This window comes from uncultured Methylobacterium sp. (assembly GCF_964242245.1).
GTDB lineage: Bacteria > Pseudomonadota > Alphaproteobacteria > Rhizobiales > Beijerinckiaceae > Methylobacterium.
This window is the reverse complement of record NZ_CAXTBY010000022.1, coordinates 1-49,007: the sequence shown is the minus strand read 5'-3', so window position 1 is coordinate 49,007 and position 49,007 is coordinate 1. Positions and strand designations below refer to the sequence as shown.

The 49,007-nt window shown below is 72.0% G+C and carries 47 protein-coding genes and 2 pseudogenes; 23 read left to right on the top strand and 26 right to left on the bottom strand.

Going from position 1 to position 49,007, the window contains the following annotated elements:
- The 5 genes and pseudogenes from ACFE8Y_RS07760 to aroQ form a co-directional block, all read left to right on the top strand.
- On the top strand, positions 1-473 hold a 473-nt coding region (locus ACFE8Y_RS07760), incomplete at its 5' end, for a DNA-directed RNA polymerase subunit alpha C-terminal domain-containing protein (protein WP_375463815.1).
- Between the two features lie 191 nt (positions 474-664).
- Positions 665-1,081: a 50S ribosomal protein L17 gene (gene rplQ, locus ACFE8Y_RS07755; RefSeq protein WP_375463814.1), complete on the top strand. Its 417-nt coding sequence runs from the start codon at positions 665-667 to the stop codon at positions 1,079-1,081.
- A gap of 601 nt (positions 1,082-1,682) precedes the next feature.
- Positions 1,683-1,934, top strand: a complete 252-nt coding sequence (locus ACFE8Y_RS07750; protein WP_375463813.1) for a hypothetical protein — start codon at positions 1,683-1,685, stop codon at positions 1,932-1,934.
- A gap of 187 nt (positions 1,935-2,121) precedes the next feature.
- Entirely contained in the window at positions 2,122-2,559 is a 438-nt protein-coding gene (locus ACFE8Y_RS07745; RefSeq protein WP_375463820.1) for a hypothetical protein, read from the top strand.
- 111 nt (positions 2,560-2,670) lie between these two features.
- Positions 2,671-3,117: pseudogene (gene aroQ / locus ACFE8Y_RS07740) on the top strand (type II 3-dehydroquinate dehydratase); the annotation flags it as partial.
- Positions 3,118-3,179: 62 nt separating this feature from the next.
- Here aroQ and ACFE8Y_RS07735 read toward each other — a convergent pair.
- Positions 3,180-3,947, bottom strand: coding sequence for an NAD kinase (locus tag ACFE8Y_RS07735; protein WP_375463812.1), 768 nt, complete (start codon positions 3,945-3,947; stop codon positions 3,180-3,182).
- A gap of 169 nt (positions 3,948-4,116) precedes the next feature.
- Here ACFE8Y_RS07735 and cutA point away from each other — a divergent pair, with 169 nt between their 5' ends.
- Positions 4,117-4,449 (top strand): divalent-cation tolerance protein CutA, encoded by a 333-nt coding sequence (gene cutA / locus ACFE8Y_RS07730; RefSeq protein ID WP_375463811.1) that lies wholly within the window; start codon positions 4,117-4,119, stop codon positions 4,447-4,449.
- On the opposite strand, the gene ACFE8Y_RS07725 is transcribed toward cutA, so the two are convergent.
- From ACFE8Y_RS07725 to croR, 10 genes are all read right to left on the bottom strand, one after another.
- Entirely contained in the window at positions 4,428-5,573 is a 1,146-nt protein-coding gene (locus tag ACFE8Y_RS07725; RefSeq protein ID WP_375463810.1) for a glycosyltransferase family 2 protein, read from the bottom strand. The genes cutA and ACFE8Y_RS07725 overlap by 22 nt on opposite strands.
- Positions 5,573-6,343, bottom strand: coding sequence for a lysophospholipid acyltransferase family protein (locus tag ACFE8Y_RS07720; RefSeq protein ID WP_375463819.1), 771 nt, complete (start codon positions 6,341-6,343; stop codon positions 5,573-5,575). The genes ACFE8Y_RS07725 and ACFE8Y_RS07720 overlap by 1 nt, the downstream gene beginning before the upstream one ends.
- 239 nt (positions 6,344-6,582) lie before the next feature.
- Entirely contained in the window at positions 6,583-8,109 is a 1,527-nt protein-coding gene (locus ACFE8Y_RS07715) for a phytoene desaturase family protein (protein ID WP_375463809.1), read from the bottom strand.
- Positions 8,106-9,053 carry a type 1 glutamine amidotransferase gene (locus ACFE8Y_RS07710; protein ID WP_375463808.1) on the bottom strand — a complete coding sequence of 316 codons (948 nt, stop codon included), beginning with the start codon at positions 9,051-9,053 and terminating at the stop codon, positions 8,106-8,108. Before ACFE8Y_RS07710 ends, ACFE8Y_RS07715 begins: the two co-directional genes overlap by 4 nt.
- 106 nt (positions 9,054-9,159) lie before the next feature.
- Positions 9,160-10,359 carry an ABC transporter permease gene (locus ACFE8Y_RS07705; protein WP_375463807.1) on the bottom strand — a complete coding sequence of 400 codons (1,200 nt, stop codon included), beginning with the start codon at positions 10,357-10,359 and terminating at the stop codon, positions 9,160-9,162.
- A complete protein-coding gene (locus ACFE8Y_RS07700) occupies positions 10,356-11,339 on the bottom strand; it encodes an ABC transporter ATP-binding protein (protein ID WP_375463818.1) in 984 nt (327 codons plus the stop codon). Before ACFE8Y_RS07700 ends, ACFE8Y_RS07705 begins: the two co-directional genes overlap by 4 nt.
- On the bottom strand, positions 11,336-11,752 hold the full coding sequence (locus ACFE8Y_RS07695; RefSeq protein WP_375463817.1) for a DUF2141 domain-containing protein: 417 nt from the start codon (positions 11,750-11,752) through the stop codon (positions 11,336-11,338). Before ACFE8Y_RS07695 ends, ACFE8Y_RS07700 begins: the two co-directional genes overlap by 4 nt.
- Positions 11,753-11,886: 134 nt before the next feature.
- Entirely contained in the window at positions 11,887-13,464 is a 1,578-nt protein-coding gene (gene crtI / locus ACFE8Y_RS07690) for a phytoene desaturase family protein (RefSeq protein ID WP_375463806.1), read from the bottom strand.
- An 80-nt stretch (positions 13,465-13,544) separates the two neighbouring features.
- Positions 13,545-14,390, bottom strand: coding sequence for a TrmH family RNA methyltransferase (locus tag ACFE8Y_RS07685; RefSeq protein ID WP_375463805.1), 846 nt, complete (start codon positions 14,388-14,390; stop codon positions 13,545-13,547).
- A complete protein-coding gene (gene croR, locus ACFE8Y_RS07680) occupies positions 14,387-14,863 on the bottom strand; it encodes a 3-hydroxybutyryl-CoA dehydratase (RefSeq protein ID WP_375463804.1) in 477 nt (158 codons plus the stop codon). The genes ACFE8Y_RS07685 and croR overlap by 4 nt, the downstream gene beginning before the upstream one ends.
- Positions 14,864-15,036: 173 nt before the next feature.
- Between croR and ACFE8Y_RS07675 the strand changes: the two genes are divergently transcribed.
- The 3 genes from ACFE8Y_RS07675 (at position 15,037) to ACFE8Y_RS07665 (ending at position 16,932) form a co-directional block, all read left to right on the top strand.
- Positions 15,037-15,642 carry a cation transporter gene (locus ACFE8Y_RS07675; RefSeq protein ID WP_375463803.1) on the top strand — a complete coding sequence of 202 codons (606 nt, stop codon included), beginning with the start codon at positions 15,037-15,039 and terminating at the stop codon, positions 15,640-15,642.
- A 4-nt stretch (positions 15,643-15,646) separates the two neighbouring features.
- Positions 15,647-16,498, top strand: a complete 852-nt coding sequence (locus ACFE8Y_RS07670; protein ID WP_375463802.1) for a metallophosphoesterase — start codon at positions 15,647-15,649, stop codon at positions 16,496-16,498.
- Positions 16,499-16,710: 212 nt separating this feature from the next.
- Positions 16,711-16,932: a hypothetical protein gene (locus ACFE8Y_RS07665; RefSeq protein ID WP_375463801.1), complete on the top strand. Its 222-nt coding sequence runs from the start codon at positions 16,711-16,713 to the stop codon at positions 16,930-16,932.
- 240 nt (positions 16,933-17,172) lie between these two features.
- Here ACFE8Y_RS07665 and ACFE8Y_RS07660 read toward each other — a convergent pair whose 3' ends face one another.
- On the bottom strand, positions 17,173-17,352 hold the full coding sequence (locus ACFE8Y_RS07660) for a hypothetical protein (protein WP_375463800.1): 180 nt from the start codon (positions 17,350-17,352) through the stop codon (positions 17,173-17,175).
- 135 nt (positions 17,353-17,487) lie between these two features.
- The gene (locus tag ACFE8Y_RS07655; protein WP_375463799.1) at positions 17,488-17,865 is read right to left on the bottom strand and encodes a 4a-hydroxytetrahydrobiopterin dehydratase; all 378 of its coding nucleotides are present in this window, start codon (positions 17,863-17,865) and stop codon (positions 17,488-17,490) included.
- A 190-nt stretch (positions 17,866-18,055) separates the two neighbouring features.
- Between ACFE8Y_RS07655 and ACFE8Y_RS07650 the strand changes: the two genes are divergently transcribed.
- The 3 genes from ACFE8Y_RS07650 to ACFE8Y_RS07640 all read left to right on the top strand — a co-directional run bounded on the left by ACFE8Y_RS07650 (position 18,056) and on the right by ACFE8Y_RS07640 (position 20,635).
- Positions 18,056-19,042, top strand: a complete 987-nt coding sequence (locus ACFE8Y_RS07650) for an ABC transporter substrate-binding protein (protein ID WP_375463798.1) — start codon at positions 18,056-18,058, stop codon at positions 19,040-19,042.
- Positions 19,043-19,164: 122 nt separating this feature from the next.
- Positions 19,165-19,905, top strand: coding sequence for an ABC transporter permease (locus ACFE8Y_RS07645; protein WP_375463797.1), 741 nt, complete (start codon positions 19,165-19,167; stop codon positions 19,903-19,905).
- Positions 19,886-20,635: an ABC transporter ATP-binding protein gene (locus tag ACFE8Y_RS07640; protein WP_375463796.1), complete on the top strand. Its 750-nt coding sequence runs from the start codon at positions 19,886-19,888 to the stop codon at positions 20,633-20,635. The genes ACFE8Y_RS07645 and ACFE8Y_RS07640 overlap by 20 nt, the downstream gene beginning before the upstream one ends.
- Positions 20,636-20,669: 34 nt before the next feature.
- On the opposite strand, the gene ACFE8Y_RS07635 is transcribed toward ACFE8Y_RS07640, so the two are convergent.
- Both ACFE8Y_RS07635 and ACFE8Y_RS07630 read right to left on the bottom strand, forming a co-directional pair.
- Positions 20,670-22,547 carry a hypothetical protein gene (locus ACFE8Y_RS07635; protein WP_375463795.1) on the bottom strand — a complete coding sequence of 626 codons (1,878 nt, stop codon included), beginning with the start codon at positions 22,545-22,547 and terminating at the stop codon, positions 20,670-20,672.
- 257 nt (positions 22,548-22,804) lie between these two features.
- Positions 22,805-23,131 (bottom strand): HesB/IscA family protein, encoded by a 327-nt coding sequence (locus ACFE8Y_RS07630; RefSeq protein ID WP_375463794.1) that lies wholly within the window; start codon positions 23,129-23,131, stop codon positions 22,805-22,807.
- A gap of 147 nt (positions 23,132-23,278) precedes the next feature.
- Between ACFE8Y_RS07630 and ACFE8Y_RS07625 the strand changes: the two genes are divergently transcribed.
- Together ACFE8Y_RS07625 and ACFE8Y_RS07620 are read left to right on the top strand one after the other, a co-directional pair.
- Positions 23,279-24,541, top strand: coding sequence for a deoxyguanosinetriphosphate triphosphohydrolase (locus ACFE8Y_RS07625; RefSeq protein WP_375463793.1), 1,263 nt, complete (start codon positions 23,279-23,281; stop codon positions 24,539-24,541).
- Between the two features lie 290 nt (positions 24,542-24,831).
- Complete coding sequence (locus ACFE8Y_RS07620; RefSeq protein WP_375463792.1) at positions 24,832-26,007, top strand: MFS transporter; 1,176 nt, start codon at positions 24,832-24,834, stop codon at positions 26,005-26,007.
- 33 nt (positions 26,008-26,040) lie between these two features.
- Here the strand turns inward: ACFE8Y_RS07620 and ACFE8Y_RS07615 are convergent, their stop codons facing one another.
- The gene (locus tag ACFE8Y_RS07615) at positions 26,041-30,912 is read right to left on the bottom strand and encodes an NAD-glutamate dehydrogenase (protein WP_375463791.1); all 4,872 of its coding nucleotides are present in this window, start codon (positions 30,910-30,912) and stop codon (positions 26,041-26,043) included.
- Between the two features lie 372 nt (positions 30,913-31,284).
- Here ACFE8Y_RS07615 and ACFE8Y_RS07610 point away from each other — a divergent pair, with 372 nt between their 5' ends.
- From ACFE8Y_RS07610 to ACFE8Y_RS07600, 3 genes are all read left to right on the top strand, one after another.
- Entirely contained in the window at positions 31,285-31,491 is a 207-nt protein-coding gene (locus ACFE8Y_RS07610) for a hypothetical protein (protein WP_375463790.1), read from the top strand.
- A 118-nt stretch (positions 31,492-31,609) separates the two neighbouring features.
- Positions 31,610-32,140, top strand: coding sequence for a GNAT family N-acetyltransferase (locus ACFE8Y_RS07605; RefSeq protein WP_375463789.1), 531 nt, complete (start codon positions 31,610-31,612; stop codon positions 32,138-32,140).
- Positions 32,141-32,386: 246 nt separating this feature from the next.
- A complete protein-coding gene (locus ACFE8Y_RS07600; protein WP_375463788.1) occupies positions 32,387-33,067 on the top strand; it encodes a DUF2147 domain-containing protein in 681 nt (226 codons plus the stop codon).
- Positions 33,068-33,131: 64 nt separating this feature from the next.
- Here the strand turns inward: ACFE8Y_RS07600 and ACFE8Y_RS07595 are convergent, their stop codons facing one another.
- Both ACFE8Y_RS07595 and ACFE8Y_RS07590 read right to left on the bottom strand, forming a co-directional pair.
- Positions 33,132-34,355 carry a serine hydrolase domain-containing protein gene (locus ACFE8Y_RS07595; protein WP_375463787.1) on the bottom strand — a complete coding sequence of 408 codons (1,224 nt, stop codon included), beginning with the start codon at positions 34,353-34,355 and terminating at the stop codon, positions 33,132-33,134.
- A gap of 62 nt (positions 34,356-34,417) precedes the next feature.
- Positions 34,418-34,912, bottom strand: a complete 495-nt coding sequence (locus ACFE8Y_RS07590; RefSeq protein ID WP_375463786.1) for a DUF427 domain-containing protein — start codon at positions 34,910-34,912, stop codon at positions 34,418-34,420.
- 112 nt (positions 34,913-35,024) lie between these two features.
- Between ACFE8Y_RS07590 and otsB the strand changes: the two genes are divergently transcribed.
- The 3 genes from otsB (at position 35,025) to ACFE8Y_RS07575 (ending at position 37,196) form a co-directional block, all read left to right on the top strand.
- On the top strand, positions 35,025-35,774 hold the full coding sequence (gene otsB, locus ACFE8Y_RS07585) for a trehalose-phosphatase (protein WP_375463785.1): 750 nt from the start codon (positions 35,025-35,027) through the stop codon (positions 35,772-35,774).
- 80 nt (positions 35,775-35,854) lie between these two features.
- A complete protein-coding gene (locus ACFE8Y_RS07580) occupies positions 35,855-36,862 on the top strand; it encodes a glucokinase (protein WP_375463784.1) in 1,008 nt (335 codons plus the stop codon).
- A gap of 79 nt (positions 36,863-36,941) precedes the next feature.
- Positions 36,942-37,196: a type II toxin-antitoxin system VapC family toxin gene (locus ACFE8Y_RS07575; RefSeq protein ID WP_375463783.1), complete on the top strand. Its 255-nt coding sequence runs from the start codon at positions 36,942-36,944 to the stop codon at positions 37,194-37,196.
- On the opposite strand, the gene ACFE8Y_RS07570 is transcribed toward ACFE8Y_RS07575, so the two are convergent.
- Complete coding sequence (locus ACFE8Y_RS07570) at positions 37,197-38,675, bottom strand: MFS transporter (protein WP_375463782.1); 1,479 nt, start codon at positions 38,673-38,675, stop codon at positions 37,197-37,199.
- A 116-nt stretch (positions 38,676-38,791) separates the two neighbouring features.
- On the opposite strand from ACFE8Y_RS07570, the gene ACFE8Y_RS07565 reads away from it, so the two are divergent.
- Complete coding sequence (locus ACFE8Y_RS07565) at positions 38,792-39,070, top strand: hypothetical protein (protein ID WP_375463781.1); 279 nt, start codon at positions 38,792-38,794, stop codon at positions 39,068-39,070.
- 51 nt (positions 39,071-39,121) lie between these two features.
- On the opposite strand, the gene ACFE8Y_RS07560 is transcribed toward ACFE8Y_RS07565, so the two are convergent.
- From ACFE8Y_RS07560 to ACFE8Y_RS07545, 4 genes are all read right to left on the bottom strand, one after another.
- Positions 39,122-40,159 (bottom strand): ABC transporter permease, encoded by a 1,038-nt coding sequence (locus tag ACFE8Y_RS07560; RefSeq protein ID WP_375463816.1) that lies wholly within the window; start codon positions 40,157-40,159, stop codon positions 39,122-39,124.
- A gap of 68 nt (positions 40,160-40,227) precedes the next feature.
- Positions 40,228-41,172, bottom strand: a complete 945-nt coding sequence (locus ACFE8Y_RS07555) for an ABC transporter permease (protein ID WP_375463780.1) — start codon at positions 41,170-41,172, stop codon at positions 40,228-40,230.
- A gap of 191 nt (positions 41,173-41,363) precedes the next feature.
- Entirely contained in the window at positions 41,364-42,959 is a 1,596-nt protein-coding gene (locus ACFE8Y_RS07550) for a peptide ABC transporter substrate-binding protein (protein ID WP_375463779.1), read from the bottom strand.
- Between the two features lie 4 nt (positions 42,960-42,963).
- Positions 42,964-43,401, bottom strand: coding sequence for a heme-binding protein (locus tag ACFE8Y_RS07545; RefSeq protein ID WP_375463778.1), 438 nt, complete (start codon positions 43,399-43,401; stop codon positions 42,964-42,966).
- Positions 43,402-43,479: 78 nt separating this feature from the next.
- Between ACFE8Y_RS07545 and ACFE8Y_RS07540 the strand changes: the two genes are divergently transcribed.
- Positions 43,480-44,604, top strand: coding sequence for a hypothetical protein (locus ACFE8Y_RS07540; RefSeq protein WP_375463777.1), 1,125 nt, complete (start codon positions 43,480-43,482; stop codon positions 44,602-44,604).
- On the opposite strand, the gene ACFE8Y_RS07535 is transcribed toward ACFE8Y_RS07540, so the two are convergent.
- Together ACFE8Y_RS07535 and ACFE8Y_RS07530 are read right to left on the bottom strand one after the other, a co-directional pair.
- Positions 44,577-45,521, bottom strand: coding sequence for an alpha/beta fold hydrolase (locus ACFE8Y_RS07535; protein WP_375463776.1), 945 nt, complete (start codon positions 45,519-45,521; stop codon positions 44,577-44,579). The two genes, ACFE8Y_RS07540 and ACFE8Y_RS07535, sit on opposite strands and share 28 nt — an antisense overlap.
- A gap of 73 nt (positions 45,522-45,594) precedes the next feature.
- Positions 45,595-45,858, bottom strand: coding sequence for a hypothetical protein (locus tag ACFE8Y_RS07530; protein WP_375463775.1), 264 nt, complete (start codon positions 45,856-45,858; stop codon positions 45,595-45,597).
- A gap of 246 nt (positions 45,859-46,104) precedes the next feature.
- On the opposite strand from ACFE8Y_RS07530, the gene ACFE8Y_RS07525 reads away from it, so the two are divergent.
- A complete protein-coding gene (locus ACFE8Y_RS07525; protein WP_375463774.1) occupies positions 46,105-47,418 on the top strand; it encodes an MFS transporter in 1,314 nt (437 codons plus the stop codon).
- A gap of 15 nt (positions 47,419-47,433) precedes the next feature.
- Here ACFE8Y_RS07525 and ACFE8Y_RS07520 read toward each other — a convergent pair.
- Positions 47,434-49,007: pseudogene (locus ACFE8Y_RS07520) on the bottom strand (class I SAM-dependent DNA methyltransferase); the annotation flags it as partial.

Sequence of the window (49,007 nt, the reverse complement as noted above, 5' to 3'; positions counted from 1 at the left end):
TCAGCTACCGCATCGAGACCACCCGCGAGGGCCAGGACCTCGACAAGGACAAGCTGACCATGACGGTCGAGACCAACGGCGCGGTCTCGCCGGAGGACGCGCTGGCCTACGCCGCGCGCATCATCCAGGATCAGCTCCAGGTGTTCGTGAACTTCGAGGACCCCCGCAAGGAGGAGGCCGCCCCGCTCGCGCCGCAGCTTCCCTTCAACCCGGCGCTGCTCAAGAAGGTCGACGAGCTGGAGCTGTCGGTCCGCTCGGCGAATTGCCTGAAGAACGACAACATCGTCTATATCGGCGACCTCATTCAGAAGTCGGAGGGCGAGATGCTGCGCACCCCGAACTTCGGCCGCAAGTCCTTGAACGAGATCAAGGAGGTTCTCGCCGGGATGGGCCTGCATCTCGGCATGGACATCCCCGGCTGGCCGCCGGAGAACATCGAGGACCTCGCCAAGAGGTTCGAGGAGCATTACTGAGGCGAAGCCGCCTCGGGCATGAGTTGGCGGTGCATCACGGCGCCGCTTGGTTGGCCGATCCGACCCGGCTCTGCTCCGCCGGGTCGAACCTCGCGAAAATCCCGCCGCGGGGTCATGCGGAATGACAGCTCCGATCGTGGAGCGCCTGGTCGTACCGTGGCACGGCGACCTTAGAAAAAGGACGAGCCAACATGCGTCACGGATTTCGCGGTCGCCGCTTCAACCGCACCACCGAGCATCGCAAGGCGATGTTCGCCAACATGTCCGCCGCGCTGATCAAGCACGAGCAGATCATCACCACGCTGCCGAAGGCCAAGGACCTGCGTCCCGTCGTCGAGAAGCTGATCTCGCTCGGCCGCATCGACAGCGTCCACACCCGGCGCCTCGCGATGTCGCAGATCCGCGACGACGACATGGTCAGGAAGCTCTTCACGGTGCTGGGTCCGCGCTATCGGGCGCGTCCGGGCGGCTACTGCCGGATCATGAAGGCGGGCTTTCGCAAGGGCGACAACGCCCCGCTCGCCGTGATCGAGTTCGTTGATCGCGACGTGAGCGCCCGCGGCAAGGATTCAGGTCCAAGTCAGGCGCCCGAGGCCGAAGCCGCCTGATCACGGGACGCGATCGGTCAGTTCGCGAAAAAGGTGGTCGTTCAGGCCGCCTTTTTTCTTGGGCACCGTGCGTCCACGACCGAGGCGTTCAGAAACCGACGCGTGTGCGGGCTCGCCATGTGACCGGTTGCCAGCCGAGTTTCGAGAGGCTGATCCTGCGTATGGGCGACCTACCGCGCGCCCGACGCAAGCGCGCAGGATATGATGGATCACACCCGGGCCTTGCTCGCGGTCGGCGAGGTCGAGGCGGCGAGACAGGGTTCACGACCATAGTCCCCGCGCAAGCGGAACCATAAACTTGGCCGTTCGTTCAGCGATCATGGCATACGTCAAGTCCACGATCGCAACCACCGCCGTAGCCTGCTTGGGTCTCCTGACGGCAGCGCACGTTCTGCACCCGGGCAACTTCGAGCAGGACGCTCGGCCTTCGAGGCCGGCCGTCGCGGGCGAGGCGGCTCCGACAGGCATCATGGCTTGGATGGACCCTCCGGCGCGGACGGCTGCCGCCGCGCCGAGCATCGTCGCACTGCATGCGCAAGCACCGGATCTGTCGGCGCTGCTCTCGCCGCGGATGGCGTCCGCTCTTCCGCCGGAGGCGGTCATGGCGCAGCCGCTGCCGAGCGAGATGGCGGGCCCGATCGGGGGGCCGCGGAAGGCGGACCCGGCGCCGCGACGCAAGCTCGCGCAGCGCCGCGCCCCGGTGCGCCAAGCCGCGATCGGCAACGGGATACCGGCCGAGCACGTCGCAGTCGACCGGAACGCTGCCGCGGCAAACCCGGCCGTCGCCGGCAAGATCGATCCGATCGGCGACCTGATGCGGGGGCTCGGGCTCGGTCGTGACAGCGAGGGCTGACGGGATCACGGCAAAGTCGTCCCTGCGTGCAGGGGAGCGTGGGCGCCACCGCCCGAGATGACGGATCGCAGGGCACCCACCGGCCGGCGCGCCGACGACGGCCGAGATGCTCACCGACGCAGAATGCCGCCCCCAGCGTCGAGCACGGTCCTCGACAGGCGGACGGCATTGGCGGCAGAGTGCCGCCATGCATCGCATCGTCCTCGCCTGCCTCTTCCTGATTCCCACCGCGACCCGCGCTGACGAGTGCGACGGGCTGGCGGCGCAAATTGCTGCGGCCACCGGCGGCAAGGTCGGGCGTCGGTCGGGCCCGAGCATCGACATCCGGGTTCCGGGCAGCAGCCGATTCGACCTGACCTGCCGCGCCCAGCCGATCATTCAGGCGAGTTCCGGCGATGCGACCCCGTCGGCCGCCTTCTTCCGCGACCTGTCGATCGCCTCCGAGCTGGTGGTCGGCGAAGCGGACGGCACCGTGCAGGCGGTCCTCGCCACCGCACACCGCACCGCGCTGACCGAACGGCGGAAATCCTTCATCCAGCAGAACGGCTGGTCGGCGAGCTGCTACACCGACACTGCCGGCTCGATCCGCACCCTCTGCTCGGTCGGCCGCATCCCGCACGATTGAGCGCGCTCACGCTCGTGCTTCACCGTCGTCCGGCGGGCGAGCGGCCCATCGATGCGCCGGAGCCGGACGCGCGCTTTTTCCCGGGGGCGGGCACGCGTATGGATCGGCTCCATGAACGACACCATCCTGATTCTCAACGGACCGAACCTCAACCTCCTCGGCCTGCGCCAGCCGGAGATCTACGGGCGCGAGACGCTGGCCGACGTGGAGGCGCAGTGCCGGCAGGCAGCCGCCGAGTTCGGCCTCGCGATCGACCTTCGGCAGAGCAACGCCGAGCATCAGCTCATCGATTGGATTCACGAGTACCGGGTCGGCTCTGCCGGCCTCGTCATCAACGCGGGCGCCTACACCCATACCTCGGTCGCGATCCTGGATGCGCTGAACACCTGCGCAGTGCCGGTGATCGAGTGCCACGTCACGAACGTCCACAGGCGCGAGGATTTCCGGCGCCACTCCTACGTCTCGCTCGCCGCGACCGCCGTGCTGGCGGGCTTCGGCACCCACGGCTACGTGCTGGCGGTTCGCCACATCGCGCACCTGCGCCGGACGACGCCGTCATCAGGCGCGCCCGCGGCGGATCTGCGCGGCTCGGACGCGCCGCGCGCGCGGGAGGGGACGCCTTAACCGAACTGCTCGCGCAGGATGCGCTCATCCAGGCTGTGGCCGGGGTCGTGCAGCAGCACGAGGTCGGTCGCCCGGTCGAGCCACGTCTCGACGGTGCAGACGCGGCGGAACTCGGTGTGGTCGGCCACCGCCGCCACGGGGCGATGCTCGGCGTCGAGCACCTCGATCCGGATGTGGGCGTGGTCGGGCAGCAGGGCGCCGCGCCAGCGGCGGGGACGGAAGGCCGAGATCGGGGTCAGCGCCAGCAGCTTGGCGTTGATCGGCAGGATCGGTCCCCCGACGGAGAGGTTGTAGGCGGTCGAGCCGGCGGCGGTGGCCGCGAGCACGCCGTCGGCGATCAGCTCGGGCAGGCGGACCTGTCCGTCCACCGAGATCCGGAGCTTGGCGGTCTGGTGGGTCTGGCGCAGCAGGTAGACCTCGTTGATCGAGCGCGCCCGGTGGGAGCGCCCCTCGGTGTCGCGAGCCTCCATCAGCAGCGGATGGACGACGCCGCGGTGAGCCGCCTCCAGGCGCTCCAGCAAATCGTCCTCGCGAAACTCGTTCATCAGGAAGCCGACGGTGCCGCGGTTCATGCCGTAGATGGGCTTGGCCGCGTCCATGAAGCGGTGGAGCACCTGCAGCATCAGGCCGTCGCCGCCGAGCGCCACCACCACGTCGGCCTCCTCCGGCGCCACGTGGTCGTAGCGCCGCATCAGGGCGGCGGCGGCCTCGCGGGCATCGGGCGTCGGGCTCGCGACGAAGGCGACCTTGTGGAAGCGCGGCATGCGTTCGCCAGAACACCTGAGTTGACGCGGGGCCCGAGCGCGAGGCTGAATCGGGCTTGCGGGCCCGGGATTCTCTCACGGAACGCCCATCCATCGCCGGCCTCTAATCCGGCAGACGGTGTGCGGTGAGCGTTCCGTGAGACGCGCCCAGTCGTGGGAGAGCCATAGCATGGAGCGTCCGCTCCTCGTCTATACCACCTTCCCCGACGCCGAGACGGCCTTGTCCGTCGGCGAGGACCTCGTCCGCTCCGGGCTCGTCGCCTGCGTCAACGTGCTGCCGGGCATGCGCTCGGTCTACGCCTGGAAGGGTGCGATCGAGCGCGGGAACGAGGCCGTGGCGATCCTCAAGACCCGCACGGGGCTGAAGGACGCGGTCGGCGCCGCCCTGAAGGCGCGCCATCCCTACGCGACGCCGATCATCCTGCACCTGCCCGTGCTCGACGCCGATCCCGACACGGCGGCCTGGATCGTCTCGGAGACTCAAGGGCCGCCGGCGGGATAGCTGCGGCCCTTCCAGACCGCGGTGCCGTCGCGCCTGCGGCGCAGCAGCACGTTCCACTGGATCGCGAGCGCCACCAGCACGGCCGCCGGATGCAGGGGGATCGTGGCCGCCGGCTCGTGGACGACGAGAGTGATCGCCGTGCGGGTGGCGAGCGACACGACGAGGGCCGCCGCCGCGACCGTCAGCGCCGCCGGGGTAAGGCCGCCGAGGAGGCCGACCAGCACCAGCAGCGCGGGCAGGACGTGCCCGAGGAGCAGCAGCGCGGTCCACACGGGCAGCGCGCGCGGTGTCGCCATGCCCTCGTGGGCGTTCTTCGAGAAGCCGGCCCAGCACTGCGCGAAATCCGCGTACATCCGGCACTCGGCAAGTGCGTGGCCCGCCACCAAGTCGGTGCGGTGGCCGGCCGCGCGGAACATGCGGGGCAGGCGCACGCCGTCGTGGAGCGAGGCGCGAATGGCGCCGTGGCCCCCGGTCCGGGCATAGGCTTGGCTGCCGACCAGCAGGAGTTGCCCGCAGGCGGCACCCAGCGCCGGGTGGAGCGTGGCGCGCATCGCCGCCACCGGCAGGTAGCCGACGAGCAGGAGGTTGATCATGGGCACGGTGAGCTTCTCGCCCATCGTCCCCATGATCTGACGCGGCACGCCGCTGACGAGCGCCGCGCCGCTACGCTTGGCATGAGCCGCCAGCGCGGCGGCGGCAGGGGATTTCAGGCGCACATCGGCGTCGACGAACAGCAGGTGTGCCCCCCGCGCCTGCCCGGCGAGATGCGCGCAGGCGTGGTTCTTGCCGCTCCAGCCCTCAGGTAGGCTCGGAACGGAGACGAGGCGCAGCCGCGGGTCGCCCGCCGCCATCGCGGCGACGATCGCGGCGGTGGCGTCGGTGGACTGGTCGTCGCCGACCAGCACCTCGACCGCGGTCCCGGCGCTCGCCAGCGCCGCCCGCACGGTGCCGGCGATGATGCCCGCCTCGTTGCGGGCAGGAATCAGGATCGAGACCAGCCCGTCGGAGACCGCATCCGGCTCAGGGGTCCGCAGGAGCACGAGGTTCATCGCCGCGAACAGGGCCGGCGACAGGGCTGCGGCCAGCGACAGGCTCGCCAGGATCAGGAGCGCGAGGTCGGCCATCAGGGTGCGGGCTCGTCCGAGGTCGCGTCCGCGCCGGCGGCGGCGCGGTGCCCGGGCGTGAACCGGCGCCCGCGCAGGGCCGCACCGAGCCGCAGCCAGCCATCGTAGACGCCGCCGACGCCCTTGGCACCGGTGACGAGGCCCTGGAAGCGCCCAGGCTCGCGGGCGATCACGTCGGCGCCGAGGCGATCGAGGATTGCGGTGAGATCCGCTTCGAGGCGCGCGAGGCGCTCAGGCCGCGGCAGCGCGAGGAGGTCGCGTCCGCGGATCGGGGCCCCGAACGCGGCGAACGCCTCGGCGCCGCGCTCCTCCCAGAAAGCGTATTCCAGCGCCAGCGGCACGAACAGGGCGTCGGGCGCGATCTCGGGCAGGCGGGCGACGCCGGCCCGCAGGGCCAGGGGCCGGACGCGCACGTCGGCGAAGCGCCCTTGCGCGGTGATCCACATCAGGCTGTCGGGCCGGGCCAGGATCGTTCGGGAGGCGGCGAGGAACTGGGCGGCCCCGCGGGGGGTGTCGAGGTCGACGGCGAACGCGCCCATGCGGCGGAACACGCCGTAGCGCTCCAGCATCCGCGCGTCGAAGGGCGCGTGGCTCGCGCGCGCGGGGTACAAGCGGCCGGCGAGCAGGATGATCACCGCCGCGTCCCACCACGCCGGGTGGTTGCAGTAGACCACCACCGGCCCGTCGCGAAGCGCGGGCGGCAGGCCCCAGCGGGCAAGCCGCAGGGCGTTGAGGTGGCGCCGGAGGAAGCGGTCGAAATAGCCGACCATGAATCGCCAGACCAGCGGCGAGGGAGGCGACACGGCCACGGTCCGGCGGCTCCGGCAAGGCGATGGATCGGGCACGCTCTCAATCCTAGAGCGCTCTCGCGACGAAGGGGTATGGGTTCGTCGTCGGAAGGGCGCAGCACGACAAGGGCCCGAGACCCTGATCCGATCCGTCCGGATCAAGTCCAAGGCCGCGGCGTTCGGCAGCCATTGCTCCCGGGAGAAGTGCCCGGCCCAGCGGGTCAGGCGGAGGCGCGAAGCTGCCCGCGGGCATCCGCGTCGTGCGCGTCGGCGGCGATCCAGCCCGACATCATCACCATCGGCATGCCCGGCCCCGGATGGGCGGCGCCGCCCGCGAGGTAGAGGTTGCGCACCTGCCGCGAGCGGTTGCCGGGCTTGAACGCGCCCATAACCTTGCCGTGGGAGGCGAGCCCGTAGATCGCCCCGTTCAGGACGTGGTAGCGCTCGTGGATGTCCTGCGGGGTGAGGTGCCGCTCGACGACGATGCGATCCTCCAGGTCCGGCATCCCGGCGGTGCGCTTGAGCTTGTCCAGGATCACCTGCCGGTAGGCCGGGAACATCGTCTTCCAGTCGTGGTGCGGGCGCAGATACGGGGTGTGGACGAGAACGTAGAGCGCCTCGCCGCCCTCGGGCGCGACCGATGGGTCGGTGGAGGAGGGGGCAGCGAGGTAGGCGGTCGGGTCCGGCGCCGGCTCGCCGCGCCGGTAGATCCAGTCGAACTCCTCCTCCGGGTCCTTCGAGAAGACGAAGTCGTGGTGGTTGAGGTGCTCGTAGCGCTGCTTGAGGCCGAGGTAGAGCACGACGCCGGAGCAGGCCGGCTCGGGGTTCTTCCGCTCGTAGGCCTTGCCGGGGGCGCCGCCGACGAGTTCCCTGTAGGTGCGCACCGAGTCCATGTTGGAGATGACGGCATCGAACGGGGTCGTGCCCGACTTGGTCCGGACGCCCCTGGCCGCACCGTTGGCGATGTCGAGCCCCAGCACCTCCTCGCCGGGCTTCAGCGTCGCGCCGAGCTCGGTCGCGAGCTTGGCCAGCGCCTCCGCAACCGCCCGGGTGCCGCCCATCGGATACCAGACTCCTTCCGCCGTCTGCATGTGGGCGATGGCGCAGAGCACGGCCGGCGCGCCGTAGGGGGAGGAGCCGACGTACTGGACGAAGTGATCGAGCATCTGCGCCAGCCGCGCATCCTTGACCTTGCCGCGGATCGTGCTCGCCACCGAGGCGTGCATCCGCAAGGACAGCACGTCGCGCAGCGTGCCCGGATTCATGTTAGCGCGGATGTTGATCGTGTCGAAAAGGTCCTCGACCGGCTTCCAGAAGAAGAACTTCTCCGAGATCGTGTGCAGGTTCTCGGACACCTCCAGGAACTTCCTGTAGCCGTTCCCGGCACCGGCGCCGGGCGCGAAGGCGTCCATGTCGGCGGCCATGCGGGTGGCGTCCTGCATCAGGTCGATGCGGGTGCCGTCGTCGAAGAAGCAGCGCCACTGCGGATCGAGGCGGCGCAGGTCGAGGTAGTCGTGCAGGTTGCGCCCGGCTTCCGCGAAGATGCGCTCCAGCACGCGGGGCACGGTGAGGATCGTCGGCCCCATGTCGAACCGGAAGCCGCCCTCGTGCAGCACCGCGGCTTTGCCGCCGAGCCAGTCGTTCTTGTCGTAGAGTGTGACCCGGTGCCCGCGGGCTGCGGAGACGCAGGCGGCGGCCAAGCCCCCCAACCCGCTGCCGACGACGGCGACCGAGGAATCCTGACTCATGGGGAACGGTACTCCGAGCCGTGGCGTCCGGCTAAGGCAAAGCTAGGACCGTTGCCGGCCCGGTCAACGCGCCACCCGGTCGCGGCGGCGCGCGGGGACGCCGTCCCTTTGGACAGGTTCTCGAGGAAGTTCGCGATCTCCAGTCGGCGGCAGCGCGCCTCCAGCACGTCGGGACCGAGGCCGAGGCGCCACGCGGCAGCCCGGCGCTCGGCCTCCGGCGCGGCGTGGAGCGCGGCGATCTCGGCGCAGTGCGCCTCGACGGCGGCGGCATCCGGAGCAAGGCCCGCAGCGATCACGTCGTCCGCGCTTGCGCCCAGCGTCGCGGCCAACTCGTCGAGGTCGGTCTCGGGATGGTACTGGGTTCCCTGGAACAGGCCGCCGCGATAGCGGATCGCGATCGCCTGCACGTCGAGGACGGCGTTCTCCGCCAGAACCACGGACCCCGGCGGGGCTGCGAGCACCGCGTCGAGGTGGATCGCGGGGGCGTCCCAGGCCGGGGCGCGGCCGGCGAGCAGCGGGTGGGCGCGCCCCTCCGGCGTCGCGACGATGCGGCGGGCGAAGCCGTATTCGGGGCCGCGGGGGTTGCGCCCCGCCTCGCCGCCGGCCACCACGGCCGCCACCTGCATGCCCCAGCACGAACCGAAGCTCGGCAGGCCCGCCTCGAAGGTCGCGCGCATCAGGTCGAGCTGCCGCCGCACCGCCGGGGTGCCGTCCCCGACGCGCAGGCTCGACCCGGTCAGGATCAGCCCGTCGAAGTCACCGAGCCCGGCGCCCTCCGGCAGGGCCGCGTCCGCGTCGGCCGGGTTGACGGTGACGCAGACTGCGTGCGGCATCAGGTCGGCGACCACGCCGGCATAGGCGTCCGCCGTCGTGCGCCCGGCGATCGCGACGCGATGCGCCCGGCCCGCGCGGTCGTTGCCGTCGGCGATGAGCAGGCGCAGCATTCGGTCCTTCGCGCTGAGTGGGCACCGTGGCTTAGCCCGATGCCGCCGCCGCCGTCGCGCGGACGGCGCGACGCGGGACCTTAGGCCGCGCTTCGGAGCGGAATCCTCAAACCATCCGCCGCGACACGAGGCCCAGCGCCAGCCCGAGCCCCGCGAGCCCGACCGCGAACAGCACCCCCCAGGCCGGCAGCGCGGCGGAGACGCCCTCGCCGAGGGCATTCTGGTACGCCTCGATCGCCCAGGCGTTCGGGGTGAGCCAGCCGGCCTGCTGAAGCCACGGCGGCATCAGGAAGCGCGGCACCATGCTGCCGCCGACGGCCGAGAGCAGCAGCACGCCGAAGGTCGAGGCGAGGTGGGCCTGCTGACGGGTCGCGGAGGCCGCGCAGGCCGCGAGTGCGAGGCCCGCGGCCATCCCCGAGACCAGGACCGAGGTGAGGATCCAGGCCAGCCAGCGCGGACCGATCTCGACGCCGTAGAGCAGGCTCGCCGCGGCGAAGATCAGCCCGGCCTGGACCACGCCCTGCGCCGTCAGGAACCCGAACTTGCCGAGAACGATCACGGGCAGGCCCCCGGGCCCGGCCATCAGGCGGTCGGCGAGGCCGGACGAGCGCTCCTCGACCAGCGACATCGCGCCCTGCATCGCGGCAAACAGCAGGAACACCGCGGTGATCGCGCCCGCGTAGTAGCTCACCCGTTCGTTGGCCGCGCCGACGGCCGTGCTGCGGCGCTCGACCAGCGAGGCGAAGCTGAACGGCTCCTTCCTGGCCCTCTGCTCGGCGAACGCCTGGTCGAGGAAGGCGCGCTCGTCCGCGCCGATCTTGCCGCTGCGCTCCACGTCGGCAACGACGCGGGACAGCACCACGTCGGGCAGGGCCTCGTTCAGCACCCGCTGGAACTGGCCGAGCGCGATCGGGGTGGCCAGCGCCTTGGCCGGGTTCTCGACGAGCACCACCGGCTGCTCGGCGGCGGCGCCCCCGGTCGGGGCGGCGAGGTCGCCGCGCAGCACCAGCGCCACGTCGACCTGGCCGCCCCGGACCGCGGCCACGATCCCGGGCAGGGTGTCCTCGCGCAGGCGCGTGACCCGCAACGAGGGATCGGCTTCGAGCGCGCGCATGAGCCGCGCGGTCGTGGCCGTGCCCGCGAGGTCGGCGAGGCCGAGGTGGATGCGGATGCGGTCGCCGATGGCGCCCGAGAAGATCGCGGCGAAGATGGAGAAGATGACGGTGGGCAGGACGAAGGCCATCACCAGGGCGGCGCGGTCGCGCACCAAGCTCAGCACCATCACGCGGAAGGCGGCGCCGATCATCGGACCGCTCCGGTGAGGCGCAAGGGGCCGTCGGCCGGGCGCGGGGCGAGGGCGTCGAGGTAGAGCGCTTCGAGGCCCGGCGCACGCACGCGAACCTCGTTCGCCGAGACCCCCTGCGCCCGGAGCGAGCCGAGGAGGGCGGCCCCGTCGAGGCCCTGGCCGGCCCGCGTCGCGGCGCGCCACGTCAGGGGCGTGTCGGACGGGGAGAACCCCGCCCGGCGCAGGGCCGCCTCGCCGGCGGGCGTCGCCGGCAGGCTCAGCGCCACCTCGTGCTCGGGGGCACCCGCCCGGAGATGGGCCAGGAGATCGGCGAGCGCACCCTCGCGCGCGATCCGTCCCTGCGCCATGAAGGCGACCCGGTCGGCGAGCCGCTCGGCCTCGGCGAAGTCGTGGGTCGCGATGAGGATGGCGGTGCCGGCCTCGCGCAGCCGGCCGAGCACCGCGTGGATCGCGGCCCGCGCCGTGAGATCGACGCCCTGCGTCGGCTCGTCGAGGAGGACGAGACCGGGCCGGCCCATCAGGCTCGCGGCGATGTTGACCCGGCGCTGGTAGCCGCCCGAGAGCAGGCCGACGGGACGCCGCGCCACCGCGGCGATGTCGGTGAGCGCCATCGCCTCCGCGACGGCGCCCGCGCGCTGCCGCCGGGCGAGGCCGGACAACTGCGCGAACACGCCGAGGTTCTCGGCGACCGTGAGGCGCGGATAGAGCGCGATCTCCTGCGGGACCCAGCCGATGGCGCAGCGCGCGGCGCGCACCCGGAACGGATCGGCGCCACCGACGCGCACGGTGCCGGATTGCGGCGCGAGGCGGCCGGCGACGAGCCGCGTCAGGGAGGTCTTGCCCGCGCCGTTGGGACCGAGCAGGGCGAGGGTCTCGCCGGCCCGCAGGGCGAGATCGACCCGGTCGAGAACCCGCCGGTCCCGGTAGGCCAGCGTCGCGGCCTCGACGCGGACCAGGGGCTCCGCCACGGCGCGCCTCAGCGGCGGGGCAGGGCGCGGGCGAGGCGCAGGCGGAGCACGGTCCCGGGCTCGCGCAGGGTGAAGGCCGCTTGGGCGAAGTCGGGGCGTGCCCGGCGCCCGGCCTCGCCCGAGAAGGCGTAGGGCTCCAGAGGCAGGCCGAGGTCGGTGCGGTCGAGGCGGCCGTTGCCATTGAGATCCTGGAAGGCGGCAACCGCGTAGGCGCCCGCCGCCACGTCCTTGAAGACGACATGCACGCCGGCGCGGGCGGGCGCATCCTGGCCGTTGCGGCAGGACGCCTCCGAGAGGCCGCCCTGGCACAGGGCGACGTAGACCGAACCGGCCGGCTCGATGCCGTCGATCTCGACGTCGACGGTCGCGGCCCGGGCCGACGGCGCGACGGCGAGCAGGGGCGCGAGCCAAACCAGCCGCCGCAGGGCGAGGCGACGCGACGTCGAGGGGTGGTCCGAGGGCGCGCCGCAGTGTCGGGACTCCGGGGACCGCGCTTCTCGCCCCCGGCACCTTGGGATGAGGCGCGGGAGCCGGAGGAACGGGAAGCGCGGGAGATCGCTCAAGACGCCTCGCCGCCGGTCGCCAGCGCCGCCGTCTCCGGAACGCCGGAGCTTGCCGCCACGCGGGCGCCGGCCAGTTCCTCGATCAGCAGGCGGGCAGAGATGCGGGCGCCCTCGTAGATCACCGGGAGCCCCGAGCCCGGGTGCGTCCCGCCGCCGACGAGGTAGAGCCCCGGCCCGAAGCGGTTGTGGGGGCGGAAGTAGAGCATCTGCATCAGGTCGTGGGCGAGGTTGAAGGTGGCGCCCTCGTAGACGGAGAAGCCGTCCTGCCACTCCACCGGATCGACGATGCGCTCGAAGCGGATGCGGCTCTCGATGTCGGGCAGGCCGAGGAGCTTCAGCCGCTCCAGCACCAGGGCGCGGTAGCCCGCTCGCGTCGCCGGCCAGTCGATGCCGGCCTTCAGGTTCGGCACCGGGACCAGCACGTACAGCGCAGTGTGGCCGGGCGGCGCCATGCCGCCGTCGGTATAGCCGGCGTGCTGCACGTAGAGGGAGGGCTGCATCGGCAGCGTCCCCTCCGTGATCTCGCGGATGTTGCGCTCGTATTCCTCGGCCAGGAGGATGGTGTGGTGCCCGAGCGCGTCGGGCACTGTCCCCTCGATACCGAGGTACATCATGAAGGTCGAGCACGAGAGCCGGGCTCGTCTGATCTTCGCGTCGCGCCAACGCGGGCGGCGCTCCTCCGGCACGAGGTCCTGGATGACCTTGGCAAAATCGCCGTTGATCACCACCGCATCGGCGGGAAAGGCCTCGCCGTCCGCGATCACGCCGCTGGCGCGCTTGCCGTCGAAGGTGACGCGGTCGACCGAGGTTCCGAGGCGGATGTCGACGCCCATCCGGCGGCACAGGCCCGCCATCGCCTCGGAGACCGCGCCGCAGCCGCCGACCGGGTGGTAGACCCCGTGCTCGTACTCGAGGAACGACAGGATCGTGAACAGGCTCGGGCAGCGGAACGGCGACATGCCGAGGTACTTCGTCTGGAACGCGAAGGCGAGGCGCACCCGCGGGTCGGCGAAGTAGCGCCGCAGGTCGCCGTCGACGCTGCGGCCGGGATGCAGGTGGGGCAGCGCCCGGAGCATGCCGGGGCTCGCCATGCTCCGGAGCGTGTGGAAGGCCTGCTCCAGCACCGGCTTGAAGAACTTCAGCTTCACCCGGTTGTCGGCGAAAAATTTCTTGACGTTCTTCGCGTCGTCGGGCGCGATGCGGGCGACCTCGGCCTCCAGGCGATCCATGTCGCCGGTGGCGCGGATCTCGCCGCCCGCCTCGAACACGAGGTGGTACTGCGGATCGAGGCGCTCGAGCTTGACGTGATCCTCCAGCCGCTCGCCGCAGCTCGTGAAGATGTCGGCCAGGATCTGCGGGTAGAGGAAGAAGGTCGGGCCGATGTCGAACTTATAGCCGCCGGGCGCCTCCACCGTCTTGGTGCGGCCGCCGACCTGCCCATCCTTCTCGAACAGCGTGACGTGGAGCCCGGCGCGCGCCAGGAGCAGCGCCGTCGCGAGACCGCCCGGTCCGGCACCGACGACGACGACCCGGCGCCCGGACAACATCCGCAAGCCCTCCCGTGACTGAAGCAACGCGACCGACTCCTCAGAAACGTGCGGCGAACACCGGCCCCCACCCGGCCCGCTTTCTGCCAAGCTAGCTTGGCACCGGTTCACGGCAATTGCAGCCCTTTGTCGCGCGTAAGCCTACGCGATGCACGGGCAAGATGATGCAGCGCAATGGCGCCGGCGGTAGCGACGTTGAGGGAATCGAAGCCCGCGGCCATCGGGATGCGGAGGCCGCGCATTCGTGCGATCAGCGCCGCCGGCAGGCCGGGACCCTCGGTGCCGAGGAGCAGGAGAACGCGAGGAAGGGGCGCGAGGTCGCCGACCTCCTCCGAGGCGTGCGGGCTGAGCGCCACCGGCACGAGGTCGAGACGCCCCGCCGTGTCGAGCCAATCCTCTCCGGCCGCGAGACGGGCGAACGGCATCGTCAGCGCCGCGCCGGCCGAGACGCGGATCGCCTTGCGGTAGAGCGGATCGCAGGTGCCGGCGTCGAGCAGCACCGCGTCGGCGCCGAAGGCGGCCGCGTTCCGGAACAGGCCGCCGACGTTGTCGTGGTTGGTCAATCCGGCAAGGCCGACCACCAGCGCGGGGGCGGGCGGGGCGGGCACGAGCGCGTCCGCGCACGCCCCGTCCCCGCGGATGCCGACGGCCAGGACGCCGCGGTGGATCGGGAAGCCGGCCACCGCGCTCATCACCGCCTTCTCCGCCACGTAGACGGGCGGCGAGGCGGGATAGGCGGCGAGCGCCCCGGACAGCGCCGGGAGGCGCTCCGGCAGGAGCAGGATCGATTCGGCCCGGAACCGGGCGCGGGTCGAGAGCAGCAGGCGCAGGGTGACCTCGCCCTCGACGATGAAGCGGCCGGCGCGCCCGATCAGGTCGCGCTCGCGCATCGCGGCGTAGGCAGCAAGCCGCGGATCGGCAGGGTCCGTGATCGCGACCGGTTCGACGGTCACGTCGCCGGGCGACCACCCATGCGGATGGCCAGCGGGTCGGCCTCGGCCTTGGTCGGCACCTTCACCAGGGCCTCGCCGTCGAGCACGGTCTCGCCCGCGACCGCGCAGGTGCATTTGAGCCGGGCGCGGCGGCGCTCCGGCACGAGCTCGGCCACCTCCACCGTCACGTCAACGGTGTCCCCGATCCGGACGGGCGCGCGGAAATTGAGGGTCTGGCTGATGTAGACGGCGCCGGGACCGGGAAGCCGCGTGCCGAGCACCGCGGAGATCAGCCCCGCGGTGTAGAGGCCGTGGGCGATGCGGGTGCCGAAGGGGGTGCGCGCGGCAAAGTGCTCGGACAGGTGGATCGGGTTGCGGTCACCGGTGATCTCGGCGAAGCCCACCACGTCGGAGGCGGCGATCGTCTTCGACAGCGTCTCGGACAGCCCGACTTCGAGGTCCTCGAAGTAGAGAACGCGCAGTTCGGGCAGCATGGGGGTCTCCGCGATCCGGCCGGACGGAGTCCTGCTCGGTGGCTCCATCGCGTTGCACAGTCGGGCCGTCAAATCCAGCGGGCCGCGGGCGGGCCGCGCTCGACAGGCGGGACGCCATGGGCGAAGAGGCGCACGTCCGCAGTCGAACCTGCGCAATCGAACCTGGCCCCCGCGTGCCGGACAGCCCCGCCTCCCCATCCCTGCGCTCCGTCGTCGCCCGCGTGGCGGCGCTGAATCTCGGCTACTTCGGCATCGAGATCGCGGTGGCGCTCGCCATCGGCTCGGTGGCGCTGATCGCCGACAGCCTCGATTTCCTGGAGGACGCGGCGATCAACCTGCTGATCTTCGCCGGCCTCGGCTGGAGCCCGAGGAACAGGGCCCGGCTCGGCACCGCGATGGCCGGCATCCTGATGGTCCCGGCGCTCGCCACGGCCTACGCGGCCTACGAGAAATTCTCCGACCTCAGCCCGCCCGCGCCGATCCCGCTGACGCTCACCGGCCTCGGGGCGCTCGCGGTGAACCTCGCCTGCGCGACGATGCTGGCCCGCCACCGCGGCGGCGGCGGCAGCCTGACGCGGGCGGCCTACCTCTCGGCCCGCAACGACGCCTACGCCAACCTCGCGATCATCGCCGCCGGCCTCGTCACCGCGCTCCGCCCCTCGCCCTGGCCGGACCTGATCGCGGCCGCCGGAATCGCGATCCTGAACGCGGATTCGGCCGGCGACATCTTCCGGGCCGCCGCCGCCGAGCGCCGGGCCGCACGCGGGGCGAACCCGTAGCCCCATGCGGATCTTCCCGATCTCCGACCTGCACCTGGAGCGCCGCCCGCTCGAACGGATTCCCTTGCCCGCGCGGGACTTCGACGTGATGGTCTGCGCCGGCGACCTGTTCGAAGGCCATCCCGAGCGTGGGCTCGCCGCGCTGCTGCACCTGTCCAAGGGCGGGCCGGTCGTCTTGGTGCCCGGCAACCACGAGCACTACGCCCCGGCCGGCGATGATCGCACCGCGCCCGAACTCCTCGCGGCGTTGGCCACGGAGGCGGCGGTCCTCAACGCGGCGGGGTCGGCCCCCCGCATCCACCTGCTGCGGGAAGGGCGTGCCTGCATCCTCGACGGGGTACGCTTCGTCGGGACCACCCTGTGGAGCGACTGGTCGCTGGCCGGCCGCTGGCTCGCGCCGGACGCACCGGAACGTCCCGCCGACCCGGTTGCCTACGCCGCCGCCCGCATGACCGACCCGGTCACCGGCTCGCGCGAGTATCTCGGCGCGATCCGCAGGGCGGACGGCACGCCGTGGCAGCCCGTCGATGCCATGGCCGCGCACGCGGCCGAGCGCGCGGCGCTGCTCGCGACGCTCGCCGTGCCGTTTCCCGGCCCGACGGTCGCGGTGACGCATCATCCGCCGAGTCCGCGCGCGGCGGACGCCTATCGTGGTGCGCCGGGCGTGCCGTGGTGGGTACCGGCCTTCTACGCGACCACCGTGCTCGACGACCTCGCCGATCCGCAGCGGCCGGACGTCTGGGTCTCGGGCCACTTCCACGCCGGCCACGACATGGCGGTCGGACGCTGCCGCTGGGTCGCGAATCCGGTGGAGGGCACGACGTTCTCGGTCGACCGCGTGATCACGATCGCGTGAGGCGTCGAAAACGCGTAGCGATCTGCGGCGGTGATCCCGTCGTAGACGCTGCGCAGGGGCGGCGTTGCCCTCTCCGCCGAGCCGCGCGACCGTCCGCTGTGACGCGCAGCCACGCCTGCACAGCGTACTCGTCACGGAAGCGGGGGTCGCTTCGCACGACGGCCGAGTACGCTACACCGGGTGCCGCAGCGCCGCCATCGGGAGATTGCTCCGTGAATGCCTTCCTCGCCGTCGTCCTCGTCTGCGCCAACGGAATTCCGCAGGAATCCTGCACCGACGACAAGGCGCTGGAAGTCCGCGTGGTGCGTGTCGCCAACGAACTCGGCTGCACCAACGGCTGGCAGGAGATCATCGCCCGCACGGACCGGCGCGACGAGATCGGCAAGACCTCCTACCTCAAGACGGAGTGCCGGCGGGTGAAGACCGCGCAGTAAGCGGTCCCTCGGAACACGGCGGGACCAGCGCCCTCAAGCGATGCCAGATCTTGTCGCTGCCCGTCGGGAAACGCGCGGCGATCAAGCCCGGATCGTCCGGAAAGACGGTCGAAGCGCGATCAATGACGGAGCGGCGCCGTCGCTTTGAGGGTTCGTCGCGAGCGAGGGCCTGACAACGGCAAGACGCTGACAAGCGACCGGGACGATCGTGCCACCGCAAGAGTGGAGGACGAACCCGGCTCAGTGCTCGGTTCCCGGGCGGTTGGGACGCGGGGCTTCACCGTGGTTCTCGGTGAAGCTGGAGCGTGCGGTGTCGCCCTTCGATTTGGCGACGCGCCCGCGCAGGACTGTCGCCGCAAGGATGACGATCACCAGCGTCGTCACGGCAAGGCCAATGATCAGGTACTCGTTGCTCGGCATAGGATCGTCCTCGGAACCATGGTTCGTTAAGAACCGAGGACGCGGCACTAAAGTTCATTCCGGATCAGTTGCGCGTGGGTGCGCCGGAGGCTCGGCCAGCCGCCGGACTGAGCGCCCTAAGAAGGCGGGATACGGCTACTTCTCGTACTTGATGTAGGCGAAGCGCGGGTCCGTCGGCGTGCCTTCGAGGCCTGCGCCCTCCAGGCCCGGCTGCCAGGAGACGACCTCCTCGATCTTTCGCGCCAGCGCGAAATCCTTGTCCGTCACGCCCCTGGCGGCGTGGTTCATCAGCCGCACCTCGACCCAGGCGTAGGAGGCCGTCAGGTCCGGATGGTGCCACGCGGCCTCGGCAAGGTGACCGACGGTGTTGATCACCATCAGGGTGCTCTTCCAGCCCGCGGTCTTGTAGGTGCGGCGAATCCAGCCGTCCTCGTAGCGCCAAGCCGGCAGCTCCGCCTTCAACCGCGCGACGATCGTCTCGTCGTCCAGGACGCCCTCGCGCGGCTCCGCCATCGTCATTCCTCGAGAAAAGTTTGCTCAGGCGGGTGTAAGGTGCCCCGGACGCCCGGGCTGCGCAAGGCTCCCGCCCCGTGGACGGGCGCGCATCGACGCCCTAAGACCATGTCCGCAATGGCGGTCGAGACGCCGGGCCCGCGGCGTCTCGGCCAGACCGCTCGGGACAAGATTTCAAGGAGAAGGCGCCATGCTGTCACGGCGCGGATTGCTCGCCGCCGCGCTCGCGGGCCTGCCCGTCCTGTCCCGTTCCGCGCGGGCGGACGCGCCGGTTCTGCGGGTCGGAAGCCTGCCCTTCGGCACGGTTGCCTGGGAGGCGGCGGTGATCAAGGCGCGCGGCCTCGATGCGGAAAACGGCTTCTCCCTCGACGTCGTGAAGCTTGCCGGCACGGACGCGGCGCGGATTGCCTTCGTCGGCGGTCAGGTCGACACGATGCTGGCCGACCTGTTCTGGTCCGCGCGCCTGGGCAACGAGGGCCGCCCGGTCCGCTTCCTCCCGTTCTCGACCAGCGAGGGCGCGGTGATGGTGCGCGGCGACGGGCCGATCCGCACCCTGAAGGACCTCGCCGGCCGGAAGCTCGGCGTGGCGGGCGGACCGCTCGACAAGAACTGGCTGCTGCTCAAGACCCAGGCGCGGGACGGCGGCGGGATCGACCTGGAGCGCGAGGCCGAGATCGCCTACGGCGCGGCGCCGCTCATCACGCTGAAGCTGGAGCAGGGCGCCCTCGACGCGGCCTTGACCTACTGGACCTACTGCGCGCGCCTGGAGCCGAAGGGCTACCGCCGGCTGATCAGCGCCGACGACGTCATGCGGGCCTTCGGCGCGATCGGATCGGTGGCACTGAGCGGGTATCTATTCGAGGCCGCCGCCGTCGCCGCGCGGCCCCAGGTGATCGCCGGCTTCGCGCGGGCGGCGCGGATGGCCAACGACCGGCTCGCGGGCGATCCCGCCGCTTGGGAACTCGTGCGCCCGCTGATGAGTGCCGACGACGAGCCGACCTTCCAGGCGCTCCGGCGCGAATACCTCGCCGGCATCCCGCGCCGGACGATCGCGGCCGAGCGCGGCGACGGCGAGCGGCTCTACGCGGTGATGTCCCGCCTGGGCGGCGAGCGCCTCGTCGGGGCCGGCACGGGCCTGCCACCGGATCTGTACTACGACGGCGCCGGGAATGGTTGAGCGACCCGGACCGGGCAGCCGCTCGACCGGTTTCGCGTGAGGTGGACCCGGCCCAGGTGAAGACGACGCGACCCCTCAGGAGCGCGAGCCGGCTGCGCCTCAATGGGACCGGCTCCCGCCGCATGCGCGTCGTCCTCACGCGTCTCGCCTCGATGCTGGTTCTGCTCTTTGCGTGGCAGTTGGCCGCGCAGGCCGCGAACTCGCGGCTGCTGCCGGCGCCGTCCCGGGTGGCCGCGTTCATCGTGCAGGAATGGGCCCGCGGCGACCTGTGGAGCAACGTCGGCATCACGCTCGCGCGCGTCGGCGTCTCGTTCGTGCTGGCCATGGTGCTCGGCGTGCTGCTCGGCGTCGCCCTCGGGCGTTCGAAGACCGCGAACCTCGTCCTCGACACGCCGCTGCTGGCGCTCCTCAACACGCCGGCGCTGGTCATCACGGTGCTGGCCTACGTGTGGGTCGGCCTGAACGAAGCCGCCGCCATCCTCGCGGTGGTGCTGAACAAGCTGCCCAACGTCGCCGTGATCCTGCGCGAGGGCGCCCGCGAGCTCGATCCCGGTCTGGAGGAGATGGCGCGGACCTACCGGTTCGATCGGCGCACCTGGATCGCCCACGTGCTGGTGCCGCAGCTCCAGCCCTACGCCGTGGCCGCCGCCCGCTCCGGCCTGTCGCTCGCCTGGAAGATCGTGCTGGTGATCGAGCTGCTCGGGCGCCCGAACGGCGTCGGCTTCGCGATCAACTTCTACTTCGTGCAGAGCACGGACGTCGCCGCGATCCTCGGCTACAGCATCGTGTTCATGAGCGTGATGATCGCCATCGACATCCTCCTCCTCCAGCGGCTCGAAGCGCATGTCCGGCGCTGGCGCTGAGCCCGTCCTCTCGGTCGCGATCACCCGCAAGGTCTACCACCCGGCCTCGGTCGAGCCGGTGGAGGCGGTGCGCGACCTCGCCTTCGTGATCCGGCCCGGCGAGATCGCCTGCCTGATCGGACCGTCCGGAGCCGGCAAGACCACGACGCTGCGCATCCTGCTCGGACTCGACCCGGATTACGAGGGCACGATCGTGCCGGACCCGCGCGCCTCGGGGGGCGGGCCGGGCATGGTGTTCCAGGAGCCGCGCCTGCTGCCCTGGCGCACGGTGGAGCAGAACGTTCGGCTGGCCATGCCGCGGGCCCGGCGAGGTCGCGATCTCGACGCGCTGTTCTCCCATCTCGGCCTGACGCCGTGGCGCGGGCGCTATCCGGGCGCCCTGTCGCTGGGCATGCAGCGCCGCGTCGCGCTCGCCCGCGCGCTGGCCGACGACCCGCGCCTCCTCGTCCTCGACGAGCCGTTCGTATCCCTCGACGACGCGGCGGCGGCCTCCCTGCGCGGCCTCGTGGTCGACATCGTCGACCGCCTCGGCATGAGCGTGCTGATGGTCACCCACAACGTCGCCGAGGCGATCGCGATCGCCGACCGTCTGCTGCTCCTGTCGCCCCGTCCGGCGAGCCTCGTGGCGACCGTGCCGCTCGATCGCCCCCGCGCCGACCGCGACCGCGGCTGGATGGCGGCGACGCGGCGGGACCTCGCTCAGCGCTATCCGGGCGTCATCGCCGAGTGATGCTCCGGGCGGCACTGAGAAGCCCGGAGACCGCTCAGTCCGCCTTGGCGTCCACGTCGAGCTTGTCGAGGACGGCGGCCGGCGAGCGGGCGGTGCCGACATCGATGAAGCCGAGGCCCGCAGGGCTCTTCGCCTTCGCGGTCAGGACGAGTCGTCCGGGCTTTGCCACGAACTGACCCATCGCGGCGCCGATCGCCCGGGCGGCGGCGGAGTTGCCGAGGATCGCCGGCACCCCGAACCGACTGGCGGTGACGTATTCCTGGCGCAGTTCCTCGGGCTTGAGGCTCAGGCTCTTCGATTGCGCCGCGAGGAAGCGCTCGAACAGGCCGGTGTTCTGGATCGTCAGGTCCAGCGCCTTGGCCGTGGCCGAGACCATCAGCATGCGGCTCGCGGCGACGTTCGCGCCGAACAGTTCCGGGCCCATGCCGCCGAGGGTGCCCGCGAGGCGGACGGAGCCTAGGTCGCGGCCCGACAGGGTGATCTCGCGCAGGGCGACTTCGCGCTTGGCCTCGTCCCAGGCGGAATCGACGACGAGGTTGAGGTCGAGATCCGCGTAACCGTAGCCGGGCAGGGCGCCGAGCACCGGCATCCCCGCGACGATCGCGGCCGGGAAGGTGAGGCCGGACAGGTCCAGGCGGCTCGCGGTCGGCACCCCGTCCCGCGGCGGCCCGAGGGTGAGCGCGGCGTTGCGCAGCGCCACGTGGACCGGGGCGGGTTCCGGCGCGGCGAGGGGACCACCGGGCCTGCCCGGACCGGTGCCGGCCTTGCCGCCGTTCTCCGCCTCGGCGGGCGCATCCTCGCCCGGCAGGTCGAGGCTGAGATCCTGCAAAGTCAGGCCGCCGACCGCCGGGGCGAGGCGGCGCAGGTCCTCGTCCGTGGCCGCAGCGTCGGGGTTCGCGAGCCGCCGCAGGGTGGCGATGGTCGGAGCCAGCGAGACACCCGAGAGCGCCACGCGCCCGAGCCGCGCCTTCAAGCCGCCCTGCGCGAAGGTGACGTCCTCCAGCGTCGTGCCGGCTTCGGCGCCGACGCCCGCGTAGGCCAGCCGCCCGATCCCGACGAGCAGCGGCCCGTCCGGATCGGTCTGGCTGAGGCCGAGGCCGCGCAGTTCCAGGCCGCCGACGGAGACCGCGTCGGCGAGGTCGGCGGCGGTGCCGGCGAGCTTGGCCCGGTCGCCGGCGGGCATCTCCGGGTCGAGGGCGTCGAGGCCGGCGGTCAGCGCACCGACCGCGCCGCTCCAGCCGCCGGGCACCGGGCGGCCGCCGAGGTCGCGCCCGTCGAGGCGGGCGAGCCGCATCGTGATCCCGGAATCGTCCGTGTAGACGACGTCGGCGACCTGGATGGAGGCGTAGATCCGCTGCACCGGACCCTTGCCGTCGCCCGCCTCGCCGTAGAGCCGCACGAGCCCGGCGAGGTCGAGGTCGACGGCCGCGACCCGCCCATAGGTGCCCGCGCCCTTCTGGGGACCGCCGACGACGCTGATCGCCGCGCTCGCCGCCGTCAGTTCGGCGATGCGGCCCGCCCGCACGTCGCGGGCATTGACCTCGCGGTAAGTCACGGTCTGGACCGAGGCGCCGGGGCCGGCATGCTCGGAGCTGAGGACCGGGATCGTGATGCTGGCGGCCTCCAGGCGTGCGAGGCGGGGCCCCCAAGGCTCGGGCGAGTCCGCCTTCAGGATCGCCGTCAGGTCGCCCTTCGACAGGCGCGTGCCGCTGACCGTGACGTTGGGCGCCCGCAGCACGGTGTCGCCGAGCGGCAGCACCACGTCGGTCAGCGTCACGTCCTGGACGGCGGAGGCCGCCTCCTGCGCCAGGACGGGCCGAACGGCACCGGCAGCGCAGGACAGGAGCGCGACGGCGCAGGCCGAGAGGCGGACAGCCCGTGCGAGGCCGGCGCGGACGGTTCGGTGGCTCATCATCGTGTCCGGGCCGCTGATGGATTTCCGAGGAGTGCGCAACGCTTTCGTCACGCATTTTCGCGGGCGAGGCAATCGGTCATGCCGCGGCGTGCGCTCGCGGGAGCGCATCCAGCCTCAGGATAAGGGAGATCGTCCTCCCATGAAGGGATCGAAGGCGGCGATCCCGCCGTCTCTTCTCTCACGCGAATCTCACGCGAAGAGGAGGCAGCGCGGCGATCACGCAGGGGAGACCGTGAACGCGGGACCTGAGACGATCAGAGCGAGAACGACGTTCCGCAGCCGCAGGAGGCGGTGGCCTGCGGGTTCTCGATCTTGAAGGACTGGCCGATCAGGTCGTTGACGAAGTCGATGGTCGAGCCGGCCATGTACTCGAGGGAGACCGGATCGACCACGACGGTGGCCCCGTCGCGCTCGATCGTCACGTCCTGCGCCTCCTGAGCGCGGGTGATGTCGAAGGCGTAGGAGAAGCCCGAGCAGCCGCCGCCGTTGACGCTGACGCGAAGCGCCGCCCCGGGGGGCTCGGCGCCCATGATCTCGTTGATGCGCTTGGCGGCGCGGGGGGTCAGGGTGATGTCGGCCATCGGTGAGCCATCGGCGATGCTGTGGGGAACGCGAGACCCGGCGATTGCCGCGCGCGCTCAAGGCTCCAAGATATGAGGGATGCGCCCGCGCCGCAACGCGCCGGCGTCTTTCGGGACGACGGGGAGGGTTGATGCCGGCCGGGACGGATGGACGGAGGCGGCGTGCGGGCCAACGGTGAGCGCTGGCGCGCGCCCTACGCGACCGATCCGGCGGCGACCCGGGGGCGGCTGATCGCGGAGCCGGCCTCGCCGACCCGGAGCGACTTCCAGCGCGACCGCGACCGGGTGGTGCATTCCACCGCGTTCCGGCGCCTGAAGCACAAGACCCAGGTCTTCGTGCACCACGAGGGCGACCATTACCGCACCCGCCTGACGCACACCCTGGAGGTGAGCCAAGTCGCCCGCGCGCTCGCCCGGGCGCTCGGCCTCGACGAGGACCTCGCCGAGGCGCTGGCGCTCTCGCACGACCTCGGCCACACCTGCTTCGGCCATACCGGCGAGGACGCGCTCGACGCGTGCATGGCGGAGCACGGCGGCTTCGACCACAACGCGCAGACGCTGCGCATCGTGACGCGGCTGGAGCGGCGCTACGCCGGGTTCGACGGGCTCAACCTTGCCTGGGAGACCCTGGAGGGCTTGGTCAAGCACAACGGTCCCCTGCTGACCGAGGCCGGCCGCCCGACGGCCGCTTACGCGCCCCGCGGCATCCCGGCCGCGATCCTCGAATACGATGCCCGTCATCCCCTGGAACTGTCGCGCCACGCCGGGCCGGAAGCGCAGGCGGCAGCGCTCGCCGACGACATCGCCTACGACAGCCACGACCTCGACGACGGCCTGCGCGCCGGGCTGTTCGATCTTGCCGATCTCGTCGAGGTGCCCTTCCTCGCCGCCCTGCTCAACGAGATCGAGGCCCTGCATCCGGGCCTCGAGGCATCACGGAAAATCCACGAGTTGGCCCGGCGGGTGATCACGCGCTTCGTCGAGGACGTGATCGCGGAGGGCACGCGGCGCCTCGCGCGGCTCGGGCCGCGCAGCGTCGCCGACATCCGCGCGGCGGACGCGCCGGTGATCGCGTTCTCGCCGGCGATCGCGCGGGCGGATGCCGACATCAAGCGCTTCCTCTACGCGCGGATGTACCGGAACCCGGGCGTGATGGCGGTGCGGGCCAAGGCGAACAGCATCGTCGCCGACCTGTTCGCGGCGTTCCGCGCTGATCCGTCCCGGATGCCGGCCGAGTGGAGCGCGGGGCTGGAGGGCGCCCCGGGGAGCCGGATCGCGCGGCGCATCGCCGACTACATCGCCGGGATGACCGACACCTACGCCGTGCTCGCCCACCGGAAGCTCCACGCGCTCACGCCCGACCTGCACTGGAGCCCGCCGAGCCGCGGCCTGCCGCTCACCGAACCGTAGCAGCGGGCCGAGGACCACGCGGGACGCACGCAGCGCCCGCCGGTGACGACGGGGCCAACGTGCCGTGGTTGTCGCTCAGGTCTCGCGTCGCGCGCCGACGCGGGGCCGGGACGCCGGGATGCTACCATCGTGACGGGCTTGCACCTCGGTTCCGCAGGCTCTGCCGGTGGGACAGGGCAGCATCCCACTGCGAGGCGGTATCCAGTCCGCACCGATCCGGCATCATGGGCTTGCACCGCACGATACCGATCCATGGGTTTCGGCCCGACCGCGCCACCGGAGTCGTCCCCTTGGCCTCGCTGCCGATCCTCGCGCTTGCCGTCGCGTCCTTCGGGATCGGCACCACGGAATTCGTGATCATGGGCCTGCTGCCCGAGGTGGCGCGGAGCTTTTCCGTGACGATCCCGCAGGCGGGCTATCTCGTCTCCGGCTACGCCATGGGCGTGGTGGTCGGCGCGCCCTTGGTCGCGGTCGCCACCGCGGGATTGGCGCGCAAGACCGCGCTCCTGGCGCTGATGGCGGTGTTCCTGGCCGGCAACGTCGCCTGCGCGGTGGCGCCCACCTACGCGACGCTGATGCTGGCGCGGATCGCCACCGCCTTCGCCCACGGGGCGTTCTTCGGCATCGGCGCGATCGTCGCCCGCGATCTGGTGCCGCGGGAGAAGCGGACGCAGGCGGTCTCGCTGATGTTCACCGGGCTGACGCTGGCCAACGTCCTCGGCGTGCCGCTGGGGACGGCCCTGGGGCAGGCCGCCGGCTGGCGCGCGACGTTCTGGGCGGTCGTCGCGATCGGCGTGGCGGCCGGCCTCGCGATCCAGCGCTTCGTCCCCGCCGGTCTTCCGGGCTCGCGCGGCGGCCTCGCGCGGGAATTCCGGACACTCGGTCGCTGGCCGGTGCTGCGGCCGATGCTGGTCTCGACGCTGTCCTCGGTGAGCCTGTTCACGGTGTTCACCTACATCACGCCCCTGCTGATGGAGGTGACCGGGCTGACCGCCCGCGGCGTCACGGGCGCCCTGTTCCTCGCCGGGCTCGGGCTCACCGCCGGCAACCTGATCGGCGGGCGGCTCGCCGACGGAAACCTCACCGCCACGGTGATCGGCAGCTTCCTCGGCCTGATCGCGGTGCTGACGCTGCTGGCGGCGGTCGCCCGCTTCGAGGCGGCGACGCTCGCGGTCCTGGTGGTGTGGAGCGGGCTCGCCTTCGCCCTCGTCTCGCCGCTGCAGATCTGGGTGGTGGAGGCGGCCAGCGACGCGCCGAACCTCGCCTCGACCCTGAACCAGGGCGCGTTCAACCTCGGCAACGCCGCCGGCGCGTGGCTCGGCGGCGCGGCCCTGACCGCGGGATCGGGCTACGGTCAGTTGCCGCTGATCGCCGCCGCCGTCGCGGTGCTCGGCTTGGGCCTCGCCCTGTCCGCCCTCAAGGGCCCCGCCCGGTCCCTGCTGCCGGCGCCCGCCCGTCAGCCCTGAGCGGAGACGGATCGCGCTCGGGGCGCCGGCCAGTCACGCCCGCGCGAGGTCCCCGAGCAGGCTTGCGGCGACGGTGGCCTTCGAGACCGTCAGCCCCGAGGCGGCGATGGCGTCGACCGCCCCGCGGATGCGGGTCAGCGCCGGGCCGCGGGCCGCGCTCCAGGCGGCGACGGCGTCGGGACCGGCGCCGAGGTCGCCCACCACCTCCGCCGTGAGCAGGCGGTGCGCGGTGGAGATGCCGGCCACCGCCCGCTCCAGGGCGACCCGGTCGAAGGTGTCGGCGACCGGCGCGGCGCGGGCGGCGGCGGCCAGCGCGTCGAGGGAGAATTCCCGCTCCAGGGCGAAGTGCGTCGCCGCGACCTCCGCGATCGGCCGGCCGCTGGTGCCGGCGACGCGGACGATGTCCGGCGCCGAGGTCAGCGCCCGCAGGGAGGCCAAGCGCAGCGCCGGCTCCTCCGCCATGCCGTACCCGGCAAGCTCCGCCCTGCGCCGGTCGATTGCCGCGCGGGCCTCCGCCCCGAGCACGCTCGGCAGCGCGGCCAGCGCGGCGCTGACGCCGTCGCGGTAGCGGGCGACCAGCGGCGCGATGCCGCCGGCGAGGTCGAGGTTGCGGATGAACCAGACGATGCGGCCGGCCAGCAGGTCCTGCACCTCGGCGTAGAGGGCGATCTGGGCTTGGCCTCCGATCCCGGCAAGTCCGTCGATGGCCGCGTTCAGCGCCATCAGGTCGAAGGCGTCGCGGGTCACCGCGTAGGCCTTGACGATGGTGGCGGCATCAGCCCCGGTCTCGTCGGCGAGCCGGCTCACCAGCGAGACGCCGCCGCGGTTGACGATGATGTTCGACAGCGCGGTCGCGATGATCTCGCGGCGCAGGCGATGGCCCTTCACCGCATCCGGAAACCGCTCCCGCAGGGCGCGGGGAAAGTAGCGCTGCAATTCGCGGTCGAAGTACGGGTCGTCGGGGACCGGGCTCCCCAGGATCGCGTCGTAGAGCGAGAGCTTGGCGTAGGCGAGCAGCACCGCGTATTCGGGGCGCGTCAGCCCCTCGCCGCGGCGCATGCGCTCGGTGAGCGCGGCGTCGTCCGGCAGGTATTCCACCGTTCGGTCGAGGCGCCCCTCCGCCTCCAGCCCCTGCATGGTCCGCATCGCGAAGCCGGTCTCGCCCAGGCCCCGGTGGAGGGCCAGCGAGAGCGCCAGCGTCTGCAGTTCGTTGTTGCGCAGGACGAGATGGGCGACCTCGTCGGTCATCGTCACCAGCAGCGCGTTGCGGGCGGCCGCGTCGAGGCGCCCGTCGCGCTCAGGGGTCATCAGGGCGATCTTGATGTTCACCTCGACGTCGGAGGTGTTGACGCCGGCCGAGTTGTCGATGGCATCGGTGTTGAGGCGCACGCCCGCACGCGCCGCCTCGATCCGCCCGCGCTGCGTCAGGCCGAGATTGGCGCCCTCGCCGACCGCCTTGGCGCGGATTTCCGGTCCGGTGATGCGCACGGCGTCGTTGGCCCGGTCGCCGGCCTCCTCGTCGGACTCGGAGGTGGCGCGGACGTAGGTGCCGATACCGCCGAACCAGAGCAGATCCACCGGCGCCTTCAGGATCGCCTGCATCAGCTCGGCCGGCGCGGCGCTCTCCCGCGCGAAGCCCAGCGCCGCCCGGATCTCGGGGGAGAGCGGGATCGCCTTGAGGCTTCGGGAAAACACGCCGCCGCCCGTCGAGATCAGCCCCTTGTCGTAATCGGCCCAACTCGACCGGCCGAGGTCGAACAGGCGGCGCCGCTCGGTATAGCTCGCCGCCGCGTCGGGGTTCGGATCGAGGAAGATGTCGCGGTGGTCGAAGGCCGCGACCACCTTCAACGTGCGCGACAGCAGCATGCCGTTGCCGAACACGTCGCCCGACATGTCGCCGACGCCGACCACCGTGACGGGATCGGACTGGGTATCCACGTCGATCTCGCGGAAGTGGCGGCGCACGGCCTCCCAGGCACCGCGCGCGGTGATGCCCATGCCCTTGTGGTCGTAGCCCTGGCTGCCGCCGGAGGCGAAGGCGTCGCCGAGCCAGTGGCCGCGCTCCAGCGAGAGGGCGTTGGCGATGTCGGAGAAGGTGGCGGTGCCCTTGTCGGCGGCGACCACGAGGTAGGCGTCGTCCGGATCGTGGCGGACGGTGTCGGCGGGCGGCACGACGGCGTCGTGGACGATGTTGTCGGTGAGTTCCAGCAGCGTGCGGATGAAGATGCGGTAGCTCTCGGTGCCCTCGGCGAGCCACGCGGCGCGCTCCGAGGCCGGGGGCAGACGCTTGGGAAAGAACCCGCCCTTGGCGCCGACCGGCACGATCACCGCGTTCTTGACCTGCTGGGCCTTGACGAGGCCCAGGATCTCCGTCCGAAAGTCCTCCGGCCGGTCCGACCAGCGCAGACCGCCGCGCGCCACGTAGCCGTAGCGCAGGTGCAGGCCCTCGACGCGGGGCGAATAGACGAAGATCTCGAAGAACGGCCGCGGCAGCGGCATGCCGGAGACCTTCGCGCAGGCGAACTTGAAGGCGATCGTCTCCCGCGGGGTCCCGTCCGCGCCGACCTGGAAGGCGTTGGTGCGGACGGCGGCCTCCACGAGGTTGACGAAGCGGCGCAGGATGCGGTCCTCGTCGAGGCTGGTCACGTCGGCGAGCGCCGCCTCGATCGCCGCGCGGGTCGCGGCCTCGGCGGCGGCGCGGTCGCCCTCCAGGCGCGGGTCGAAGCGGGCGTAGAACAGCGCGACGATCGCCCGGGCGATGCCGGGATGCTGGCTGAGCGTCGCGGCGAGGTAGTCCTGGCCGTAGCGCACGCGAAGCTGGCGAAGATACCGCCCGAGCCCGCGCAGCAGCGCCACGTCGCGCCAGGACAGGCCCGCCTCCAGCACGAGGCGGTTGTAGCCGTCGGATTCGGCCGCGCCGTCGGCGAGCGCGAGGAGGGCCGCCTCCAGCGGCGCCTCCAGGACGGCGACATCGACGGAGGCGCCGGTGGCGCGCTCCAGCAGCATGTCGTGCAGCCAGACCCGGGCGGACTCGTCCGCGCCCACGGGCAGGATGCGGTAGGTCCGCTCGTTGATCACCCGGAAGCCGAGGTTCTCCAGGGCCGGCACCCGGTCGGAGAGCGGCAGCGAGGCCCCGCGGGAAAAGACCTTGAGGCGGATCTGCACGGGCGGGTCCGCGTCGCGGCGGCCGATGGCGACGGCGCGGGGCCGTTCCGGGCTCAAGCCCTCGACGATGGCGATGTCGGCCATCGCCGCCGCCGCGGAGAAGTTCTCGCGATAGGCGGCCGAGAAGCCCTCGCCGTAGCGGGCGGCCAGCGCCCGCGCCTCGCGGCCGTTCATGGCGTCGGAGAGCGCGGCGCGGAGCGCATCGCCCCAGGTCCGCACCAGGGCGGCGATGCCGCGCTCCAGGTCGGCGGGATCGCGCTCGGGCGCGCCGGCCTCCGAGAAGCCGACGATGTAGTGGATGCGGGCCAGCGGCCCCTCGGGCAGGTCGGGGTAGGTCGCCGAGAGGCGTCCGCCGTATGCCTGCGCGAGGTAGGCGCCGATGCGGCCGCGGACGATCGAGTCGTAGCGGTCCTTGGGCACGTAGACGAGGAGGGAGACGAAGCGCCCGAACCGGTCGATGCGCGACAGGACGCGGATGCGCGGCCGGTCGGCGAGGTTGGCGATGGCCAGGGTGAAGCGGTAGAGCCGCTCCACGTCGATCTGGAACAGGTCGTCGCGGGGATAGGTCTCCAGCACGGCGAGCAGCGCGCGTCCGGCATGGCTCGTCGGATCGAGGCCGGCCCGCTCCACCACGGCAGCCACCTTGCCGCGCAGGACCGGCACCTCGCGGGCGAGCGCGGTATAGGCGGAGGCCGTGAACAGGCCGACGATGCGCACCTCGCCGGCGAGCCTGCCCGCGTCCGAGAACAGCTTGACCGCGATGTAGTCGAGGTGCGCCGCCCGGTGGACGCGGGCCTTGAGGCTCGCCTTGGTGATGATGAGGGCGTGCGGCTCCTCGAGAAACGCGACGATCTCGGGCGTCATCGCGACGAGCGCCTGCCCGCGCCGAAGCACCGCGAGGTCGGGGTCGCGCAGGATGCCGAGGCTCTCGCCCTCCGCCTCGGCATCGGTCTTCTGACCCGCCTCGCCCGGCAGGGCGTGCTCGCGCAGGCCGAGCAAGGTGAAGTGGCCGTCCCTCAGCCAGTGCAGGAAGGCCCGCGCCTCGGCGACCTCGGTCTCGGGGAGCGGCGGCGGGGTGCGGCCGTAGCCCTCGGCGAGGTCGCCGAGCCGCGCCAGCATGGCGTCGTGATCGTCGGTGACGCGGGCCACGTCGCGGAACACCTGCGCGAGGCCGTCCTCCAGGCGCGTGCGCGCCTCGCCCGCATCGAGACGGTCGAGGTGGATGTGGATGAAGCTCTCGCGGTTGAGGGCGCCGTGGGCGTCGGCGGTGGTCTCGCCGACGACGCGCAGGAGGTTGCCGGCCCCGTCCCGCTCGACGCCGAGGATCGGGTGGGCGACGAGGTGGGGCGTCAGGCCCTGCTCGGTCAATGCGGCCAGCGTCGAGTCGAGGAGGAACGGCCGGTTGTCGTTGACCACCTCGACGACGGTCAGGTCGCGCATGCGCCCGTCCCGACTGAGACCGACATCGTGCAGGCGCAGGCCCGAGGCGGCACCCGGCACGCGGGGCTCGGCGAGGTGCGCCCGGGCGGCGAGCGCGAGATCGGCGAGGGCCTCGGCCGAGTAGGCCGCGAGATCCTCCGGCGGCACCCGCCCGAGCAGGTCGCGAACGAAGCCGCCGGGACCGCCGCGCCGCGTCACGAGCGAGGCCGCGGCCTCAATCAGGTCGGTGCGGGCGGACTTCGCCTCCGTGGTCGCGAGCGCGGCGGCACCTTCCAGGGTCGCGTCGGGTTCCAGCACCATGGTCGCAGACCTTCCGCACCGGCGCGGATGCCGATGCTAACAGGTGTTAAGCGAGGGGTCCGCCCGAGTCGATGCCGGAGGGCAGCGCCGCGGCTCTCCGGCATGAGGATGCGGGTTGCCGATCCGAACGTCTCGCGTCGGTCGGAGTGCGCGGGCGTACCCGGTTCGACCGACCGGCGGCCAAGCGTGACCGGTTTGCACCGCCCGCCCCGAATCGTCGTCCAATGGCGATAGCGCTGCGATCTCCGGAACCGTGGCGCCACTTCGCCGTTGACGGCATATTGGAGCTGTTCTAATTAAGAACTGCGGACGGGATACGGGGTCGGCGACGGCCTCCAGGCCCGCGATGGATCACAGACACGGAGACGACCGATGACCACCACCAACGCGTCCTGCCACAGCTGCCGCTTCTTCGACGACCACAAGACGAACGGCGCGTCGGCGTCGGGCGACGAGGGCCTGTGCCGCTTCAACCCGCCGGTCAGCCAACCGGCTCCCGAGTCGAAGGGCCTGTGGCCGGTCGTGGCCTCTCAGGATTGGTGCGGTCACTTCACCGCCGAGATGACCGCCGCCGAGTGATGGCTTCAGGGACCGCACGGTCCTGATGGATTGATGGCGAAGGGACACAGGGCCGGCGCGAACGCGCCGGCCCTTTTTTTGCTCCTCGGCCCTACCGCATGCCCGACGAGTCCGCCCGATGACACTTCGCCTGCGCCCGGCGACGGCAGCGGACATCCCGGCCATCGCCGGGATCTACCGCGAGGCCGTCCTCAACGGCGCGGCGAGCTTCGAGACCGATCCACCCTCCGAGACCGAGATGGCGCGGCGGCGTGCGGACCTGCTCGCCGTCGGGTTTCCCTACCTCGTGGCCGAGCGTGCGGGCGTCGTGTCCGGCTACGCCTATGCCGGGCCCTACCGCCAGCGGGCGGCCTATCGATCGACGGTGGAGGACTCGGTCTACGTCGCCGCGGACGCGCGCGGCCTCGGGATCGGACGGGCGCTGCTCGAAGGGCTGCTCGCGGCCTGCGAGGCGATCGACTGCCGGCTGATGGTCGCAGTGATCACCGATCCCGGCTCCGAGCCATCGGTCGCGCTCCACGCGGCCCTCGGTTTCACGACGGTCGGAACGCTGTCCGGCGTCGGTCACAAGCACGGACGCTGGCTCGACACGGTGCTGATGCAGCGCCGCCTCGGCGCCGGCCGGGCCTCGCCCCCGACGCGGGGGTGAGGCGTTGTCCGATCCGCCGGGCTTCCCGCCGACGGCCGTCCCGAGCGGAGTTCGCGCGCCTCACGCGAAGAAGCCTTTTTTCACAGGGGCTTAGAAGAACAGCGATGGGCGCGGGCGAACCGAAATCGCCCTCACTAGGGGGCACGGCCATGATCCCGTCACCTTCGGAGCGGAAGGCGACACCCTGAGGACGGGCGCGCCCGATGGTACGGCCCGCGGCGCAAACTCGCGCAAGGGAGTATTCGAATGACGTTTCGACGAATCGGCGCGGCGATCGCCCCCCGGGTCGGACTGGCAGCCGGCCTCCTGGCCGCGCCGCTGTTCGCGCTCGTCGCCCTCTCGGGGGCAGCTCGCGCCGCGCCGCCCGCCGACCCCAGCGGCACGTGGCTGGTCGAGGACGGACGCGCCCGCGTCAGGCTCGAGAAGTGCGGGGCGGGCGAGAAGAGCGTGTGCGGCTACGTCGTGTGGCTGAAGGTGCCGCTCAACGACAAGGGCCAGCCGCGGATCGACTTCAAGAACCCGGACCCGAGAAAACAGGCCCGCGCATCGCTGGGCCACCAGCTCATCCTGGGCCTGAAGCCGAACGCCGACGCCCGCTACGAGGGCAAGATCTACAATTCCGAGGACGGGAAGTCCTACGACGTCACGATCTGGACCGATACGCCGGCCGAGCTGACGGTCCGCGGCTGCCTGATCGCCTTCCTGTGCAAGTCGCAGACCTGGAACCGGGTGACCGACGTGGTGCCGGGCCAGTTGGCCGGCGCGACGAACGGGCCGGGCGGTCCGCGCACCGATCCGGAGTACATGGCGGCCAAGCCCGCAGCGACCGGCTCCACCGCGGCCAAGTCCGGCGCGGGCAAGACCGGCGCCAAGCCCGCCTCGGCGCCGGCGGCTGCCGCCCCCGCCGAGGAGTCCGCCGACGAGTAGGCGGCACGACCTGCCGCGGACGGCTGGACGGCCTCAAGGCCGGTCTCCGCCGACGCGCACCGGATCAATCGGTCAGCGCGGCGTAGGTGAGCACCCGCAGTTCCTTGCGGATCGGCAGGGCCGAGGAGGGCACGAGCTGGGTCAGCAGGACCACGGCGAGATCCTCGGCCGGGTCGATCCAGAAGGCGGTGGAGGCCATCCCGCCCCAGGCGACCTCGCCCGGCGTCCCGACGATCTGGGCCCGGGCCGGATCGAGCATCACCGAGAACCCCAGTCCGAAGCCGATGCCGTGGTAGGACGACTCGGCGAAGCGCGGCGTGCCGACCGAGGCGAGATCGCCCGGCAGGTGGTTCATCGTCATCAGATCGACGGTCTTGCGGCCGAGCAGCCGCACGCCGTCGAGCACGCCGCGGTTCAGGACGAAGCGGCAGAAGCGCAGGTAGTCGGCGGCCGTCGAGACGAGGCCGCCACCCCCGCCCGCGATCGCCGGGGCCTTGGCGAAGGCGGTGTCCACCGCGTCGTCGCAGAGGGTCAGGCGCCGGTCGCGATCGTAGGCGTAGTTCGCCGCGAACCGGGGCATGGTCTCGGGCCGCACGAAGAAGTCCGTGTCGGTCATGCCGAGCGGCCGGATCACCCGTTCGCGCAGGAAATCCGCGAACTCCTGACCGGAGACCACCGCGACGAGGTGGCCGAGCACGTCGGTGGAGACGCTGTAGTTCCAGGCCTCGCCGGGCTGCGACAGCAGCGGGAGTTCGGCCACGGTCGCCACCACCTCGGCCAGGGTCGCGTCCGGCCGCAGGAAGTCGGCGCCGCGCTGGCGGTAGAGGGCATCGACCAGCGTCGCGTCCATGAACCCGTAGGTCAGGCCGCCGGTATGGGTGAGGAGGTCGCGGATGGTGATCGGGCGGCGGGCCGGCTCGGTCTCGATCCTGGCGCGGTTGCCGCCGGTCGCGACCCGCATCTCGGAGAACTCCGGCAGGAAGCGCGCGACCGGATCGTCGAGCTGGAACCGGCCCTCCTCGTAGAGCTGCATCACCGCGACCGAGGTCAGAGGCTTGGTCATCGAGTAGATGCGCGCCACCGTGTCGGTGGTGAACGGCGTCCCCCGAGCGAGATCGGCGAGCCCATGGGCGCGGTGGAAAGCGGTGCGCCCGCGCCGCGCCACCGCCACCGACAGGCCGGCGAGCCGCCCGTCGGCGACGAGCCGGCGCATCCAGGCATCGATCCGCTCCAGTCGGTCCGCGCAGAGGCCGACGTCCTGCGGCCTCGCCTCGGTTGAATCCGGCATCGTTGCCTCCTGACGCCCGCACGTGCCGGATGTAGCGGCCTGCGCGTCGCCGGGAACGGGGATCACCAGCCCATGGTGCCCGGAGGCCCCTTGAACGGACCGACGATGCAGGGCGTGATCCAGCCGCCATAGAAGCCGCCGGGCTGGGGCTCGGCGCGGGTCTCGCCGACGAAGCAGGCGTCCATCGGGCCGGCGTAGAAGGCGACGTAGCCGGCGATTGCCCGGAAGCCCGGCGTTGGGTCGGGATAGGCCCAGGCCGCGCCGGGGGCGAGGACTGCGCCGCCGCGCACGTCGAACAGCACGGCCCGGCCCTTCCACTCGCAGATCCCGGCCCGGCGCGGCGGCCCGAGCACGCCGTCGGCCACGTCGACCGGCGGGACGTAGTAGGTCGGCGGATGGCTCGTCTCCAGCACGCGATATCCCGAGGTCGTCTCGGCGATGATCGTGCCGCCGAGCACGACCCGCAGCCGGGCGGCCACGGGCTCCAGCCGGGGCGGGCGGGGGTAATCCCAAACACTCTCCTCGCCCGGTTTCGTGGGACATGGGGTCGGGGGCATGATGAAGTCCTCGCGCTGTCGCCCGGGGAGAGATAGGGCGCTTCCGGCGGGCGTTTGCCGAGAGCCCGCGGCGTGTTAGCCGGAACGGGACCGGCAGCCCGGAGCCCCGACGTTGAACCCGCCCATCGCCCTCTTCCTCGACTTCGACGGCACGCTGGTCGAGATCGCGCCGCGGCCGGACCAGGTCCGCGTCGATCCCGGCCTCGCGCCGGCCCTGGAGCGCCTGCGCACCCGGCTCGGCGGCGCGCTCGCCATCGTCACCGGACGGCCGGTCTCGGTGATCGACGACTTCCTGGCGCCCGCGCGCTTCGACGTGGCGGGTCTGCACGGAGTCGAGCGCCGAGTCGACGGCAGGCTCGCCGGCGGCGGACCCGCCGACCATCCGGAGCTTCGCGCCCGCGTGCCGCGGCTCCAGGCGATGGTGGCCGGCCTCGACGCGGTGCTGATCGAGGACAAGGGCGCCTCGGTCGCCGTCCACTGGCGCCTCGCGACACCGGACGATGCCGAGCGGGCGCAGGCCGCGGTGACGGCGCTCGCCGCGGAGCTCGCCGGCCCCTACCGGCTCCAGCTCGGCAAGGCGGTGGGCGAGATCGTGCCGGCCTCGGCCACCAAGGGCCACGCCATCCGCGCCTTCCTGGAGCACGCGCCCTATGCCGGCCGCCGCGCGGTGTTCCTGGGCGACGACCGCACCGACGAGATCGCCTTCGAGAGCGTGGCCCGGGACGGCGGCCTCGGCATCCGGGTCGGCCCCGGCGAGACCGCCGCCGCCCGCCGCCTGCCTGACCCGGCGGCGGTGCGGGCCTTGCTTTTCGCATGGTCTGCCGGCGGCGACATCGATCCGGACGCGCTGCCGGAGGCGTGAGCGGCGCGGGTCGGTTCCGCCGGGATGTGTGTCGATGCGTCGGGCGAGCGCGCCCGCGCGGATACAGGAAAGGGCGCCGCATGTTCGAGTTTCCGGTCCTCGTCGGCGATATCGGCGGCACCAATGCCCGCTTCGCGGTGGTGGCGGAGAAGGGCGCGGCGCCCCGCCTGCTCTCGCACGAGGAGACCGCGCGCCATCCCGACCCGTCGAGCGCCATCCGCGCGGCGCTCGCCAAGGGCCGCGAGAGCGGACCGCCGCCGCGCTCGACGATCCTGGCCATCGCCGGCCGGGTCGACGGGCCGAAGGTGCAGCTCACCAATGCCCACTGGGTGATCGAGGGTGCCCGGATCGGCGCCGATTTTGGCCTGTCGGCCTCAGTCGTCGTCAACGACTACGTGCCGGTGGCGGCGGGCGCCGCCGGCATCGCCCCCCACGACCTCACGCCGATCGGGCCGATCGGGCCCGCGCCCGGGGGTGCCCGGATGGTGCTTGGCCCCGGCACCGGCTTCGGCGCCGCCGCCCTGGTGCCGTATTCCGAGAAGCTCGCGATCGTCTCGACGGAGGCCGGTCACACCGATCTCGGGCCGGCCGACGCCTTCGAGGAGCAGGTCTGGCACGCCCTGGAGCGCGTCGAGGCGCGGATCACGATCGAGGCCGTGCTGTCGGGTCCCGGCCTCGCGCGCCTGCACGCGGCCGTGCGCCACGTCCGCACCGGCGCGCCCGCGGAGAAGCTCGACCCGGCGACGATCACCCAGGCCGGGCTCGACGCCTCCGATCCGCACGCGGCCGAGGCGCTCGACCTGTTCGGGCGCCTGCTCGGCCGGGTCTGCGGCGACCTCGCGCTCACGTTCCTGGCCACCGGCGGCGTCTACGTCGGCGGCGGCATCGCCCCGCGGATCGTCAAGCTGCTGAGCGCAGGCGGATTCCGCGAGGCCTTCGAGCGCAAGGCGCCGTTTTCCGCGATGATGCGGGCGATTCCGACCAGCGTCATCACGGTTCACGACCCGGCCTTCACCGGCCTCGCGGCGCTCGCGAGCGAGGGATCGAAGTTCGTGTATCACGGGCAGGTGTGGCGGCGGGATGAGTGAGGCGCTCGCGCCGATTGCACCGCTCCTCGAAGCGAACCATCGTAGGGGACCGGCGCGGAGGTCGCGATCAAGACCAGACTTGGACGCCAAGACCGGACTTGGACGCCCGGACTTCCAGGTCGATCCGGCGGTCTTGAAGCGTGGTCTCGTGGAGAACGGTTGCGTCGAGATGTCGATCACCGGCGATCACGCCGTCGCGGTGATCGCGCTGCCGCTCCACCACAAGGACCCGTTCGACCGGATGCTCATCGCGCAGGCGACTGTCGGAGGGATCACCCTGCGAACAGTGGACCCGATACTGTCCCTCTACGCAGCGCCCGTCCGCCGCGTCTGATCACGCCGCCGCGAGCGGCTTCGACACGTCCTCCAGCGAGCGTCCCTCCGCAGCGGTGCCCCAGACCGCGCCGACCACCGAGGCTATCGTCATCAGGGCGGCGCCGAGCAGGTAGCCGGCGAACACGTTGCCGCGCGAGCCCGTCTCGACCAGCGTGCCGAACAGGAGCGGGCCGGAGACGCCGCCGATGCCGGTGCCGAGCGCGTAGAAGACGGCGATGGCCAGCGCCCGGATCTCCAGCGGGAAGGTCTCGGCGACCGTGAGGTAGGCGGAGCTCGCCGCCGCGGAGGCGAAGAAGAACACCACCATCCACGCCGCGGTCTGACCCACGGGGCCGAACGCCTCGACCTTGAACAGGTAGCCCGCGATCACGAGCAGCACGGCCGAGATGCCGTAGGTGAAGGCGATCATCGGGCGCCGGCCCACCGTGTCGAACAGGCGTCCGAGGAAGACCGGCCCGAGGAAGGAGCCCAGCGCGAAGGGCAGGAGGTACCAGCCGACGTCGCCGCCGGGCACGTCGTAGAAGCGCTCCAGCACCAGGGCGTAGGTGAAGAACAGGGCGTTGTAGAAGAAAGCTTGGCCCACCATGAGCGCCAAGCCGACGAAGGTCTGCGTGCGGCTGGTGACGAACAGGGCGCGCGCCACCTCCGAGAGCGGGGTGTGGTCGCGGGTCTTGAGCTTGATGCGCTTGCTCGCGTCGACGGGCGGCAGGCTGACGCCCGCGTCGGTGAAGCGCTTCTCGATGCCCGTCACCACCCGGTCGGCCTCCGCCGCGTAGCCGTGGGCGGCGAGCCAGCGCGGGCTCTCGGGAATCCAGGCGCGCAGGAGGAGGATCGCGAGGCCGATGCCGCCGCCGACGAAGAAGGCGACGCGCCAACCCCAGGCCGGGTCGATCACCTCGGGCCGCAGCAGCACGATCGACAGGAACGAGCCGAGCGCCGCCCCGATCCAGAACGAGCCGTTGATCACGAGGTTGGTCCAGCCGCGCGCACGGGCCGGGACGAGTTCCTGGATGGTCGAGTTGATCGCGGTGTACTCGCCGCCGATGCCCGCGCCGGTGAAGAAGCGGAAGAGGCAGAAGCTCCAGACGTTCCAGGACAGCCCCGTCGCCGCGGTGGCGCAGAGGTAGAGGGCCAGCGTGATGAAGAACAGCTTCTTGCGCCCGATGCGGTCGGTGAGCCAGCCGAAGCCGACCGCGCCGGTGACCGCACCGACGAGGTAGGTGCTGGCGGCCAAGCCCACGTCGAACTCCGAGAAGCTCATCGGCGCCTTGCGCAGGGCGCCGACGAGGGAGCCGGCGAGCGTCACCTCGAGGCCGTCGAGCACCCAGGTGATGCCGAGGGCCACGATGACGAGGACGTGGAAGCGGCCCCAGGGCAGCCGGTCGAGGCGGGCGGAGATGTCGGTGTCGACCACCGTGCCCATCGGCGCACGCTCGGGCGTGCCGCCGCCCGGTGCCGTCTCGACCTTGGTCGCCATGACTGTGTTTACCCTGACTCGAGACTGCTGTTCAGAACGGCGCTGAGCCGGAAAAGGTTCGGCCGAGCCTTCACCGTTGCGGGCCCCAATGGCGGGACCAACGCGGATGCGCTTCCATGACCCGTCATCGCAATCCCGGCCTCCGGCTGGTCATCCTGGCCGGCACGACGGTCGCGGGCCTCGCCACCGTGCCGACGCACGGGGCCGACGCCACGCTGGCCCGCGACCGTCCGACGGTGGCGCTGGCGGGCGCCGACCGCTGGCGCCTGCGCCCGAGCCAAGCCGGCATCGTGCTGCCCGTGCCGAGCCACGCGCGGTTTCGCCCCGCGATGCCGATCCCCGAGGAGCGCCGACAGGTTCGCCACGTGTATCCGGCCCTCACCGAGGCGCGCTGATCGTCGCACGGGGTCGTCGCACGGGACGACTGCCCGCCGCGAACGCCGCCCTCAGGCCACGTCCGAGCGCGGGTCGAGGGCGTCGGCGAGCCCGTCGCCGAACGCGTTCAGCGCGACCAGGGTCGCGACCAGGAACGCCGCCGGGCCGGCGAGCATGTGCGGCGCCGATTCGAGGCTGCGCGCGCCGTCGGCGATCAGGACGCCCCAGCTCGTCTGCGGCTCCTGGACGCCCAGGCCCAGGAACGACAGGAAGCTCTCCAGCAGGATCACCCGCGGCACCAGGAGCGTCGCCGCGACGACGACGGGACCGAGCGTGTTGGGCACGATGTGCCGACGCAGGATCGCGGCGGCCGGGAGCCCGAGCGCCTCGGCCGCGCGGACGAAGTCGCGGGCGCGCAGCGACAGGGTCTGGGCGCGCACGATCCGGGCCATGTCGAGCCACTCGACGGCGCCGATGGCGATGAGGACCAGCGCCAAGCTCGCGCGGAAGAACACCACCAGGACGATGACGAAGAACACGAAGGGCAGGGCGTAGAGGATGTCCACGACGCGCATCATCGCCGCGTCGACCGCGCCGCCGGCGAACCCTGCGACCGCGCCGTAGGCGACGCCGACGCCGAGCGCCACCAGCGTCGCGGTGAGCCCGATCAGCAGCGAGACCCGGCCGGCGACGAGGCTGCGGCTGAGGAGGTCGCGCCCGTGCACGTCGGTGCCAAGGGGGAAGTAGAGACTCCGCACGGGCACGTCGAGCACGAGGCGGCGGCCGTCGCCGCCGCGTTCGACCACCCGGGGTTCGCCGAACAGGTCGGAGCGGGGCAGGTAGACGAGGCCGCGTGGGTCGATCGCGCGGGCGGACGTCAGGACGAGTTCCAGCCCGGCCCCGGCGCGCGTCGCACGCTCCACCTGCGCGCGCATGCGGAAGGCGAGGCGATCGAGCGCCGGACCTAGGTGCGCGGCGTCGGGCTGCGCGGCGAGGCTCGGGGGAAGCTGGCGCAGGTCCGGATAGGTCCGCTCGGGCGCGCGGGCGGCGAGGAGGGGGCCGACGAGGCAGGCCAGCACCAGCGCCGCGAGCGCGGCGAGCGCGCCCATCGCCCCGCGGTCCCGCGCGAGGCGGGCCAGCGCGAGCCGCGTCGGCGACCGGCGCGGCGGCGCGGCGCTCACGCGCGCAGCCGCAGGCGCGGGTCGAGCCACGCGGACAGGAGGTCGGCGACGATGTTGAGGAGGACCACGAGGGCCGCCACCAGCACCACGGTGCCCATCACCAGGGTGTAATCGCGGTTCAGCGCACCCTCCACGAAGTAGCGGCCGATGCCGGGCAGGCCGAAGATCGTCTCGACCACGACGGAGCCGGTGAGCAGCGAGGCCGCGAGCGGCCCGAGGACCGCGACGACGGGCAGGAGCGCCCCGCGGAGCGCGTGGCGCGCGATGCGCCACGGCGGCAGGCCGAGGCTGCGCATGGTGCGGACATGCTGGGCGCGCAGCGCCTCCGCCATCCCGGCACGGGTCAGCCGGGCGATCGCGCCGGCCTCGGGCAGGACCAGGGTGATCACGGGCAGGACCAAGTGGCTCGCCGCGCCGCCCTCCCAGCCGCTCACCGGCAGCCAGCGCAGGGTGAGGCCGAAGGCGACCTGGAGCAGCGGGGCGACGACGAAGCCGGGCACGGACAGGCTCAGCGAGGCCATCAGCCCGACGATGCGGTCGACCCATCCTCCGCGCCGGAGGGCGGCCAGGACCCCGAGACCGATCCCGAAGGTCAGCGACAGCGCGAGCGCCAAGCCGCCGAGCACCATCGAGACCGGCAGGCCGCGGGCGAACAGGCCGGCGACGGTGAGGTCGCGGAACGAGAACGACGGCCCGAGATCGCCCTGCGCGAGGCCGGCGAGGTAGCGCCCGAACTGCACGATCAGCGGCTGGTCGAGGCCGTAGAGGCGGCGCAGGTTGTCCATCGCGGCGGGTGCCAGCGGCCGCTCCAGGTCGAACGGGCCGCCGGGGGCGAGCCGCATCAGGAAGAAGCTGACGGTGACGACGGCGAGCAGCGTCGGGATCGCCTGGGCGAGGCGGCGCAGGACGTAGGACAGGGCGGGGCACTCCGCTTCGACCAAGCTTCCGTCCCGAAGGATGCCCCCCAATCAGGGGACAGGTCAGGGCTTCAGACCGGCATAGCCGCTCCCGCGGCGGATGCCACGAACGATCGCGTCCGCATCGGCGTCGCCGGGCAGGCTGCGCACCGCGCCGTTCGCGATCTTTCGAAGCCTGCCGGCTCGCTGCGCGCGAACGCGAAGTCCGGTTCCGCTCAGCCCTCCAACCGCAAGAACCGCGTCGGTGCGGCGTTGCGCAGGTTCGGATGGTAGCCGCGCAGGCGCGGCGCGATCAGCGCCTTCGAGCGGGTGTGCATCACCGGGATCCAGGGCAGTTCCCGCACCACGATCGCCTCGGCGCGGAAGAGCATGTCGGCGCGCGCCGCAAGGTCGCGCTCGGCGGCCGCCTGCGCCAGCAGCCCGTCGTACGCGGCGTTCGACCAATGACCGGGATTCATCCCGTCGTTGCCGGTGGTGAGCAGAAACAAAAAGTTCTGCGGGTCGGAATAGTCGGCGATCCAGGACATGCGGGCGACGTCGAAGTCGCCGCCGTCGCGCAGGTAGGCGAAGTGCGTCTTGGCGTCGGTGTAGACGAAGCGGGTCTCGATGCCGAGGCCGCGCCACATCTCGGCCAGGGCCACCGCGGTGTTGCGGTTGTTGTCGCTGGTGTTGAAGCGGTACTCGACGCGAAGCGGGCGGCCCGGCCCGAAGCCGGCCGCGGCGAGCAGATCCCGCGCCAGATCCTCGTTGTCGATGGGAAGCGTCTCGCGGCCGGCGGTCTCGGGCGGAGTCCGGGCATTGTCGAGGCCCGGCGGGCACAGCGAGTAGGCCGGGCTCATCGTGGCGCCCCACAACGCCTCGCTGAGGTATTCGCGGTCGAGCGCCAGCGACAGGGCGCGGCGCACCCGGCCATCGTCGAACGGCGCCTTGCGGGTGTTGACCGCGAGCGCGTCGACGCCCAGCGACGGCCCGAGCACGACCTGATCCCCGAAGCGGCCTCTCAGCGAGGCCATCTGGTCGCCGGGGAGGTCGGCCAGCGAGTCGAGTTCGCCCGCGGCGTAGCGGCGCACCGCGCCCGACAGGTCCGGGGTCGGGACGAAGGCGACGCGCGGGATCGCGACGTCGGCGGCCGCGTGGAAGTAGGGGTTGCGCGCCAGCACGATGCGGTCGTTCGGCACGGACTCGATCAAGCGGTAGGGCCCGTTCGAGACGAGGTTCCCGGGACGCGTGAAGCCGTCGCCGTGGCGTTCCACCGAGGGCGGATGCACCGGCAGCGCGGTCTGGTGGGTCAGGAGTTCGAGGACGTAGGGCGTCGGCGCGTCGAGGCGGATCACCACCGTGCGCGCATCCGGCGCGGAGACGCCGAGGGAGTCCACCGCCGCCTCGCCGCGGTTGACGGCGGCCGCGTTGCGGATGGGGAAGAGCACCTCGGCGTACTTGGCGGCGGTGGCCGGCGCCAGGATGCGGCGCAGCGCGTAGACGAAGGCCCCGGCCTCGACCGGGTCGCCGTTCGACCAGCGGCCGTCGCCGCGCAGGGTGAAGGTGTAGGTCAGCGCGTCGTCCGAGACCTGCCAAGCCTCCGCCGCGCCGGGAATGATGGCGCCGTGATTGTCGTAGGTCAGCAGGCCGTCGAACAGGTCGCGCAGGATGTGCGCCTCGGCCACCGTCGAGGAGCGATGGGGATCGAGCGTCCCCGGGTCGGCGTCGTTGCCGCGGCGGTACTCGGCCTCCAGGCCGGCCCGCACGGGCGTCGCCGGGGTCAGGGCGAGGAGCGCCGCACCCCTCAGCCCGTCGCGGCGCGTCAGGCGCATGGTCTCACGCGCCGGTCTCGGGGGTGAGGTCCGCCGCCGCGATGCCGGCGACCGCGCAGAGCTCGTCGTTGTCGGAGGTGTCGCCCGAGATGCCGACCGCCCCGAGCAGGCGACCGTCACGCGCGCGGATCAGCACGCCCCCCGGAACCGGCACCAGGGCCGCCGGCCCGACCACGTGGCTCACCGCGGCGACGAAATGGGGCTGCGCCTCGGCCCGGGTCTGGATCGCCCGCGACCCCAAGCCCAGCGCCAGGGCGCCGTTGGCCTTGGCCGACGCGATCTCGGGCCGGCGCAGCGAGGCGCCATCCTCGACCTGGACACACTTCAGAGACCCCCGTGCATCATAGACGACGACCGCGAGCGGCTTGAGCGTGCGCAGCCGCGCAGCCTCAAGCGCGCTCGCGACGATGGTTCGGGCGGCATCGAGGGTCAGGTCGATCATCGGAACTCGGCAACGGGGTTGGAGAGACGCCGCGGGACGATCCGCGACGGCGAGGACGAAGAAAGGAGGCGACCGGCGATGCGTCGCGCCATCATCCATATCGGAATGCCCCGGACGGGGTCCACATCGCTGCAATACGTGCTGGCGACCCTGCGGCCGCGGCTCGCGGAGGCGGGCCTGCTCTATCCCGAACTGGCACTCCCCGGATCGCACGAGGGCGCCGACGTGAACCACCAGTGCCTCGGCGCGGCGCTCGACGGCCGCCGCCCGCGCAGCGAGCGCCGCGCGATCCTCGACCGCCTCGACGGCGTGCTCGGCGGGACCGACGCCGACACGGTCATCCTCTCCTACGAGGATTTCTCCGTGCAGCGGCCGGGCTTCCGCGTGCCGGCGACGCTGGCCGAGGTGTTCGCCCGGCGCGGCTTCGCCTTGGAGGTTGCGATGGCGGTCAAGCCGCCGTTCGAGTTCCTGAACTCGGCCTACGCGCACCGCGCCCAGCTCGCCCTCGAAGCGCGGACATTCCGAGCCTACGCCCGGGCGAACCGCCGCTCCGGGCGGCTCGACTACCGCGCGCTGATCGAGCCGTGGGCGCGGGCGGCGGGGGGCCGCGTCACCGCCGTGCCCCTTCGCGACGCGCGCTCCGGGGCGCCGTTCGTGGAGCGGGTCGTCGCGGCGCTGGGCCTTGCCGAGCGGATCGGCCCGATGACGGATGCGCAGGCGCTGCGGACCGTGACCAACCGCAGTCCCGGCCCGCTCGCGGTGGAGGCCTCGCGGCGCCTGCGCCGCCTGCGCGTGCACCGGCAGGTCGAGGGCCATCCGCGGCGGATCGGCCACGTCCTCGATCAGGCGGCGTGGTCGCGCGGGCTCGACCCGGAGCCGTTCCGCGGCGATGCGCCGGAGCTGCACGACGAGGTCGCGGCACGCTTCGCGGCCCCTTGCGAGCGCTTCGCGCAGCTCGCCTGGGGCACGTCCTGGGACCGCGCCGTGGCGCCCGCGCCCGAGCGCCCTCCGAACGAGTGGGCGGGCCGGACGATCCCGCCCGAGACGGAGGGGCAGATCGCCCTCCTGATGGGCGAGACCATGCGCTGCTTCGCCTTCCGCGCGCCGCCCGCGTGGCGTCGCCTCCCGGCGGAGTGGGCGGGCGCGGTGGGCGACGGGATCGCGCGGCTGGCCGGCTACGAGTCCCGCTGGCGGATCAACTGATCGGGCGACGCCACGGGTGACGGGAGGCTCGCGAAGAATTCGTCGCAGAGTCCCGTGACGGTTGCGAGATCCTCGAAATGCGGGAAGGCCCCGGTCGGCAGGCTGCGGATGGTCCAGTTCGGCCGGGCGGCGAAGCGCGGGGCGTCGCGGAAATCGACGAAATCGCCGCGCTGCCCGTGCAGCATCAGCACCGGCAGCGTCAGCGCCTCGTAGAGGGTGGTGGCGTCGGTCGGAAACAGCAGGCCGGACAGGAAGCAGCACGGGGCGTGGCGCGCGCCGGGCTGGTGGGCGGAGAGCTGGTCGTAGTCGAACAGGCCCTCGTCGATGCGCTTCGAGCCGAAGGTCTTGCGCAGGAAATAGCGCATGCTCGGCCGGCTCACGAGGACCCCGAACAGCGCCGGGCCGAGCAGCCGCGAGTCGAGGATTGCGCGGGCTCTCTCGCTGCCGCGGACGCCCCCGTCCGGCCCGCGCCCCGCGAGCAGGCGGTCGAACCCGGTCGGGCTGATCAGGACGAGCGCGCGATAATCGTCGGGGCGCTCGGTGACGGCCCGCGCGAGGTAGGAGGCCGAGAGCGAGAGCGCGACCGCGTCCACGCGGGCGCCCCCATGCCGCGTGCGGATCTCCGCGGCGACGGCGTGGATCGCATCCGTCATCGTGCGCGGCGTGTAGACCCGCCGCGCGCGCTCGGAGAGGCCGTAGCCGGGAAGATCGAGGGCGTAGACCGGCCGGCGCGGGCGGTCATGCAGGTAGAGCGGACGGACCTCGTAGGCGCTGGCCGCGGCATTGATCGAATGGACGAGGAGCAGGGGCACCCCGTCCGCTTCGGCCGAGCCGTAGAGGCACACCCGCCCCGCCTTCGTCTCGATCGACGCGCGGGGGCCGGGCAGGGCCGGAGGCAGGACGCCGTGGTGTCTCATCGCCTCCCCTCGGGTTGATCCGCCGACGCGACAACGTGACGGCGGCGGCGAACGTTGCCTGAGCCCCGCGCCATCAGCCGGGCACGAAGCGCAGTCCCGCGTTCGTGGGCTCGGACGCGGGCACCACCCCGCGGGCCGCCTCGACCGGGCGGGGCTGGGCCCCGGCCGCGTCGCGCAGGAACGCGGAGAGCTTACGATCCGCGAGCCACGCATCGACGGACCGGCAGACCAGCTTCTCCGGCGGCTGCCGGGCATAGGCGTCATGGCTCTCCGCGACGAAGGTCGGGAGCGTCATGGTCCGGTAGCGCACGCGGTGAAGGTCGGCGATGTCGAGCATGGGCGCCCCCGCACCTCTCGATTGACGGAAGCAATCTCCGGACAGGATCACATGCCCGCTTCGGGCTAAGCAACCCCGGATCTGCAATCGTCGGAGCACCGCGCCCCCGGCGCCACAGTCGCGCGCCATCGCACGTGAACCGGCACCCTGGGCTGACAGGCGGACCGCGATGTCGTCATCAGGTCTGGCCAGCGGCGTCGGGATGGGGGAACGCTCAGGCCCCGGCGCGGCGGGGAAGGACGAGACATGGCCCAGACGGAGACCTCGGCGATCGAGCGCGCGACGCTGCGCACCGTGACGTGGCGCATCCTGCCGTTCCTGATGCTCGCCTACTTCGTCGCCTTCGTCGACCGGGTGAACGCGGGCTTCGCGGCGCTCCAGATGAACCAGGACATCGGCCTGTCGGCGGCGCAGTTCGGCCTCGGCGGCGGGCTGTTCTACGTGTCCTACGTGCTGTGCGAGGTGCCGAGCAACATCGCCATGGAGCGGTTCGGCGCGCGGATCTGGCTCGCGCGGATCATGATCACCTGGGGATTGGTCTCGGCCGGCATGGCCTTCGTCGTCGGGCCGGCCTCGTTCTACGCCGTGCGCCTGCTGCTGGGGGCGGCCGAGGCCGGGTTCTTCCCCGGCGTGATCCTCTACCTGACCTACTGGTTCCCGCGCGCCCACCGCGGGCGGATCGTGGCGATCTTCATGGTGGCGATCCCGGTCTCCAGCTTCCTCGGCTCGCCGATCTCGGCGTGGCTGCTCGGCACCGACGGGCTCCTGGGTTTTCGCGGCTGGCAGTGGCTGTTCCTGCTGGAGGCGGTGCCCGCCGTGGCCCTCGGCATCCTCGCCTTCGTCCTGCTGCCGGACGGGCCGGGCCGGGCCAACTGGCTCACCCCGCAGCAGCGCGCGTGGCTCACCGAGCGGCTGGCGCAGGACCGGGCCTCGGTGGTCGAGGGCGCGCGACAACCCGCCGGCCACCTCTCGCTCCGGCAGGTGATGTCCAACCGCTACGTGCTCGCCGCCTCGCTGATCTACGCCGGCGCGTCCGGCGCGAGCCAGTGCCTGTCCCTGTGGCAGCCGCAGATCATCAAGTCCTTCGGCCTGACCAACCTGGAGACGGGGCTCCTGAATTCGATCCCGTTCGGCATCGCCTCGGTGCTGATGATCGTCTGGGGCCGCTCCTCCGACCGGAAGCGCGAGCGCGTCTGGCACACGGCCCTGCCGCTCGGGCTGCTGGCGCTGAGCCTCACCGCGGCGCTGCTGACCACGCAGCTCGTGCCCACGATCCTGATCCTCTGCGTCGCGGTGACCGCGACCTACATCGTGAAGGGCCCGTTCTGGGCGCTCTCGACGGAGTGGCTCTCGGCGGGGGCGGCGGCCGCCGGCATCGCCCAGATCAACGCGGTGGGCAACATCGGCGGCTTCCTGGGGACGTACCTGCTCGGCGTCATCAAGGACGCGACGGGGAGCTATCCCCTCGGACTGATGCCGCTGGCGCTGCTCTCGGCGGCAGGCTGCGCGCTGGCTCTCGGATTGGGGCGCGGACGGCGGCCGGTGCCGGCGGCGGCGTGACCGCGGGCGGGCGCCCTACCGCCCGGCGGCCGCGCGCTCCTGGTTGAGCGCGAACAGGCGTTCCAGGATCGCGTCGTCGGTCAGATCCGCCGGCCAGCCGTAGGCGGCCGCCACCGCCGCGTCGAGGCGGCGGTGGGCGTTGTCGAGCCAGGCCGGACGCGCGTTGTAGAGGGCGGTCAGCGTGCGCGTCCTCAGCACCGCGGCGGCCGCTTCGTCCTTCGGCAGGACCCGGTCGGGATAGCCCGGCACCACCTCCGGCTCGATCCGCACGAGGTCGGCCGGGTTGAGCCAGTTCTCCCGCAGGCGGTTCAGCTCGGCCGCGGCCTCCGCGATCGCCTGCGCGCGCGGGTCGTCGGCGTAGTCGGCCGCCGGAATGTCGGGGGTGAGGTTTTCGGGGAAGGGGAAGGTCTCGAAGGTGGTTGAAGGTGTGTAGCGGGGATCGTTGCCGACACCAAGCCATGTCCCAAGGCGGAGAGACCAAACTTCGTGAAAAACGGATGACATAACACCAAATGTTGTATCGTCATCTTTGCAGATAACAACTAATTGGCAATCAGGCAAAACAATACTTGGTAACCATCGAAACACACGGTACTTTGATACTCGCGGCGTTGCAATAAATCTCTCAATCCGATCAAGCCTGGATTGAAGCTCAGGCATTGGCTCTCCTAAAAGCCACCACCTTCGCTTTCTTATTTCACGTCGCTGCTCTTGTCTGACAGGTTTAACGTGTTTCAAAATATACTCGAATGGCTGTTCGTAAAGTAAGGCAGTTTTTTCGTCTACATCAACAGAATAATATATAATCCATATATCTTCCCAACGCTTCGCAACGTGAGAGCCTAACCAGGACGGTCGAAGTACGTCTGAATTTGGCCTTCCATTCGGATTGAGAGGCGCTTTGAGCCAGCGCCTTGCAATATCTCCTGAGATGTCGAACTCGCCGTTCTTCTGAGTTCCTATGAAGCTCGTGTCGTCGTTCTCCTTCAGCCGCCTTGCCTTGGTCAGATCGATACCGGTGCCGCTCAGATCGGCATTGATCTGCTCGACCACGCCCCCGTCCAACCTCTGCTCCGTGAAACCCCATCCAAAGCCAATCATCGACACCCGGACGGCCGCACCCTTCAGAACCCAAGGCTCATCGGCCCAGGCTTCGCGGAGCGCCGAAGCCTTCGCGATCGGCTCCAGCACGCGCCGGTTGGCGCCGCCGCGGATCGAGTTCGTCGTCACCAGCCCGGCCCTGCGGACGCCGGCGCCGTCCGCGCCCGGCGGGTCGCCCACCGCCCGCCACGCCTTCTCCACCCAGTAGCAGACCAGATCCGCCTCCGCCGGGACGCGGCCGCGATAGGCGGCAAACAGCCGCTCGACCGTTTCGTCGCCCAAGCCGTCGCGCAGGCGCTTGCCGCCGAGGAACGGCGGGTTGCCGACGATCACGTCGGCCGGCGGCCATGCCGCCTCGGTGCCGTCCGGGTTGAGCAGGGCGTCGCGGTGCTCGATCGTGTCGAGGGCGTGCAGGACCGGCTCGACGTAGGCCGTGTAGCCGTTGCGGCGCTCCCATTGCAGGTTGCCGATCCACAGGGTGACGCGGG

Bases quoted from the DNA above. Each gene is read 5' to 3' on its own strand.
- rplQ (WP_375463814.1), top strand. From the start codon at position 665: ATGCGTCACGGATTTCGCGGTCGCCGCTTCAACCGCACCACCGAGCAT.
- ACFE8Y_RS07750 (WP_375463813.1), top strand. From the start codon at position 1,683: ATGGCGCAGCCGCTGCCGAGCGAGATGGCGGGCCCGATCGGGGGGCCG.
- ACFE8Y_RS07745 (WP_375463820.1), top strand. From the start codon at position 2,122: ATGCATCGCATCGTCCTCGCCTGCCTCTTCCTGATTCCCACCGCGACC.
- ACFE8Y_RS07735 (WP_375463812.1), bottom strand. From the start codon at position 3,947: ATGCCGCGCTTCCACAAGGTCGCCTTCGTCGCGAGCCCGACGCCCGAT.
- cutA (WP_375463811.1), top strand. From the start codon at position 4,117: ATGGAGCGTCCGCTCCTCGTCTATACCACCTTCCCCGACGCCGAGACG.
- ACFE8Y_RS07725 (WP_375463810.1), bottom strand. From the start codon at position 5,573: ATGGCCGACCTCGCGCTCCTGATCCTGGCGAGCCTGTCGCTGGCCGCA.
- ACFE8Y_RS07720 (WP_375463819.1), bottom strand. From the start codon at position 6,343: ATGGTCGGCTATTTCGACCGCTTCCTCCGGCGCCACCTCAACGCCCTG.
- ACFE8Y_RS07715 (WP_375463809.1), bottom strand. From the start codon at position 8,109: ATGAGTCAGGATTCCTCGGTCGCCGTCGTCGGCAGCGGGTTGGGGGGC.
- ACFE8Y_RS07710 (WP_375463808.1), bottom strand. From the start codon at position 9,053: ATGCTGCGCCTGCTCATCGCCGACGGCAACGACCGCGCGGGCCGGGCG.
- ACFE8Y_RS07705 (WP_375463807.1), bottom strand. From the start codon at position 10,359: ATGATCGGCGCCGCCTTCCGCGTGATGGTGCTGAGCTTGGTGCGCGAC.
- croR (WP_375463804.1), bottom strand. From the start codon at position 14,863: ATGCTGCCCGAACTGCGCGTTCTCTACTTCGAGGACCTCGAAGTCGGG.
- ACFE8Y_RS07670 (WP_375463802.1), top strand. From the start codon at position 15,647: ATGCGGATCTTCCCGATCTCCGACCTGCACCTGGAGCGCCGCCCGCTC.
- ACFE8Y_RS07660 (WP_375463800.1), bottom strand. From the start codon at position 17,352: ATGCCGAGCAACGAGTACCTGATCATTGGCCTTGCCGTGACGACGCTG.
- ACFE8Y_RS07655 (WP_375463799.1), bottom strand. From the start codon at position 17,865: ATGGCGGAGCCGCGCGAGGGCGTCCTGGACGACGAGACGATCGTCGCG.
- ACFE8Y_RS07650 (WP_375463798.1), top strand. From the start codon at position 18,056: ATGCTGTCACGGCGCGGATTGCTCGCCGCCGCGCTCGCGGGCCTGCCC.
- ACFE8Y_RS07645 (WP_375463797.1), top strand. From the start codon at position 19,165: ATGCGCGTCGTCCTCACGCGTCTCGCCTCGATGCTGGTTCTGCTCTTT.
- ACFE8Y_RS07640 (WP_375463796.1), top strand. From the start codon at position 19,886: ATGTCCGGCGCTGGCGCTGAGCCCGTCCTCTCGGTCGCGATCACCCGC.
- ACFE8Y_RS07635 (WP_375463795.1), bottom strand. From the start codon at position 22,547: ATGAGCCACCGAACCGTCCGCGCCGGCCTCGCACGGGCTGTCCGCCTC.
- ACFE8Y_RS07630 (WP_375463794.1), bottom strand. From the start codon at position 23,131: ATGGCCGACATCACCCTGACCCCCCGCGCCGCCAAGCGCATCAACGAG.
- ACFE8Y_RS07625 (WP_375463793.1), top strand. From the start codon at position 23,279: ATGGACGGAGGCGGCGTGCGGGCCAACGGTGAGCGCTGGCGCGCGCCC.
- ACFE8Y_RS07615 (WP_375463791.1), bottom strand. From the start codon at position 30,912: ATGGTGCTGGAACCCGACGCGACCCTGGAAGGTGCCGCCGCGCTCGCG.
- ACFE8Y_RS07610 (WP_375463790.1), top strand. From the start codon at position 31,285: ATGACCACCACCAACGCGTCCTGCCACAGCTGCCGCTTCTTCGACGAC.
- ACFE8Y_RS07605 (WP_375463789.1), top strand. From the start codon at position 31,610: ATGACACTTCGCCTGCGCCCGGCGACGGCAGCGGACATCCCGGCCATC.
- ACFE8Y_RS07600 (WP_375463788.1), top strand. From the start codon at position 32,387: ATGACGTTTCGACGAATCGGCGCGGCGATCGCCCCCCGGGTCGGACTG.
- ACFE8Y_RS07595 (WP_375463787.1), bottom strand. From the start codon at position 34,355: ATGCCGGATTCAACCGAGGCGAGGCCGCAGGACGTCGGCCTCTGCGCG.
- ACFE8Y_RS07590 (WP_375463786.1), bottom strand. From the start codon at position 34,912: ATGCCCCCGACCCCATGTCCCACGAAACCGGGCGAGGAGAGTGTTTGG.
- ACFE8Y_RS07580 (WP_375463784.1), top strand. From the start codon at position 35,855: ATGTTCGAGTTTCCGGTCCTCGTCGGCGATATCGGCGGCACCAATGCC.
- ACFE8Y_RS07570 (WP_375463782.1), bottom strand. From the start codon at position 38,675: ATGGCGACCAAGGTCGAGACGGCACCGGGCGGCGGCACGCCCGAGCGT.
- ACFE8Y_RS07565 (WP_375463781.1), top strand. From the start codon at position 38,792: ATGACCCGTCATCGCAATCCCGGCCTCCGGCTGGTCATCCTGGCCGGC.
- ACFE8Y_RS07560 (WP_375463816.1), bottom strand. From the start codon at position 40,159: ATGGGCGCGCTCGCCGCGCTCGCGGCGCTGGTGCTGGCCTGCCTCGTC.
- ACFE8Y_RS07550 (WP_375463779.1), bottom strand. From the start codon at position 42,959: ATGCGCCTGACGCGCCGCGACGGGCTGAGGGGTGCGGCGCTCCTCGCC.
- ACFE8Y_RS07545 (WP_375463778.1), bottom strand. From the start codon at position 43,401: ATGATCGACCTGACCCTCGATGCCGCCCGAACCATCGTCGCGAGCGCG.
- ACFE8Y_RS07540 (WP_375463777.1), top strand. From the start codon at position 43,480: ATGCGTCGCGCCATCATCCATATCGGAATGCCCCGGACGGGGTCCACA.
- ACFE8Y_RS07535 (WP_375463776.1), bottom strand. From the start codon at position 45,521: ATGAGACACCACGGCGTCCTGCCTCCGGCCCTGCCCGGCCCCCGCGCG.
- ACFE8Y_RS07530 (WP_375463775.1), bottom strand. From the start codon at position 45,858: ATGCTCGACATCGCCGACCTTCACCGCGTGCGCTACCGGACCATGACG.
- ACFE8Y_RS07525 (WP_375463774.1), top strand. From the start codon at position 46,105: ATGGCCCAGACGGAGACCTCGGCGATCGAGCGCGCGACGCTGCGCACC.